At 63.2% G+C, this 56,309-nt stretch carries 59 protein-coding genes (2 of these 59 cut by a window edge); 37 read left to right on the top strand and 22 right to left on the bottom strand.

What is annotated here, in order from left to right; all coding sequences use genetic code 11:
* The 10 genes from FHE74_RS04790 to FHE74_RS04745 all read left to right on the top strand — a co-directional run.
* A protein-coding gene (locus tag FHE74_RS04790; protein WP_139465365.1) for a type VII secretion-associated protein crosses the window boundary here: on the top strand, positions 1-945 show its 3' portion. 18 nt of this gene lie to the left of the window's left edge; 945 of the gene's 963 nt are visible here — the last part of the coding sequence; its start codon lies beyond the left edge, outside the window; its stop codon occupies positions 943-945.
* A gap of 121 nt (positions 946-1,066) precedes the next feature.
* Entirely contained in the window at positions 1,067-1,381 is a 315-nt protein-coding gene (locus FHE74_RS04785; protein ID WP_139465364.1) for a WXG100 family type VII secretion target, read from the top strand.
* 19 nt (positions 1,382-1,400) lie between these two features.
* Entirely contained in the window at positions 1,401-1,688 is a 288-nt protein-coding gene (locus tag FHE74_RS04780; RefSeq protein ID WP_139465363.1) for a WXG100 family type VII secretion target, read from the top strand.
* Between the two features lie 257 nt (positions 1,689-1,945).
* On the top strand, positions 1,946-2,389 hold the full coding sequence (rplM, locus tag FHE74_RS04775) for a 50S ribosomal protein L13 (protein ID WP_139465362.1): 444 nt from the start codon (positions 1,946-1,948) through the stop codon (positions 2,387-2,389).
* The gene (rpsI, locus tag FHE74_RS04770) at positions 2,389-2,928 is read left to right on the top strand and encodes a 30S ribosomal protein S9 (protein ID WP_139465361.1); all 540 of its coding nucleotides are present in this window, start codon (positions 2,389-2,391) and stop codon (positions 2,926-2,928) included. The genes rplM and rpsI overlap by 1 nt, the downstream gene beginning before the upstream one ends.
* A 124-nt stretch (positions 2,929-3,052) precedes the next feature.
* Positions 3,053-5,176: a beta-glucosidase family protein gene (locus FHE74_RS04765; RefSeq protein ID WP_139465360.1), complete on the top strand. Its 2,124-nt coding sequence runs from the start codon at positions 3,053-3,055 to the stop codon at positions 5,174-5,176.
* A gap of 48 nt (positions 5,177-5,224) precedes the next feature.
* Entirely contained in the window at positions 5,225-6,568 is a 1,344-nt protein-coding gene (gene glmM, locus FHE74_RS04760) for a phosphoglucosamine mutase (protein WP_139465359.1), read from the top strand.
* Positions 6,569-6,688: 120 nt separating this feature from the next.
* Positions 6,689-6,994 (top strand): hypothetical protein, encoded by a 306-nt coding sequence (locus FHE74_RS04755; protein WP_139465358.1) that lies wholly within the window; start codon positions 6,689-6,691, stop codon positions 6,992-6,994.
* On the top strand, positions 6,991-8,493 hold the full coding sequence (locus tag FHE74_RS04750; protein WP_139465357.1) for a hypothetical protein: 1,503 nt from the start codon (positions 6,991-6,993) through the stop codon (positions 8,491-8,493). The genes FHE74_RS04755 and FHE74_RS04750 overlap by 4 nt, the downstream gene beginning before the upstream one ends.
* Positions 8,490-8,711: a hypothetical protein gene (locus tag FHE74_RS04745; RefSeq protein ID WP_246049189.1), complete on the top strand. Its 222-nt coding sequence runs from the start codon at positions 8,490-8,492 to the stop codon at positions 8,709-8,711. Before FHE74_RS04750 ends, FHE74_RS04745 begins: the two co-directional genes overlap by 4 nt.
* Here the strand turns inward: FHE74_RS04745 and FHE74_RS04740 are convergent.
* Positions 8,708-9,526, bottom strand: a complete 819-nt coding sequence (locus tag FHE74_RS04740) for a poly(ethylene terephthalate) hydrolase family protein (protein WP_139465355.1) — start codon at positions 9,524-9,526, stop codon at positions 8,708-8,710. The genes FHE74_RS04745 and FHE74_RS04740 overlap by 4 nt on opposite strands.
* A gap of 141 nt (positions 9,527-9,667) precedes the next feature.
* Between FHE74_RS04740 and alr the strand changes: the two genes are divergently transcribed.
* The 8 genes from alr (at position 9,668) to groL (ending at position 16,021) form a co-directional block, all read left to right on the top strand.
* Positions 9,668-10,750, top strand: coding sequence for an alanine racemase (alr, locus tag FHE74_RS04735; RefSeq protein WP_139465354.1), 1,083 nt, complete (start codon positions 9,668-9,670; stop codon positions 10,748-10,750).
* Positions 10,751-11,209, top strand: coding sequence for a tRNA (adenosine(37)-N6)-threonylcarbamoyltransferase complex ATPase subunit type 1 TsaE (tsaE, locus tag FHE74_RS04730; protein ID WP_425456323.1), 459 nt, complete (start codon positions 10,751-10,753; stop codon positions 11,207-11,209). It begins immediately after the preceding gene.
* A 37-nt stretch (positions 11,210-11,246) separates the two neighbouring features.
* Positions 11,247-11,720, top strand: a complete 474-nt coding sequence (locus FHE74_RS04725) for a hypothetical protein (protein WP_139465353.1) — start codon at positions 11,247-11,249, stop codon at positions 11,718-11,720.
* 20 nt (positions 11,721-11,740) lie between these two features.
* Positions 11,741-12,400 carry a tRNA (adenosine(37)-N6)-threonylcarbamoyltransferase complex dimerization subunit type 1 TsaB gene (tsaB, locus tag FHE74_RS04720; protein ID WP_139465352.1) on the top strand — a complete coding sequence of 220 codons (660 nt, stop codon included), beginning with the start codon at positions 11,741-11,743 and terminating at the stop codon, positions 12,398-12,400.
* Entirely contained in the window at positions 12,397-12,867 is a 471-nt protein-coding gene (rimI, locus tag FHE74_RS04715; RefSeq protein ID WP_139465351.1) for a ribosomal protein S18-alanine N-acetyltransferase, read from the top strand. Before tsaB ends, rimI begins: the two co-directional genes overlap by 4 nt.
* The gene (gene tsaD, locus FHE74_RS04710) at positions 12,864-13,910 is read left to right on the top strand and encodes a tRNA (adenosine(37)-N6)-threonylcarbamoyltransferase complex transferase subunit TsaD (RefSeq protein WP_139465350.1); all 1,047 of its coding nucleotides are present in this window, start codon (positions 12,864-12,866) and stop codon (positions 13,908-13,910) included. The genes rimI and tsaD overlap by 4 nt, the downstream gene beginning before the upstream one ends.
* A gap of 162 nt (positions 13,911-14,072) precedes the next feature.
* A complete protein-coding gene (gene groES, locus FHE74_RS04705) occupies positions 14,073-14,372 on the top strand; it encodes a co-chaperone GroES (RefSeq protein WP_139465349.1) in 300 nt (99 codons plus the stop codon).
* Positions 14,373-14,395: 23 nt separating this feature from the next.
* Positions 14,396-16,021 (top strand): chaperonin GroEL, encoded by a 1,626-nt coding sequence (gene groL, locus FHE74_RS04700; RefSeq protein WP_139465348.1) that lies wholly within the window; start codon positions 14,396-14,398, stop codon positions 16,019-16,021.
* Positions 16,022-16,077: 56 nt separating this feature from the next.
* On the opposite strand, the gene FHE74_RS04695 is transcribed toward groL, so the two are convergent.
* The gene (locus tag FHE74_RS04695) at positions 16,078-16,371 is read right to left on the bottom strand and encodes a WhiB family transcriptional regulator (protein WP_139465347.1); all 294 of its coding nucleotides are present in this window, start codon (positions 16,369-16,371) and stop codon (positions 16,078-16,080) included.
* A gap of 249 nt (positions 16,372-16,620) precedes the next feature.
* Here FHE74_RS04695 and FHE74_RS04690 point away from each other — a divergent pair, with 249 nt between their 5' ends.
* Both FHE74_RS04690 and FHE74_RS04685 read left to right on the top strand, forming a co-directional pair.
* Positions 16,621-17,190: a sigma-70 family RNA polymerase sigma factor gene (locus tag FHE74_RS04690; protein WP_139465346.1), complete on the top strand. Its 570-nt coding sequence runs from the start codon at positions 16,621-16,623 to the stop codon at positions 17,188-17,190.
* A 16-nt stretch (positions 17,191-17,206) separates the two neighbouring features.
* Positions 17,207-17,932 (top strand): hypothetical protein, encoded by a 726-nt coding sequence (locus tag FHE74_RS04685; RefSeq protein ID WP_139465345.1) that lies wholly within the window; start codon positions 17,207-17,209, stop codon positions 17,930-17,932.
* On the opposite strand, the gene FHE74_RS04680 is transcribed toward FHE74_RS04685, so the two are convergent.
* Positions 17,929-18,300, bottom strand: coding sequence for a DUF5319 domain-containing protein (locus FHE74_RS04680; protein WP_139465344.1), 372 nt, complete (start codon positions 18,298-18,300; stop codon positions 17,929-17,931). The genes FHE74_RS04685 and FHE74_RS04680 overlap by 4 nt on opposite strands.
* 112 nt (positions 18,301-18,412) lie before the next feature.
* On the opposite strand from FHE74_RS04680, the gene guaB reads away from it, so the two are divergent.
* The 4 genes from guaB (at position 18,413) to guaA (ending at position 24,741) form a co-directional block, all read left to right on the top strand.
* Positions 18,413-19,933 (top strand): IMP dehydrogenase, encoded by a 1,521-nt coding sequence (gene guaB / locus FHE74_RS04675; protein ID WP_139465343.1) that lies wholly within the window; start codon positions 18,413-18,415, stop codon positions 19,931-19,933.
* A gap of 16 nt (positions 19,934-19,949) precedes the next feature.
* A complete protein-coding gene (locus FHE74_RS04670) occupies positions 19,950-21,080 on the top strand; it encodes a GuaB3 family IMP dehydrogenase-related protein (protein WP_139465342.1) in 1,131 nt (376 codons plus the stop codon).
* Positions 21,081-21,178: 98 nt separating this feature from the next.
* Positions 21,179-23,176, top strand: coding sequence for an N-acetylglucosamine-specific PTS transporter subunit IIBC (gene nagE, locus FHE74_RS04665; protein WP_180339683.1), 1,998 nt, complete (start codon positions 21,179-21,181; stop codon positions 23,174-23,176).
* Between the two features lie 11 nt (positions 23,177-23,187).
* Complete coding sequence (gene guaA, locus FHE74_RS04660) at positions 23,188-24,741, top strand: glutamine-hydrolyzing GMP synthase (RefSeq protein WP_139465340.1); 1,554 nt, start codon at positions 23,188-23,190, stop codon at positions 24,739-24,741.
* On the opposite strand, the gene FHE74_RS04655 is transcribed toward guaA, so the two are convergent.
* On the bottom strand, positions 24,742-26,115 hold the full coding sequence (locus tag FHE74_RS04655) for a PspC domain-containing protein (RefSeq protein WP_180339677.1): 1,374 nt from the start codon (positions 26,113-26,115) through the stop codon (positions 24,742-24,744).
* Positions 26,116-26,222: 107 nt separating this feature from the next.
* Between FHE74_RS04655 and FHE74_RS04650 the strand changes: the two genes are divergently transcribed.
* The 4 genes from FHE74_RS04650 to FHE74_RS04635 all read left to right on the top strand — a co-directional run bounded on the left by FHE74_RS04650 (position 26,223) and on the right by FHE74_RS04635 (position 30,289).
* On the top strand, positions 26,223-27,410 hold the full coding sequence (locus FHE74_RS04650) for an ATP-binding protein (protein ID WP_246049188.1): 1,188 nt from the start codon (positions 26,223-26,225) through the stop codon (positions 27,408-27,410).
* Positions 27,407-28,078, top strand: a complete 672-nt coding sequence (locus FHE74_RS04645) for a LuxR C-terminal-related transcriptional regulator (protein WP_139465338.1) — start codon at positions 27,407-27,409, stop codon at positions 28,076-28,078. Before FHE74_RS04650 ends, FHE74_RS04645 begins: the two co-directional genes overlap by 4 nt.
* Positions 28,079-28,148: 70 nt before the next feature.
* On the top strand, positions 28,149-28,775 hold the full coding sequence (locus FHE74_RS04640) for a hypothetical protein (RefSeq protein WP_139465337.1): 627 nt from the start codon (positions 28,149-28,151) through the stop codon (positions 28,773-28,775).
* A complete protein-coding gene (locus tag FHE74_RS04635) occupies positions 28,772-30,289 on the top strand; it encodes a Y-family DNA polymerase (RefSeq protein WP_139465336.1) in 1,518 nt (505 codons plus the stop codon). The genes FHE74_RS04640 and FHE74_RS04635 overlap by 4 nt, the downstream gene beginning before the upstream one ends.
* On the opposite strand, the gene FHE74_RS04630 is transcribed toward FHE74_RS04635, so the two are convergent.
* The 4 genes from FHE74_RS04630 to FHE74_RS04615 all read right to left on the bottom strand — a co-directional run bounded on the left by FHE74_RS04630 (position 30,286) and on the right by FHE74_RS04615 (position 33,456).
* The gene (locus FHE74_RS04630; RefSeq protein WP_139465335.1) at positions 30,286-30,837 is read right to left on the bottom strand and encodes an AMIN-like domain-containing (lipo)protein; all 552 of its coding nucleotides are present in this window, start codon (positions 30,835-30,837) and stop codon (positions 30,286-30,288) included. The two genes, FHE74_RS04635 and FHE74_RS04630, sit on opposite strands and share 4 nt — an antisense overlap.
* An 83-nt stretch (positions 30,838-30,920) precedes the next feature.
* Positions 30,921-31,598, bottom strand: coding sequence for a methionine ABC transporter permease (locus FHE74_RS04625; protein WP_139465334.1), 678 nt, complete (start codon positions 31,596-31,598; stop codon positions 30,921-30,923).
* Complete coding sequence (locus FHE74_RS04620; RefSeq protein WP_139465333.1) at positions 31,595-32,599, bottom strand: methionine ABC transporter ATP-binding protein; 1,005 nt, start codon at positions 32,597-32,599, stop codon at positions 31,595-31,597. Before FHE74_RS04620 ends, FHE74_RS04625 begins: the two co-directional genes overlap by 4 nt.
* The gene (locus FHE74_RS04615) at positions 32,596-33,456 is read right to left on the bottom strand and encodes a MetQ/NlpA family ABC transporter substrate-binding protein (RefSeq protein ID WP_139465332.1); all 861 of its coding nucleotides are present in this window, start codon (positions 33,454-33,456) and stop codon (positions 32,596-32,598) included. Before FHE74_RS04615 ends, FHE74_RS04620 begins: the two co-directional genes overlap by 4 nt.
* A gap of 160 nt (positions 33,457-33,616) precedes the next feature.
* On the opposite strand from FHE74_RS04615, the gene FHE74_RS04610 reads away from it, so the two are divergent.
* The gene (locus FHE74_RS04610; RefSeq protein WP_139465331.1) at positions 33,617-36,727 is read left to right on the top strand and encodes an error-prone DNA polymerase; all 3,111 of its coding nucleotides are present in this window, start codon (positions 33,617-33,619) and stop codon (positions 36,725-36,727) included.
* Here the strand turns inward: FHE74_RS04610 and FHE74_RS04605 are convergent.
* Genes FHE74_RS04605 through FHE74_RS04590 form a run of 4 tightly spaced genes read right to left on the bottom strand, consistent with a single transcriptional unit; the run spans position 36,699 to position 39,938 of the window.
* Positions 36,699-37,511 carry a metal ABC transporter permease gene (locus tag FHE74_RS04605; protein WP_139465330.1) on the bottom strand — a complete coding sequence of 271 codons (813 nt, stop codon included), beginning with the start codon at positions 37,509-37,511 and terminating at the stop codon, positions 36,699-36,701. The genes FHE74_RS04610 and FHE74_RS04605 overlap by 29 nt on opposite strands.
* Positions 37,508-38,353: a metal ABC transporter permease gene (locus FHE74_RS04600; RefSeq protein ID WP_180339676.1), complete on the bottom strand. Its 846-nt coding sequence runs from the start codon at positions 38,351-38,353 to the stop codon at positions 37,508-37,510. The genes FHE74_RS04605 and FHE74_RS04600 overlap by 4 nt, the downstream gene beginning before the upstream one ends.
* Positions 38,350-39,051 (bottom strand): metal ABC transporter ATP-binding protein, encoded by a 702-nt coding sequence (locus FHE74_RS04595; protein WP_139465328.1) that lies wholly within the window; start codon positions 39,049-39,051, stop codon positions 38,350-38,352. Before FHE74_RS04595 ends, FHE74_RS04600 begins: the two co-directional genes overlap by 4 nt.
* A complete protein-coding gene (locus FHE74_RS04590) occupies positions 39,048-39,938 on the bottom strand; it encodes a metal ABC transporter substrate-binding protein (protein WP_246049187.1) in 891 nt (296 codons plus the stop codon). The genes FHE74_RS04595 and FHE74_RS04590 overlap by 4 nt, the downstream gene beginning before the upstream one ends.
* A 96-nt stretch (positions 39,939-40,034) precedes the next feature.
* Here FHE74_RS04590 and FHE74_RS04585 point away from each other — a divergent pair, with 96 nt between their 5' ends.
* On the top strand, positions 40,035-40,685 hold the full coding sequence (locus tag FHE74_RS04585) for a metal-dependent transcriptional regulator (protein ID WP_139465326.1): 651 nt from the start codon (positions 40,035-40,037) through the stop codon (positions 40,683-40,685).
* Here the strand turns inward: FHE74_RS04585 and FHE74_RS04580 are convergent.
* Both FHE74_RS04580 and FHE74_RS04575 read right to left on the bottom strand, forming a co-directional pair.
* Positions 40,682-41,638 carry an NAD(P)-binding domain-containing protein gene (locus FHE74_RS04580; protein WP_139465325.1) on the bottom strand — a complete coding sequence of 319 codons (957 nt, stop codon included), beginning with the start codon at positions 41,636-41,638 and terminating at the stop codon, positions 40,682-40,684. The genes FHE74_RS04585 and FHE74_RS04580 overlap by 4 nt on opposite strands.
* Before the next feature lie 3 nt (positions 41,639-41,641).
* Positions 41,642-42,112: a tRNA (cytidine(34)-2'-O)-methyltransferase gene (locus FHE74_RS04575; protein WP_139465324.1), complete on the bottom strand. Its 471-nt coding sequence runs from the start codon at positions 42,110-42,112 to the stop codon at positions 41,642-41,644.
* Between the two features lie 25 nt (positions 42,113-42,137).
* Between FHE74_RS04575 and FHE74_RS04570 the strand changes: the two genes are divergently transcribed.
* The 6 genes from FHE74_RS04570 (at position 42,138) to FHE74_RS10825 (ending at position 46,341) form a co-directional block, all read left to right on the top strand.
* Positions 42,138-42,980 carry a bifunctional methylenetetrahydrofolate dehydrogenase/methenyltetrahydrofolate cyclohydrolase gene (locus tag FHE74_RS04570; protein WP_139465323.1) on the top strand — a complete coding sequence of 281 codons (843 nt, stop codon included), beginning with the start codon at positions 42,138-42,140 and terminating at the stop codon, positions 42,978-42,980.
* Positions 42,971-43,291, top strand: coding sequence for a DUF3017 domain-containing protein (locus FHE74_RS04565; RefSeq protein WP_139465322.1), 321 nt, complete (start codon positions 42,971-42,973; stop codon positions 43,289-43,291). The genes FHE74_RS04570 and FHE74_RS04565 overlap by 10 nt, the downstream gene beginning before the upstream one ends.
* Before the next feature lie 10 nt (positions 43,292-43,301).
* The gene (arsB, locus tag FHE74_RS04560) at positions 43,302-44,336 is read left to right on the top strand and encodes an ACR3 family arsenite efflux transporter (RefSeq protein ID WP_139465321.1); all 1,035 of its coding nucleotides are present in this window, start codon (positions 43,302-43,304) and stop codon (positions 44,334-44,336) included.
* Entirely contained in the window at positions 44,336-44,719 is a 384-nt protein-coding gene (locus FHE74_RS04555; RefSeq protein ID WP_139465320.1) for an arsenate-mycothiol transferase ArsC, read from the top strand. Before arsB ends, FHE74_RS04555 begins: the two co-directional genes overlap by 1 nt.
* Before the next feature lie 241 nt (positions 44,720-44,960).
* Complete coding sequence (locus FHE74_RS10830) at positions 44,961-45,746, top strand: hypothetical protein (protein WP_342773734.1); 786 nt, start codon at positions 44,961-44,963, stop codon at positions 45,744-45,746.
* A gap of 25 nt (positions 45,747-45,771) precedes the next feature.
* Positions 45,772-46,341: a hypothetical protein gene (locus FHE74_RS10825; RefSeq protein ID WP_342773733.1), complete on the top strand. Its 570-nt coding sequence runs from the start codon at positions 45,772-45,774 to the stop codon at positions 46,339-46,341.
* On the opposite strand, the gene metX is transcribed toward FHE74_RS10825, so the two are convergent.
* Both metX and FHE74_RS04540 read right to left on the bottom strand, forming a co-directional pair.
* Entirely contained in the window at positions 46,342-47,487 is a 1,146-nt protein-coding gene (gene metX / locus FHE74_RS04545) for a homoserine O-acetyltransferase MetX (RefSeq protein WP_139465319.1), read from the bottom strand.
* A gap of 4 nt (positions 47,488-47,491) precedes the next feature.
* Entirely contained in the window at positions 47,492-48,805 is a 1,314-nt protein-coding gene (locus tag FHE74_RS04540; protein ID WP_139465318.1) for an O-acetylhomoserine/O-acetylserine sulfhydrylase, read from the bottom strand.
* Positions 48,806-48,955: 150 nt separating this feature from the next.
* On the opposite strand from FHE74_RS04540, the gene FHE74_RS04535 reads away from it, so the two are divergent.
* Positions 48,956-50,128 carry an HNH endonuclease signature motif containing protein gene (locus FHE74_RS04535; RefSeq protein WP_139465317.1) on the top strand — a complete coding sequence of 391 codons (1,173 nt, stop codon included), beginning with the start codon at positions 48,956-48,958 and terminating at the stop codon, positions 50,126-50,128.
* Between the two features lie 11 nt (positions 50,129-50,139).
* Here the strand turns inward: FHE74_RS04535 and FHE74_RS04530 are convergent, their stop codons facing one another.
* The 6 genes in view from FHE74_RS04530 to FHE74_RS04505 are tightly spaced (at most 49 nt apart) and all read right to left on the bottom strand, a layout consistent with a single transcriptional unit that may run on beyond the window.
* Positions 50,140-52,341, bottom strand: a complete 2,202-nt coding sequence (locus FHE74_RS04530) for an NADP-dependent isocitrate dehydrogenase (RefSeq protein ID WP_139465316.1) — start codon at positions 52,339-52,341, stop codon at positions 50,140-50,142.
* Between the two features lie 49 nt (positions 52,342-52,390).
* Positions 52,391-53,257 carry a siderophore-interacting protein gene (locus FHE74_RS04525; RefSeq protein ID WP_139465315.1) on the bottom strand — a complete coding sequence of 289 codons (867 nt, stop codon included), beginning with the start codon at positions 53,255-53,257 and terminating at the stop codon, positions 52,391-52,393.
* Entirely contained in the window at positions 53,258-54,049 is a 792-nt protein-coding gene (locus FHE74_RS04520) for an ABC transporter ATP-binding protein (RefSeq protein ID WP_139465314.1), read from the bottom strand.
* The gene (locus FHE74_RS04515) at positions 54,046-55,011 is read right to left on the bottom strand and encodes a FecCD family ABC transporter permease (RefSeq protein WP_139465313.1); all 966 of its coding nucleotides are present in this window, start codon (positions 55,009-55,011) and stop codon (positions 54,046-54,048) included. Before FHE74_RS04515 ends, FHE74_RS04520 begins: the two co-directional genes overlap by 4 nt.
* Complete coding sequence (locus FHE74_RS04510; protein WP_139465312.1) at positions 55,008-55,982, bottom strand: FecCD family ABC transporter permease; 975 nt, start codon at positions 55,980-55,982, stop codon at positions 55,008-55,010. Before FHE74_RS04510 ends, FHE74_RS04515 begins: the two co-directional genes overlap by 4 nt.
* Positions 55,979-56,309: the 3' end of an iron-siderophore ABC transporter substrate-binding protein gene (locus FHE74_RS04505; protein ID WP_139465311.1), read on the bottom strand. Its footprint extends 719 nt past the window's final position; the window shows 331 of its 1,050 coding nt (coding positions 720-1,050); its start codon lies off the right edge, out of view — the gene reads right to left on this strand; its stop codon occupies positions 55,979-55,981. The genes FHE74_RS04510 and FHE74_RS04505 overlap by 4 nt, the downstream gene beginning before the upstream one ends.

Genomic DNA, 56,309 nt, shown 5'->3' with positions numbered 1-56,309 from the left:
CCACCGCCCACCACCCACAAGCCCCAGGTGAGCGTGACAGTCTTCGATACCGCCACGGTCTTCGACGGCGTAGACCCCACCGACGTTGTTTACCGCTACGACCTTCCCGGTACCGGTGTGGAGGAAGGCTGGGCTCGCAGCGCTGTAGTAGATCAGATCCGCGCTCTGAGTGCCGAGCACTGGCCCGAGGTTGAGGTGCTTATCGACGCACCTGCATCTACAGCAGATTCGCTCATCGGATTACTCACAGCCAAGGGAATTTCTGCGCGCTTGGCCGAACAAGACGAGCCCAGCTTGCCCGCAGAGGAAGAGTCAGCTGCGCCGCCGTCCGGGGGCAAGCACCGCTGGAGAGGGCGGTCACAAACGCTTCCCCGAGGCGTGATGATTGCCGGGGTAGGTGTGCTCGTCGCGCTGGGATGCGCCGCTGCGGGCTGGGCAGCCCTTTCTGGGCGTGGTGAGACGGTGCAAGAAACGGCGCCGCCCACCAGTTCTTCGACTGTGGCTTCCTCGACCACCCGCGCAGCTGCGCCCACAACCACCACACCAAGTGCAGTGGACGTAGCTGGCCACGGATTCCGGGTCACGCTGCCTCCGGGCTTCACACTGGAACCAGGTGATGGCACGGTCGAGGCGCGGGGGCAAGACCCCAACATGGTCATCCATCTGGCAGTCGATGACGTGTTCGGCCTCGACGGGGATGCCATTGCAAAAGAGGTAGAGCGGCTCGTCGAATCCGATCCACAGCTGGAAAGCTATCGCTTCCAGGAACCGCGAGCCCATTACCTGGAGCGTCCCGGTGATGGCTCCCAGGTGCGTTGGACCACCTGGGTAGAGGGGGACAAGCAATTGAGCGTGGGGTGCCACTTCCGTACTCCACCGACGGTGAGCCAACACGCCACCTGCTCGATGGCGGTGGATTCGGTGAAGCTCGAGCAACCGGGTTAAAAAACTTTTCCTCCCCAGGGAACCGAATCCCTTTTCCGGCAGTCAAAGAACAGTGAGGGCAGCGAGAGCCACACCGCAGCCTTTAAACCACCGCACATCCACGTGAGAGAAGGAAGAGCTCATGACCCAGCTGTTTACTACCGAAGCCGAGGTGATGGTATCCACGGCAGCCAACGTCGATGACACTAACGCCCGCGTTCAGGGCGAGCTGTCGCGCCTGGCCGATGTTGTGGACACCCTCCGCGGATCCTGGGCAGGCACCGCCCAGGCCAGCTTTGACAACCTCATGGAGCGTTACGACGCCGCCGCGCAGCGCCTGCAACAGGCACTGACGTCCATTGCAGAAAACCTGCGCTCCAACGCCGGCAACTTCTCCGACGTCGAGGCCAGCAACGAGACCGCGTTCAATTCCGTAGCCTCCGGGCTCAACCTCTAACCACGAAGGGGAACCAACAATGTCCACCATCAAGTACCAGTTTGGCGAGATTGACAACGCAGCGGCAGATATTCGCTCCACCTCGGCGCGCATCGGAAGCGAGCTGGAAGACCTCAAGCGTCAGCTGCAGCCGATGATCTCCACCTGGGAGGGCGAGTCCTCGACCGCGTACCAGGCTGCACAGGCACAGTGGGATTCCGCGGCACTGGAGCTCAACACCATCTTGTCCACCATCTCTGACACCCTCGCCGAGGGAAACAACACCATGAGCGACATCAACCGTCGTGCTGCTGCCTCCTGGCAGTAGTCAGCACAGCACTCTCCGCGCTTACTACTGGGGGCAGGCGCGAGCGCGGAGGGTCACCGCTCAGCCACACTTTCGGGCGTGGTTGGGCGGTTTTGTTGTACGCCCGCCGTGCAATAGTATTGAGCTCTTGTGTGCGTAGTGGGCTTCATGCCCCGCTCAGCCGATCGGGTCTCCACCGGCCGCCGATGGCTTAGCGACTCACTGCGCAGTGCAGTTGGCCGGCAAAACCTCTAGACAGACTTTTAAAGGAGTCATGCATGTCTACTTACCACCCGAAGAGCGGTGACATTACCCGCAAGTGGTACGTCATCGACGCAACCGACGTGGTGCTGGGCAAGCTTGCTTCCACCGCAGCTGACCTGCTGCGTGGCAAGCACAAGCCGCAGTTCGCACCCAACGTGGACACCGGCGATCACGTCATCGTGATCAACGCTGACAAGATCCACACCTCCTCCAACAAGCGTGAGCGCGAGATGCGTTACCGCCACTCCGGCTACCCGGGTGGTCTGAAGTCCATGACCCTGGGTCAGGCTCTGGACAAGCGCCCGGAGCGCGTCATCGAGGAAGCTATCAAGGGCATGATGCCGCACAACAAGCTTTCCCGCGCCTCCATCAAGAAGCTGCACGTCTTCGCTGGATCCGAGCACCCCTACGCCGGTCAGCAGCCCGAGCCCTACGAGTTCAAGCAGGTGACCCAGTAATGACTGATCAGAACACCACCAACGACGTCGCGTCCGCTGAGGACATCGCTGCCGCACAGGCTGCTTCCGAGGACTTCGGCTACACCATCGGCGATGCTCTGAACACCTCCTCCGAGGCTGAGGGCTCCGTCGAGGAGGCCGCTCCGGTCCACGAGGGTCCGATCCAGACCGTTGGTCGCCGTAAGCGCGCCATCGCCCGCATCGTGCTCAAGCCGGGCTCCGGCGAGATCACCATCAACGGCCGCACCCTGGAGGATTACTTCCCCAACAAGGTGCACCAGCAGGACCTGCTGACCCCGCTGACCATCCTCGAGCGCGAGGGTCAGTTCGACATCAAGGCCAACATCCACGGTGGTGGCCCGACCGGTCAGTCCGGTGCTCTGCGCCTGGCTATCGCCCGTGCGCTGAACCTGTACAACCCGGCTGACCGTGCCGTCCTGAAGAAGGCCGGCCTGCTCACCCGTGACGCTCGTGCCGTCGAGCGCAAGAAGGCTGGTCTGCACAAGGCCCGTCGCGCTCCGCAGTACTCCAAGCGTTAAGGTTTACTGCCCAGGCATTCACGCCGCTGGTATTACTCGCACTTTGTGCGGGTGCCGGCGGCGTTGTGCTTTTGTGGGGTAAAAATCACTCATATGGTCAGACCATTGGGGCTAGGCTAGAGACATGGACAAGCCTTGGATGAACACTGACCTCAGCCCACGCGAGCGGGCAACCCTGCTGGTTGCCGAGATGACCCTGGAACAAAAGGTGGACCAGTTGGGCGGGGCGATGACCACCATCAACCCCTACAACCTGGATCTTTCCGACATCGACGTGGATCAGTTCAATGTCTGGCGCCATGCTGATCCGGTAGAAGAACTCGGTATCCCACGCCTGAACATCACCAACGGCCCGGTGGGCGTGGGCATGGGCGACGGCACGCCCTCCCCGGCAGCAACCGCTCTGCCGGCAACTTTGGGCCTGGCAGCAAGCTTCGATGCGGACCTAGCGTGTCGCTATGGCGAGCTCATGGGAACCGAGACCGCTGCCCTGGGCCAGCACCTGCTCGAGGCACCGGGCATGTGTCTGGCGCGCGTCACCGTGGGAGGGCGCAACTTCGAGTACTTCTCGGAGGACCCGTACCTGTCAGGCGTCATGGGCGTGGAGGTCACCCGCGGCGTGCAGTCCAAGAACGTCATCGCAGAAGCCAAGCACTTCGCCCTCAACGACGAGGAGAAGGAGCGTTTCCGCTACGACGTCAAGGCAGCCGAGAACGTCATGCGCGAGCTCTACCTACTGCCGTTCGAGATGACCGTCAAGGACGGAGAAGTCGGCTGCATCATGGGCTCCTACCAGCGCCTCAACGGCACTTATGGTTGCGAGAACTACTGGCTGCTCACCACGGTTCTGCGCGATCAGTGGGGCTTCGACGGCTATGTGCAGTCCGACTTCTGGGCCACTCGCTCCACCGCTCAGTCGCTCAACGCCGGCCTGGATCATGAGATGCCCGACCACAACTGGATGACGATGGAGAACATCGAGCATGCCTTGGATCAGCGCATCCTGGAGATGGAGACGATCGACCGAGCCCTGATCCGTCGCTACACCCAGATGTTCCGCTTCGGCCAGTTCGATGCGCCCCGCGAGGTCACCGGAATCGATATCGATGCCGGTGCCGCATTCGCCCGTGAAGCTGCGGCCAAGGTCATCGTGTTGCTCAAAAACGAGCGCGACCTGCTTCCGCTGGCCCCAGAGACCGCGGGGGACATCCTCATCGTGGGCATCGATGACTTTGCCAACCACATCTGCAACTGCGGCGGCGGTTCGTCCCAGGTCATCCCGACCCGACCGGTGCCGCCCGCACAGGGGCTTATCGACGTTCTTGCTGAGCGAGGTGCCCACAACAAGGTCGATGTGTTCACGGTGGCAGACGACATGTCCAACCTGGACGAGGTGCGCGCTCGTGCGGCCCAGGCCGGAACGGTGATCGTCATGGCCGGACTGGTCACCACCGAAGGCGCAGACCAGGAGACGATGCACCTGCCCAAGCGCCAGGACGAACTCATCGACGCGCTTGCGGATGCCAACGATCGCACCGTGGTGGTGCTCAAGGACGGCGACCCCGTCCTTATGCCCTGGCTGGAGAAGACGCACACCCTTGTGGAGGCCTTCAACCAGGGGCAAGAGGATGGCCACGCGGTCGCCGACGTCCTGCTGGGTAATCACAACCCGAGCGCCAAGCTGCCCATGAGCTACCCGGCCAGCGAGGATGACACCTGCTACGCGAACAATCCATCGCGTTATCCCGGCGTGGACGAGGGCGCGGGTTACCCGGTCATGCGTTACTCCGAGGGCCTGGAAATGGGCTATCGCTGGCACCAGGCACAGGGAATTCGTCCCCTCTTCGAATTCGGCTTCGGCCTGAGCTACACCACCTTCGACATCGGTGAGTGTGAGCTGCAAACCCAGGACGTGCAGTCGGGTGTTGCCGAGCGGGGAACGGTGACGATCAACACCTCGGTGACCAATACCGGAAGCCGAGCCGGCGCAGAGGTCGTCCAGGTGTATGCGGAGATCCCGGTGGCAGGTCAGCCGCCGCGCCGCCTGGTGGGATTCCAGAAGGTCGATCTGCAGCCAGGTGCGACCGAGCAGGTCACGATCACGCTGGATGTGGCCGGTGCGTCGCATCCGCTGGGTGTGTGGGATGCCAATGAGCAAGACTTCGTTGTCCGGCCCGGTACCTATGTGTTCCATGTGGGAACGTCCAGTGAGAATCTGCCACATTCGGTTGAGTTGGACGTCGAGTAGCGATCCCCACCTCGAAGCGAAACCACGGCAACAGGCATAATCGTCGGTATGACTCGACTCTTTGGTACTGACGGAGTTCGCGGCCTCGCGAACAAGACCCTGACCGCCCCGCTGGCCATGCGCTTGGGGGCAGCCGCTGCGCAGGTGCTCACCAAGGATCGTCGGTCCCATGAGCGCCGCCCGACGGCCATTATCGGGCGTGATCCCCGCGTATCCGGCGAGATGCTCGCTGCAGCCATGGCCGCGGGTATGGCCTCCCGCGGAGTGGACGTGCTGCGCGTCGGCGTCCTGCCGACTCCGGCCGTTGCCTTCCTTACCGATGATTACGGTGCGGACCTGGGCGTTATGATCTCTGCCTCGCATAACCCCATGCCGGATAACGGCATCAAGTTCTTCTCCGCCGGTGGCCGCAAGCTTCCCGATTCGTTGGAGGACGAGATCGAGCGCGCCATGGACGAACTAGAAGCAGAGGGGCCTACCGGAACGGGCATCGGCCGTGTGATCGAGGAGGCCCCCGACGCTCGGGGACGCTACCTCAACCACCTCGCCGAATCCATGACGGTGAACCTCAAGGGCATCAAGGTTGTGGTGGACACGGCCAACGGTGCGGCCAGCCGAGTAGCACCGCTGGCGTACGAAGCGGCCGGGGCCGAGGTAGTCACGATCTTCGACCAGCCCAACGCCTACAACATCAATGACAACTGCGGTTCCACCCACATCGAACAGGTGCAAAAGGCCGTCGTCGAGCACGGCGCCGACTTGGGCCTGGCACACGATGGCGACGCCGACCGGTGCCTGGCCGTCGACGCGGAGGGCAACGTCGTCGATGGCGACCAGATCATGGCGATCCTGGCCGTGGGTATGAAGCAGGAAAATGACCTGCGCTACAACACGCTGGTGGCCACCGTCATGAGCAACCTTGGCCTCACGCTCGCCATGGAGCGCGAGGGCATTGCTATGAAGCAGACCAAGGTCGGGGATCGCTACGTCCTCGAGGAGCTGGGCCGCGGTGGCTTCGCTCTGGGCGGCGAGCAGTCCGGACACGTGGTCATGCCGGAGCACTCCACGACCGGCGACGGCACGTTGACCGGCCTTCACCTGATGAAGCGGATGGCCATGACTGGCCAGTCGCTCAAGGAACTTGCTGAGGTGATGACGGTGCTCCCGCAGGTACTCATCAACGTTCCGGTCTCCGACAAGTCCGCCATCCTGGACAACCCGGACGTCATCAGCGCCAAGGCGCAGGCAGAAGAGGAACTTGGCCAGACCGGTCGCATCCTCCTGCGTCCCTCCGGTACCGAGGAACTCTTCCGCGTCATGGTGGAGGCCGCTGATAAGGAGCAGGCCCGCAAGGTCGCCGGGCGCATCGCCGCGGTGGTCTCCGCAGTGTAGAAAGCCCTAAAAACTTTCCCCTCGAAGGAACCGTCGCGGTGTTTTCCCCGTCAAAGATGGGTGACGGCAGCACGTGAGGTGTTGCTGGAAAACACCACGATTGATCGAGGGGATTTTTCTATGAACACCGGACACGTGGACTACGACCATGACTCGGCACTGTCCGCGCTTGCCAATCTCGATGCTGAAGCCACTGAGCTCGCCCGCGTTCACGCGGCGGCCACCCCGCATGTGCCCGCAGGCAGCGTGGGCAGAGACTTCGGGCGCCAGGCGAGGCGCATGCATGAGGTCCTCCAGCGGGTCCACGCCTTAGGTCAGGTGCGTATCGACGCCCGGCAAGCCCAAGCCCAAGCATCCGCCGAGCAGCTCTCCGCCATCGCTCACGCTAATGAGTTGGTGGCCCAATCGTTTAAGGCGGGGCGATGAAGGCTGCTCAGGCTGCACACCTAGCGCAGGAATTCTCTTCTGCCGTCGCTGGTTTTCAGGTCAGCGCCGCCGGGCGCTATGGCGGCCCCTCGGTGGCGCCGGACCAGCTCGCTCACGCCATCCGCGCAATCGACGGCATAGACACCTCCGCCATCCGCGAGGCCAGCCTCGTGGCGGCACGCGGTGGGGGACACATGCGACCTGGAACTGGGCTGGTCGGGCTGGCCGCAAACCTGGCCATCGGGGTTGCTGGTGGGCTGATCACCGAGGCCTTGACCAAGGAGGACGAAAATTACCAGCGCGAGCGTGAAAGCGCGGACCGCGTAACCACCAAGGTTGATGAGTGCTGCACGGCGGTTGACACGATCGTCGACGACTCCTGCCTGGGTATCCAGGAGCTTTTACTGGCTGCTCTTCCCATGCTTCAGGCGCTCACCATGGTTCTGCGCGCGAATCCGGTGGGGATGCTAGCCGGAACGATCATCTCGGTCGGAGCCTCCCTTATCGAGGACACCCTGCACAGCGCCATGAGCACGTGTCAGGACCGGGATCAGATGATTGCCAAGTGCTTTGATACCTGTGCAGGTATCTGCGAGGAGCACTGTGAACAGCAGGAATCGACGCCACCAGTACCTCCGCCGGCGTGTGCGAAGGCAGAACCCGCGACGCAAACCGCGTGTGCGCAACCAGCGGCTGCCACACCAGCATGTCCGCCCTCACCGTCCTCACCGCCCGCCCCGCCAGAGGTCTCGCCAACACCTTCGCCAGCACCTCCGGCCCCACCGACGCAGCCGGTCACCGTCACACCGCAACCGGTGTGCCCGCCTGCCGTCGAGCCGCCTGCCGTGGAGCCGCCGACACAGCCGGCAGCCGCGCCTCCCGCACCAGGCCCACAATCGAATCCGGTGTGCCCACCCGTCCAGCCACCCGTCCAGCCACCCCTCCAACCCCCGATGCAACCGGCAGCCGCGGTGCCACCCGCCTGTCCGCCAGTTCCGGTCTCGTGCGAGAGTTCCGAGTGCGTGACTGTTGAGCCAGCAAGTTCCCTCGCGGTCTCTGGAAACGTCTGCGTGGAGGCGTCGTGTTCGATCTCTACCGATGCAGCAATCGGCACCCTAGCTGTTGCCGGAGCAGCCGTGCTGCTGGCCGGGGCAGTCTTGGCCGAAGGGTGCCTGCTCGAAGCTGTCGAGGCGATGGAATGCGAACCAGCTCCCGAACCACAAGATTGCCCACCACCCGCACCAGAGCCTGAACCAGAGCCAGAGCCTGAACCAGCACCTGAACCAGTCACCAATCCCGATGGCGTCCTGCCGTCCCCGCCCGAACTAGCCGAGGTAAAGGAGCCAACACCACCACCGGAAAAACTGGCGCACGTGGCACAGCCTGCCCAAGCGGAAGTGCCGCCGGCACCAGAGCCTGCTCCCATGCCGGAGCCTGAACCACCTGCAGAACCAGAACCAGAGCAGTCTCCGCGCGCACGAAAGGTAGGTAAGTGGTGAACGAATTCGAAGAGTTTGCTCGGCAGTTTCGGGAGCGCACCACCGCGCGGCTCCTTGAGTTCGAGCAGAATCTAGCTCAAGCTCAGCGCACGGTGGAAGAGGCAGCGCGCAATCCGCGCAACCAGCGTGCGCATAGCAAAACCCCGACCCCGGCGAATTCCGTTCGGCGGGGATCGGGGCAGGTCCGCAGTGTGCTGCGTCGCGGGGAGTGGGCTTAGTCGGCGCGCTTAGCGAGCTCGTCGCCGAAGAAACTCTCTACCTTGGGAGCGGTTGCATCCTGCTCGGCAAAGTCGGAGTACTTCTTCTCACCCGCCAGGGTGTAGAGGAGGTAACCCGTGACCAGGCCACGGATGCGTTCCTGGCCAGCCATCTGGGGCCAGCCCATTCCCACTGCGAGCTTGAACAGCGTGTCCTCACTAAAGCTCTGCTGGTTAATGCCGCTGACCTCGCGGTAGGCAACCTCGCCTGCCCAGTTGTGCGCCAGCTTGGCGGGGTTTCCGGAACCGAACAGTCCACCGGTTCCAGAGCCAAGAACCAGACCCGGAACGTGCACGTTCTGCGCGGCCGCGTAGGACGAGGGGGAGACCTCGGCGGGAAGGATGGCCGCGACGGCGGAGCAACGCTCGTTGTTGGTGGCTGCAAGCACAGCTGCGCCAGCGCCCATGCCGTGGCCAGCCAGGCCCATGCGCCCCGGGTTGACCGTGGCGTTGCCGTGTCCCAAGCGCACACCGCCCAGGATTTGCAGAGTGGACTCAAGGTCGGCCGCCAGGCCCATGTGGTCGGGGTTGATTCCGGTCTCCGTGTTTGGAGCCGCAACCACGATGCCCCAGCTGGCCAGGTGGCGCAGCGTCGCGTGGTACTTCTTCGGCGACTTCATCCAGTCATGCCCAAACGCCACGGCAGGAAGGCCATTACCTTCTGCCGGGGTGTACACCGTTCCGTCGATACCGGCGTATGCAAGATCGCCGACCAGGACGCGGTGCGGACCACGCTTGGACAATTGAGCCAGGTGCTTCTTCAAGTTCGCAGACACGCCTTACACAGTAATGCATACGACCTGGTTAAGGCTGACAGGATCTCCCCGATGGCGCTGCCCTGGACTACTCTGAGCAAATATGTGTGAAGGTCTCGGGTTTATCACCACGGAAAATGCGCCTCGAGCAGGTGTAGTGCGATGAACCAGCTGCGCACCGTCATTGACCTCGAAGCGATCCAGCACAACATCGAGCAGATTCGGGGAACGCTCAGCCCTGGCGTGCGGTTGATGGCCGTGCTCAAGGCAGACGCCTATAACCACGGCGCTGTGCAGGTCGCACGATCTGTGCGCGGGATCGACGCCATCGGGGTAGCCACGTTGGACGAAGCTATCGAGCTGCGCCTGGCGGGCGTCGACAAGCCCATACTTGCGTGGTTGTGGACTCCGCACGGCCCTGTGGAGGAGGCCCTGGCAGCGGGTATCGAGCTCGCTGTTCCTAGCCTTCAGCACCTGAAGTACCTGGTGGAAGCGCAGATTCCAGCGAAGATCTGCTTCAAGGTGGAAACGGGCATGCATCGCTCTGGGATAGAGGAGCGGCTGTGGGAGCGAGCCTTTGAGCTGGCGCGGCAGGCACAGCACCTCAGCGTGACCGGGGTGATGTCGCATTGCGCATGCGCGGATGAGCCCACACACCCAGCAAACGGGGAGCAAAAGGCGGCCTTCGAGCGGGCGATTTCGGTGGGGCGCGAGATGGGTTTTGCGCTGCCGTGTAATCACCTGGCTAATTCAGCAGCCACGCTGGTAAACCCCGACCTGCACTATGACCAGGTGCGCGTGGGGCTGGCTCTCTACGGGCTCGACCCTTTGCCGGGCGATTGGAACCTGCACCCGGCGATGAGTTGGCAGGCAGACGTTATTTCCGTCAAGCCCGTGGCTCCCGGAGATAGCGTGAGCTATGGCTACACCCACACCTTTGACCGGCATGGGTTTGTTGGCCTGATTCCAGCGGGATACGCCGATGGAGTACCGCGCGCTGCTCAAGGAAAGCTGGAGGTCACCATTGGGGGACGGCGCTATCAGCAGGTCGGACGGGTGTGCATGGATCAGATAGTGGTGGATCTAGGCGATAATCCGCAGGCCGTCGCGCCGGGGGATACCGCGATCATCATGGGAGCCGGTGGCATGGGAGCAGAGGATCTGGCAGATCGCCTGGGTACCATCTCCTACGAAGTCGCCTGCCTGCCCAAGGGGCGCACTGTTCGCGAGTACAGGGAGAGTTAAGTGAAGCCCGAATTTCCCCCTCAGGGGCACGTGATGTGTGCCACCGCCGCCGAGACCCAGGCGTTCGGCGAGCAGCTGGGCGCTGCGCTCGAGGCGGGTGACCTGGTGATCCTCAAGGGCCCGGTCGGGGCAGGAAAGACAACCCTTACGCAAGGCATCGCCCGTGGGATGCGGGTGAGCGGAAGGGTCACCTCGCCGACCTTCGTGATCGCGCGAGAGCATCCCAGCGAGGTGGGAGGACCGTCGCTAATCCACGTGGACGCTTACCGCTTGGGCAGCACCGGGGCCGATCCACTCGACGAGATCGACGCGCTGGACTTGGACACGGACCTGACAGAGGCCGTCGTCGTGGCGGAATGGGGTGAAGGCCTCATGGAGCAGCTGAGCACCAACCACCTGGTGCTCACCCTGGATCGCTCGCAGGACGTGCGGGAGCTTAGCTGGGAGATCGTTAGTTAGGGCCCGCAGCCGCGCGCTGCGGGGTAAAGTGGCAGCGATGACTAAGAGCTTGAAAATCCTGGCCGGCATTATCATTGCCGGATTCCTCGTTGCCATTCTCGGCCTGGTGGCGCTTGCCCAGCGTGCGCCTGTCCAGGCTGCCTTACCCACCGGCGGAATTGAGCGCGCCGTCGCCGCGGCTGACGACGCCCACCTTCACCTGACTGCGGTGTCTCCCATGGACGCTTACGGCGAAGAGTTTGTGGCTGCAGCAGCGGTGTGCCCGCGAGCTACCCCCGAATCGGTCGTCGAGCAGCTGGGCCTGCCCTCCGCTCCGGAAGGCCTGCCCGACAAGGTGGATCAGGACTCCAACTACATCCTGCTCATCCGCGAGGACGGCACCTCGGCTGCGGACCACATCTCGCGTGACCGGGTTGACCTGTGCTCGGGCCCGCAGGTTCCTCCCTTCAACGCAGTCCAGATGCTGCCGTTGGCTAAGACCGAGGACGGTGGCTGGGTTCTCGCTGCCTAGGGCAGTTACTCTTAAGACCCGTGAAGGTCTTAGCAGTAGATACAGCCACCAGTGATCTGGTGGTCGGGGTTGTCGACAGTGCCTCAGGGGAGGTGCTCGGCAGTGCGGTGAGCGCTGCGACGCGTGGGCACAACGAGCAGCTCGTGCCGGCTATCGACGATGCGCTGGACCATGCCGGTCTGCCCATGTCGGACCTGGAGGCGATCGTGGTCGGCTATGGGCCGGGCCCCTTCACCGGGTTGCGGGTTGGCATGTCAACCGCCCAGGCCCTGGCGCAGGCGTTGCAGATTCCCGTCCACGGGGTCTGTACCCTCGACGCGCTCGCCCAGGCGGCAACGGCAGAACACGTCCTTGTGGCCACGGACGCGCGGCGCAAGGAGATTTACCACGCCACCTACCAATCTGGTCAGCGAATAGGCGGCCCGGCGGTCTGTCGTCCGGAAGACCTGGAGCTTTCGCCCGACGTCAGGGAAATCCTCATCCCCTCCGCCTTGGGGGACCGCTTGCCCGCAAACCACGTCGACCAGCGCGAGGTGACCTTGCAGCCGCAGTGGCTGGTCGCGGTCGCTGACCTCACAGCAGATCCGCAACCGCTGCGCCCGGCTTACCTTCGCCGCCCCGACGCCGTGGTGCCCACTCGTTCACCGCGCTCGGCCGCGATTCCCGAGGTTTCGCTGTGAGCTGGCAGGTACGGGAACTTACCCCCGCGGACGCTGAGCGCTGCGCCGAGCTGGAGGCCATCCTCTTTCCGGGAGATAATCCCTGGCCGGCCTCAGCTTTCGTCGCCGAGGTGGGTCTCCCGCACACCCTGTATCTCGGGGTGGAAGAGCAAGGAAAGCTCCTTGGTTATGCCGGGGTAGGGGTGATGGGAAAGCCGCCGCATCTGGAGTGCGAGATCCACACCATTGGGGTCGATCCTGCTTTCCAGCGTCGGGGCATTGCCCGGGAGCTCATGGCGCAGCTCCTGGGGGCTGCGGATGATGCTCAGGCGCCCACGTTCCTGGAGGTTCGCACCGATAACGAGCCAGCCATCGCCCTGTATCAAAGCCTCGGCTTCGAGATCACTGGGGTGCGCAAGAACTACTACCAACCCTCGGGGGCCGATGCTTTCACCATGCTGCGCCCCGCACCGGGAGGCGAAAAATGATCATTCTGGGTATCGAGTCTTCGTGTGACGAGACGGGCGTTGGCATCGTCGAACTTTCCGACGACGGCCACGTTCGCGTCCTCGCGGACCAGGTCGCGTCCTCGATGGGGGAGCACGCTGCCTTTGGCGGCGTGGTGCCGGAGATCGCCTCCCGCGCGCATCTGGAGGCCATGCCGCACGTCATGGACGCTGCGATGCGTGAGGCGGGGATCGCCAAGCCCGATGCTGTCGTCGCCACGGTTGGCCCGGGCCTGGCCGGCGCTCTACTCGTGGGGGCTGCCGCGGCCAAGGGGTACGCCGCCGGCTGGGGAGTTGATTTCTACGGAGTCAACCACCTCGGTGGGCACGTCGCCGTCGCAACGCTCGACGGTGAGGAACTGGACCACTGCGTCGCGTTGTTGGTCTCCGGCGGTCACACCCAGATCCTCGAGGTCACCAGCGTGGGAAAGCCCATGCGGGAGATTGGTTCGACGCTTGACGACGCCGCTGGCGAGGCCTATGACAAAGTTGCCCGCCTCTTGCACCTGGGATACCCGGGTGGGCCCGTGATCGACAAGCTGGCCCAGCGAGGAAATCCCCAGGCCATCGCGTTTCCGCGCGGCCTGATGAAGGGCAACGACCATCACAGTGAGCATCGCCACGATTTCTCCTTCTCAGGACTCAAGACCGCCGTGGCGCGCTACATTGAGACCGCCGAGGCCGAGGGGCGCGTGATCAGTGTGGAGGATGTCTGTGCGTCCTTCCAAGAGGCGGTGGCCGACGTGGTCAGCTTCAAGACGGTCCGGGCCGCCCAAGAAGTCGGCGCGAAGACCGTGCTGCTGGGCGGGGGAGTAGCGGCCAACTCGCGGGTGCGTTCCCTCCTGGAGCAGCGCTGCGCGGATGCAGGTATCCAACTGCGCGTCCCGCCTCTTCGCCTATGCACCGACAACGGCGTGATGATTGCAGCGTTGGGGGCCGCCCTGATTCGCGATGGTGCCCGGCCATCCTCCCTGGCGGCGGCAACTGTTCCGGGCCTGGCAGTATCCATCCCCGTCGTTGAGTGATTGCTGGCACTACCTCAAGGTTGAGCGCTAGCACTCGTATCACTAGAGTGCTAGGCAGGTTGATGGAAAGCACTCAGTTGTTCACCCGCGACGACGGCTGCGTCGTAATCCCACAACCGGGACAACAATCTGTACGCAATTTTTCCGTGGAAAGGAATACCCGTGGCTAACGTCAACATCCGCCCGCTCGAAGACAAGGTCCTCGTTCAGATCGTCGAGGCCGAGACCACCACCGCTTCCGGCCTGGTTATCCCGGACTCCGCTAAGGAGAAGCCGCAGGAGGCCACCGTTATCGCCGTGGGCCCGGGCAAGCTGGATGACAACGGCAACCGCGCTCCGGTGGACGTCAAGGAGGGCGACACCGTCGTGTTCTCCAAGTACGGCGGAACCGAGCTGAAGTACGACGGCCAGGAGTACCTGCTGCTCAGCGCCCGCGACCTGCTCGCAGTCGTCGAGAAGTAATTTTCAGAAAGGCGTGAGTCTTAATGTCTAAGCTCATTGCGTTTGATCAACAGGCCCGCGAGGACATTCAGCGGGGCGTGGACAAGCTGGCTGACACCGTCAAGGTGACCCTCGGCCCGAAGGGACGCAACGTCGTTCTGGCCAAGGCCTTCGGTGGTCCGCTCGTGACCAACGATGGCGTGACCATCGCCCGCGAGATCGAGCTCGAGGATAAGGGTGAGAACCTGGGCGCGCAGCTGGTGAAGTCCGTTGCTATCAAGACCAACGACGCAGCCGGTGACGGCACCACCACGGCAACGCTGCTGGCTCAGGCCCTGATCTTCGAAGGCCTGCGCAACGTTGCTGCCGGAGCCAACCCTGTCGAGCTCAACCGCGGCATTGCCGCTGCGGCCGAGAAGGCAGTCGAGGAGCTCAAGGCCCGCGCTACTGCAGTGTCTTCCACCGATGACATCGCCAACGTGGCAACCGTCTCCTCGCGTGACGAGGAGATCGGCCGCGTGATCGCCGGCGCCATGGACAAGGTGGGCAAGGACGGAGTTCTGTCTGTCGAGGAGTCGCAGACGATCGAGTCCTCCGTCGACGTCACCGAGGGCGTGTCCTTTGATAAGGGCTTCCTGTCTCCTTACTTCGTCACCGACACGGACTCTCAGCAGGCAGTGCTCGAGGATCCGGCAATCCTGCTGGTGCGCAACAAGATCTCCTCCCTGCCGGACTTCCTGCCGATGCTGGAGAAGATCGTGGAGGGCTCCAAGCCCGCCCTGATCATCGCCGAGGACATTGAGGGCGAGCCGCTGCAGACGCTGGTGGTCAACACCATCCGTGGCACTCTCAAGGTGGTAGCCGTCAAGGCCCCGTACTTCGGTGAGCGTCGCAAGGCCTTCCTGGACGACCTGGCGGTGGTTACCCGCGCAACGGTTGTAGACCCGGAGGTCGGAGTGGCCCTCAAGGAGGCCGGCTCTGAGGTGCTCGGTTCAGCTCGCCGCGTGACCGTGACCAAGGATGAGACGGTCATCGTCGACGGTGCTGGTACGGCCGAGGAGATCTCCGCTCGTCGCGAGCAGATCCGTCGCGAGATCGAAAACACCGACTCCACCTGGGACAAGGAAAAGGCCCAGGAGCGCCTGGCCAAGTTGTCCGGTGGCATCGCTGTCATCAAGGTCGGTGCAGCTACCGAGACCGAGATGAGCGAGCGCAAGTTGCGCGTGGAGGATGCCATCAACGCCGCCCGCGCGGCTGCGCAGGAGGGCATCATCGCCGGTGGCGGTTCGGCCCTGGTGCAGATCGCCAAGAACCTGGAGACCTTCGCAGAGGAGTTCTCGGGTGAGGCCCGCACCGGCGTGCTTTCGGTGGCCAAGGCGCTGACCAAGCCCGCGTTCTGGATCGCAGAGAACGCAGGCCTCGACGGCGCAGTTGTGGTCAACAGCGTGGCCGAGCTGCCCAACGGCGAGGGTTTCAACGCCGCTACCGGCGAGTACGGAAACCTCATCGAGCAGGGCATCATCGACCCGGTCAAGGTCACCCACTCGGCAGTTGTCAACGCCGCGTCCGTGGCTCGCATGGTGCTCACCACGGAGGTGTCCGTGGTGGAGAAGCCAGAGGAGGAGAACGCGCAGGCCCAGGGCGTGCACGGTCACCATCACCACCACTAAGTGTGGTTAACCTAAAAGGCCCGCTGCCTAAGGCAGCGGGCCTTTGATATGTGAAGCTAAACGGTGGTGAGGCTGCGGCGCTTGCGCAGAAGGGCAACGCGCTCGGACTCGGACAGGCCACCCCAGATGCCGTAGGGCTCAGCAACACGGAGCGCGTGCTCGCGGCAGTTCTCAATCACCGGGCAGGTGTTGCAAATAGCCTTGGCGCGGTTCTCGCGCTGGCTGCGGGCGCGCCCGCGCTCTCCGTCGGGATGGTAGAACACATCGGAAGCCTCGCCGCGGCACAGACCGTGCAATTGCCAGTCCCAAAAGTCTGCATTCGGTCCGGGAAGCAGGTGGGGCTGGGACATGGGGGAGTACTCCTTGGGGCTCGGTGAGCAAAAATGACGAGATGTAGTGTGAACCTCTTGAGTTAACGACACTTTAAGAGAACGTGACTTTTGCCCACTCGGGTCGCGTACGCAGGAGATTTACCCGTCCTGAGCTGGGTGGATTACAAAGGTTAAACGTTTGTTAAATCTATTCATTGGCTCCCCGCGCCCTGGCAAGGATAGGGTGGACAATTACCTAGTAGATGCGTAAATAGAGGAAAAGTAGACGTGAGTGAGTTCGACGAAGAGCTGGCAGCCTTGGTGCCAGCCGCCCGCCAGGGTGACCGTCGTGCTCTCAAGCGACTCATCTCGCTTATCTATCCCAAAGTGCTGCGGTACGCCCGCGCACGCATCGGCGGCGGAAAATCCCCCACGCCGGAAGACGTTGCGCAGGACGTCTGTCTCGCTGTAAACAACGCGCTTCCTACTTATGCCGACCAGGGAAAGCCATTCATGGCCTTTGTCTATGGGGTGGCCTTTAACAAGGTGGCGGATGCGCATCGCACCCTCGCCCGTGACCGGCTTATTCCCCAGGAGGAGATGCCGGACGAGGTTGACGTGCGGCACAACCCAGAAGAGACGGCGCTCACACTCGACGGGAGTAACAGGGTGCGTGCTCTGCTCGATTGTCTTAATGACAAGGCACGCGACATCCTCATCTTGCGAATTTTCGTGGGACTTTCTGCGGAAGAGACTGCGGAGATCGTCGGGAGCACCCCGGGGGCTGTTCGCGTTGCCCAGCACCGGGCCCTTGCGACGCTGCGCAAGAACATCGACACCACTTCATTGACGGGATAGGAGGAAAACGGTCAACATGGATCGTTCCACGTCGGACAACTCACCCCGTCGCGTCACCGAGTTCCTGGAGCCAGTTTCGCAGGACGACCGCCTGGTCGACGCCCTTTCCCAGGGACACGACCCCTCACAGGGGACAGACGAACTAGCGGCCATGCTGCTTGAGTTGCGTGACGACGTCACCTCGGAAGCCGCTGACATGCAGTGGATCGAGGACCGATTCGGTCCGGACGATGAACTCGCCGCCCGGCGAGCCCGCCCGTTCATGCACGGCCTAGTCGGAGCCGCCGCAGCCAGCCTGGTCTTTGCTGGGACCGCCGCCGCGCTATTGACCACCGGCACCGTGTCGGTGGGGCAGCACCATGCGGTCGTCGAGCTGGCCGGAACGCTTGATCAGATGGATTCGAAGGCCGCCGAGGGTGATCTGGCTGGGGCTCGTGAGCTCATCGTCAAGGCCCGCTCCTTAGTGGGCGACATGAACGAGCGCCAGCCTGCCGATGCTCCCGCCCCCGAAACGGTCAGGGTGACTGTGCCGGCAAAACCGGTTAAGCCTGCCCCAGCTCCAGCTCCAGCCCCAGCTCCTGCACCGGAGACCGTCACCGAAACGGTCACTCACACCCCGGAACCGGAAAAGATCACGGAGACGGTGACTGTTACCCCGCAGACCGGGACGTCGACAAGCGCGACCCCAACCACCGAGCCGACGAGCACGTCGACCGCGCCCACCACAACGGCGGGGAACTAACGCCCGGCTAGTCCGTCGAGGTAGCCCAGGGCGTAGTCCCACGTGACGTAAGCGTGCACGTCGGGCTCCGCGGACGGCTCGTGCACCGGAGGCAGCTCTCCTTTGAGCGAGGCGCGCATGTTGGACTCCATGATGTCCCAGTCGTAGTAGTGCGTGTTTTCGCAGTCCTCGCAGAGGAAGAAGATGCCGCGCATGCCGCGCGGGGCGAGGTAGCGCTTGCACTCCTTAACAATGCGGAGGTCTTCGTTCACCTGAGCACGCTCGTGGGCATCCAGCGCCGGCACCTGTTCCTCGTCCTCCAGGAAGGAGGCCGGGTCATTCGGGTCGTCGGCGAAGGGATCTTGCGGCATCATGTGGTCGAAGTTCACACAGGTCACCCTATTGATCTCTGTGGCCCCGGGCAATTCCCCCCGCGGCCATTGACCCACTACGATGAACCACGTTTAGTGCATCAGTTGACGATTGAGGAGCGCGAATACCTTGAACACCACCCCGGCACAGTCCTACGGAGGAGATGACGCGCACAAGATTGCGCTCACCGGCCTCACCTTCGATGACGTTTTGCTCCTCCCGGCGGAAAGCCACATCGTTCCCAGCGAGGTAGACACGGGTAGCCAGTTCACCCGCAACATCCGCCTGGGCATGCCCATTGCTTCGGCGGCTATGGACACGGTGACTGAGGCGCGCATGGCCGTGGCCATGGCTCGCCAGGGTGGTATCGGCGTGCTGCACCGCAACCTCTCGATCGAGGAGCAGGCCGGTCAGGTGGAGATTGTTAAGCGATCCGAGTCTGGCATGGTCACTGACCCCGTCACCGCTCGCCCGGACATGTCCATGGGTGAGGTCGACGAGCTGTGTGCACGCTTCCGCATCTCTGGTCTGCCGGTGGTGGATGAGGCCGGAACCCTCGTCGGAATCGTCACCAACCGCGACATGCGTTTCGAGGCTAACCTCGATCGCCCAGTCAGCGAGATCATGACCAAGATGCCCCTGGTGGTAGCCCGCGAAGGCGTAGCCAAGGAGGAAGCCCTCGAGCTGCTGAGCACCAACAAGGTAGAGAAGCTGCCCATCGTCGATGCGGACGGCAAGCTCACCGGCCTGATCACCGTCAAGGACTTTGTGAAGACCGAGCAGTACCCGAACGCCTCCAAGGACTCCTCCGGGCGTCTGCTCGTGGCGGCCGGCATCGGCACTGGTGAGGAGTCCTTCCAGCGTGCGGCTGCGCTTGTCGACGCTGGGGTGGACGTCCTGGTTGTGGACTCCGCCCACGCCCACAACAACCGCGTCCTGGAGATGGTCTCCCGGGTGAAGAAGGAATTCGGTCACGTCGACGTCATCGGCGGCAACCTGGCTACCCGTGAGGCCGCGAAGGCCATGGTCGAGGCCGGTGCAGACGGCGTGAAGGTGGGTATCGGCCCGGGCTCCATTTGCACCACCCGCGTGGTGGCCGGCGTGGGTGCTCCGCAGATCACCGCCATCATGGAGGCTGCAGTTCCGGCGCGCGAGGCCGGTATTCCCATCATCGCTGATGGCGGTATGCAGTACTCCGGAGACGTCGCCAAGGCTCTGGCCGCAGGCGCGTCCACCGTGATGCTCGGCAGCATGCTCGCCGGCACGTTGGAGGCACCTGGCGACATCGTCGTAGTCGGCGGCAAGCAGTACAAGCGCTACCGCGGCATGGGTTCCATGGGTGCCATGCAGGGCCGTGGCCTCTCCGGCGAGAAGCGCTCGTACTCCAAGGATCGCTACTTCCAGGCCGATGTGCGCAGCGAGGACAAGCTGGTGCCGGAGGGCATCGAAGGCCGTGTTCCTTACCGCGGAGAGATCGAGGGAATCTGCCACCAGATCGTTGGTGGCCTGCGTGCGGCCATGGGCTACACGGGTTCTGCCAGCATCGAGGAGCTGCAGACCAAGCAGTTCGTGCGCATCACCGGTGCTGGCCTGCGCGAATCGCACCCGCACGATATCCAGCAGACCGTCGAAGCGCCGAACTACCGATAGGGGATCCCGAGTATTCATGCGTAACTACGTTGAGATCGGCATGGGCCGCGAGGCTCGCCGGACCTACCACTTGGACGACATCACCGTCGTGCCGTCGCGACGCACCCGTTCCTCCAAGGACGTGGACACCACCTGGCACATCGACGCCTACAGCTTTGATATTCCAGTGGTTTCTCACCCCACCGACGCCCTGGCTGGTTCCGTGGATTTCGTCGCCGAGATGCACGCACAGGGCGGCCTGGGCGTTATTAATGCGGAGGGCCTGATTGGTCGCCACGAGGACGTGGCGGCTGGTGTCGAGCGTGTGATCGCCGCCGCCCAGCAGGGCGAGCACGAGGCCACGCGCTGCCTGCAGGAGCTGCACGCTGCCCCGATCGATACCGAGCTGCTTGCACAGCGCATCGCGGAAATCCGGGCGACCGGAGCCACCGCGGCGGTACGCGTTTCCCCGCAGCGCGCTCGTGAGCTTGCCCCGGCTTTGATCAAGGCCGGGACTGAGCTGCTGTTTATTCAAGGCTCCATTATCTCCGCGGAGCATGTTGCGGTGGGTGGCGACCCGATCAACCTGAAGGAGTTCATCGGCGAGCTAGACATCCCGGTCATTGCTGGTGGAGTCTCGGACTACACCACCGCCATGCACCTGATGCGCACCGGCGCCGCAGGCGTGATCGTCGGCGGAGGAATCAACACCTCTGCCGCAGCCCTGGGCATCGACGTACCCATGGCCACTGCGATTGCCGATGCTGCCGCTGCCCGGCGCGAGTACCTCGATGAGACTGGCGGCCGCTACGTGCACATCCTGGCCGACGGTGAGATCGAGACGTCGGGTGATGTGACCACCGCTATCGCCTGCGGCGCCGACGCCGTGATTCTGGGCGCCCCACTGGCTCCGGCCAAGGAGGCCACCGCCACCGGTCACTTCTGGCAGGCCTCTGCTGCTCACCCCCGCTTCCCGCGCGGAGTGGTGGAGCGCGATGAGCTGGCGCTGCTGGAAGACGAGCCCGTGTCGCTGGAGACGATCCTCAACGGCCCGTCCTCGGACGCCTTCGGTCTGGAAAACATCGTGGGCGGTTTGCGCCGCGCAATGGCTAAGTGTGGGTACACGGATCTGAAGGCTTTTCAGAAGGTTAATCTTTCTGTGAGCTAGTCAATACTTAGCCCAGAAAGAGCTTTGGCTCACCTGGACGGCGAGTACATTCAACAGTGAATGGACTCGCCGTTTTTCTATGAAAGGGCATGAAGATCATGTCAAACGTCATGACCGCTCTCCAGCGCTTGGGCAAAGCGTTGATGGGCGCGGTAGCAGTTATGCCGGTAGCTGCGCTGCTCAGCGGCTTCGGTTATCTCATTAGCAATATGGCCGGCGAAGATAATTTCTTTGCCCTAATATTGCTGAACTCGGGTGGGGCAGTCCTGGATAATCTGGGACTCATTTTCGCTATCGCTATTGCATTTGGCTTGGCTAAGGATTCCAATGGTGCGGCCGCTCTTTCGGGCTACCTGGGATTTGCCACGCTGACCACGTTGCTCGACCCGGAAAAGGTCGCCGTCTATAAGGGAATCGACGCGGAATCCCTTGAGGGGCAGGCGGCCATCGATTGGGCCGCCCAGGGTTGGGACGCCGTAAACAACAAGAACGTGTTGTTCGGCATCCTCGCCGGCGTCCTCGCTGCCTGGGTGTACAACCGCTTCAGCAACACAAAGCTTCCGGACGCGCTGGCGTTCTTCTCAGGCCGCCGATTGGTGCCCATCCTTACCGCCCTGTTTGCCATCGTGCTCGCCGCCATCATGTTCGTGCTCTGGCCGTTGGTCTACAGCGGGCTGTTCAGCTTTGGTACCTGGATTCAGGGCTTGGGCGCGATCGGTGCCGGCATCTATGGCTTTGCCAACCGACTGCTCATTCCCACTGGTCTACACCACGCCCTGAACTCGATCTTCTGGTTCGATGTCATTGGCATCAACGACATCGGCAAGTTCCTCTCCGGTGCCGAGACCATCGAAGCAGCCCGCACCGCCACCGACGCGGCCAGCTGCCCGGGTGCCTGGAACGGCACCACCTGTGAGGTTGTCGGCGTGGTGGGACAATACCAGGCTGGTTTCTTCCCGATCATGATGTTCGGCCTGCCTGGCGCAGCCCTGGCCATCGTGCTGCGTGCAAAGCCCGGACAGCGCAAGGTCATCGGATCGCTCATGGGCGCCGGTGCTCTGGCCAGCTTCCTTACGGGTGTGACCGAACCGCTGGAGTTCTCCTTCATGTTCGTCGCCCCGCTGCTGTACGTGGTACACGCCCTGCTGACGGGTATCTCCTTGGCGGTGGCCTCTGCCTTCCACTGGACGGCAGGCTTCGGCTTCTCCGCCGGCCTGATGGACATGCTGCTTTCTTCCTCTAACCCGCTGGCACACCAGTGGTGGATGCTGCTGCTTTTGGGCCTGGCATTCTTCCTGCTCTACTTCGGCATCTTCTACTTCCTTATCGGTGCCCTGAACCTGAAGACCCCGGGCCGCGGAGAGGAAGAAACCCCCGCAACAGCGGAAACCGCGCAGAGTGGTGACAAGTACGACGCTATGGCCTCGCGCATCATCACTGGACTGGGTGGAGCCCGCAACATCGATACGCTGGACCACTGCACGACCCGACTGCGGGTTACCACTCACGATCCCGCGCGGGTCGACGAACCTGCCCTGCGCGCCTCGGGCGCAGCCGGCGTGATCCGCCCCTCCAAGACGGCCGTGCAGGTTGTTGTGGGCCCGCAGGTCCAGTTCGTATACGACGCCGTCGCCAAGCGCATGCACGAACCAACCGCCGGAACCTCACTCCACGCCCCGGTGCGAGGGGAGGTAGTGGACCTGTCCACTGTCAGCGATGAGGCGTTCGCGTCCGGTGCTCTGGGACAAGGCTTCGCGGTCGTGCCGCAGGCAGGTTCGCTGCTGACGATCACCGCTCCGGCCGACGGCACCATCACCCAGCTGATGAAGTCCTCGCATGCGTTTGTGGTGCGTACCGACGACGGCCTGGATGTGCTGACCCACATCGGATTCGACACCGTGACCCTCAAGGGGGAGGGCTTCACCCCGCTGAAGTCGAAGGGAGACACGGTCCGCGCCGGGGAGCCGGTGATCGAGGTGGATGCCGCGGCATTGCGCGAGCGTGGGTTTGATTTGACGACGGCCGTCGTCATGCCAGAAAAGTCGCAGACTACTGCTGTGGAACTCACCCCTAACGGTGCCCGGGTACTGCGCTAGAATCAGTCCGCGTGACGCAGCAAACTCCTCGCCCCGTTCTCGTCGTCGACTTCGGCGCGCAGTATGCGCAGCTCATCGCTCGGCGGGTGCGTGAGGCCAACATGTACTCGGAAGTCATCCCGCACACCGCCACCGCGGACGAGATTGCGGCCAAGAACCCGGCAGCCCTGGTGCTGTCGGGTGGGCCCTCCTCGGTATATGCCGAGGGCGCTCCGCGCCTGGATCCGGCTGTGTTCGACCTGGGCCTGCCTGTCTTTGGCATCTGCTATGGCTTCCAGGTGATGGCCAGCTCCCTGGGCGGCACGGTCGCAGAGACCGGTGCGCGTGAGTACGGCCGCACCGACATGGCGGTGGCAGGCGGATCGCTGCACCGCGAGATCCCGTCCACCCATGAAGTCTGGATGAGCCACGGAGACTCCGTGACCCAGGCACCGGAGGGCTTCGAGGTCACGGCCTCCACCCCGGGCGCCCCCGTGGCAGCTTTCGAGTGCGCCGAGAAGAAGATGGCCGGTGTGCAGTACCACCCGGAGGTGGGGCACTCGCCGCATGGCCAGCAGGTGCTGGAGCGCTTCCTTACCGAGATCGCCGGCCTGGAGCCGACCTGGACCGCGGAAAACATCGCGGAGAAGCTGATCAATGACGTGCGCGAGCAGGTCGGCGATGGCTACGCCATTTGTGGTCTGTCCGGCGGCGTGGACTCCGCCGTGGCCGCAGCACTTGTGCAGCGAGCCATCGGTGACCGTCTCACCTGCGTTTTTGTCGACCATGGCCTCCTGCGTAAGTACGAGCGTGAGCAGGTGGAAAAGGACTTTGTGGCAGCCACCGGTGCCAAGCTGGTCACGGTTGATGAGTCCGAGGCCTTCCTGGCCAAGCTCGCCGGGGTGACCGAGCCGGAGGCGAAGCGCAAGGCGATCGGCGCGGAGTTCATTCGCTCCTTCGAACGCGCCGTGGACAAGGCTCTCGACGGCCAAGACACCGCCTTCCTGGTGCAGGGAACCCTGTACCCGGATGTGGTGGAGTCCGGCGGAGGAACCGGAACTGCCAACATTAAGAGCCACCACAACGTGGGCGGTCTGCCCGACGACGTCGAGTTTGAGCTCGTTGAGCCCCTGCGCCTGCTGTTCAAGGACGAGGTGCGTGCCGTTGGCCGTGAGCTGGGTCTGCCGGAGGAGATCGTCGGCCGCCAGCCGTTCCCTGGCCCGGGTCTGGGCATTCGCATCATCGGTGAGGTCACCGCAGAGCGCCTGGAGATCCTGCGCGACGCTGACTTCATCGCGCGCGACGAGCTGACCAAGGCTGGCTTGGACGAGCAGATCTGGCAGTGCCCGGTCGTCCTCTTGGCCGATGTCCGCTCCGTAGGTGTGCAAGGCGATGGCCGCACCTACGGCCACCCGATCGTGCTGCGCCCGGTCTCCTCGGAGGATGCCATGACGGCAGACTGGTCGCGTGTGCCCTACGACGTGTTGGAGAAGATCTCCACCCGCATCACTAACGAGGTGCGTGACGTTAACCGCGTGGTCCTCGACGTGACCAGCAAGCCGCCGGCCACCATCGAGTGGGAGTAACTAGCTGTTCATCACGGTGAGGGGGCCGATGCCCTTTCCCACCGAAATGTGCAGCGTCTTGCCGGGCTTGTCCTGGTTGTACGTACCGGAGACGCAATTGCTGGGGCCGAGGTTTCGGCCGCACGTCAGCTCGTAGGGGGTATCGGGAGCTAGGACCGTGAGCGCTCCGGCACCGTGGCCGATGATCAGATCCTGGTCGTGCTCCAAGTCCTTGACGCGGCGCAGGTCGATGGTCTGCAACCCAATCTGGCCGTGGTAGCCCTCCGGAACGTCGTTACGATCCTTGGGTTGCTTGAAGGCGTCGGCATTTCCAGCCGGAGCCAGATCGGGGTGGAGTGCTGTTGCTATCCCTTCGCCGGGGCCGTCGACAAGCGTCACGTCCAAGACGGGGCCCGTGGCGTTGGGGTTGAGGCGGCCGTCTTTACAGGTCGCATGCCCTTCGCCTTCGCAGTGCAGGAGCACGGGCACGCTGGTGGGCAGGATGACGGTGGCGTCGGTGTCATTGGCCACCACGCGGGTGTGATTGTCTTCCGTCAGCGGCCCGAGCTCCGCCAAGTTGACGGTTGCGGAGGTCTCCTCCCAGTCGTAGTCGTAGAGCAACTCGCCTTCAGAACGCACCATCCAGTTCTGGCTTGGCGTGCCGTTGGGGGAGCTGCGGAAAACGATGCTGCCCACGCCCACAAAGGCGATGGCAGAGATAATCGCTCCCACGATGATGGTTATGGCCGTGATGGCTCCGACGATCCATGGCCACACAGCCACTCGGCGGTGTTCAGGCTGCGGCGGCCGGATGTTCCAATCATGGGCAGAGGTGCCCAACGGTTCCCAGGTTGTGCCAGGAGTGGGGTTAGCAGAGGCAAATAGGCCCAGGTTTACCTGCTGAGGAGCGTGTTTTTTCGTCCCCGGGATCAAACCAGCGGGTGGATACGGCAGGCGCCGTTGCAACCCCCACCACGCCAGACCAGTAATCACGAGAGCCAAAAACGAGGCAAAATCCCACTCGGTGGTGACGGCGGTAATGATCGCAAAAATAAGGAGGCAATACCCGATTGGGCGTTCGCGTCGTTCTTCCGCGATTAACGAGGTCGAGGAGGCAAAGAGGGTCTGCCCAGGTGCTCTGTTCAAGCCATAACGGGGCAGGAACATCCAGGCCAGGGCATACATCAACAGTCCTCCTCCTACGCTTAATAGGAGGGTGACGACGACAAGATATAGACGGATGATCACTGGGTCGATCTGGTAGCGCACCGCGATGCCTTCGCAGACACCTGCGATGTATGCCTTGCCCCCCTGCCGTCTGGGGATACGCGGTGGACGTGTCTGCCACATCTCCTGCACAGTGGAGGCAGCGTTGAATCCCGTTGGTGAACTCATAGCATTTATCTTGCGCGATACTGCGCCGCTCAACATCGGGTAGTACCCCGATTTTTAGGAACCGCACCCCAGTGGGTGCCTTCCTTGATGTGGAACGAGGCTGCTTTATGACAGCATCTGCAGACATGCTCTCTGCTTATGCTTCCGACCCCACGCGCGCGTACCCCACGTATACGCGGGCGCGGAAGCCGCGCACCGTTGCTGGTGTTGCGGCGGGCTTGGCACAACACTTGCGTGTCGACGTCTCGATTATTCGCGCAGTGTTCATCGGATCCTCACTTCTTGGGGTCGGCATCATCTTCTACCTACTGCTGTGGGTTTTCGTGCGCCGCGTCGAGGTGCTCGACGACGTTCCCGACCGATTTGGCCTGCCCCGGTTGGCCAACCTGCTGTTGCTGGTGGGCGCACTCTTTGGCCTGAGCTTCGTGGGGACGGTGAGCGTTAGCCTGCCCGGCGGGGTCGTTCTTCCCCTGGTCGCGGTGGGAGTAGGCGCCCTTTTTGCCTGGCAGGCCTACGACCGCGGGTTGAGTAGCGCCACCGGCACGCTTTCGTTGCTGGTGGGCGCCGGACTGGTCATCGGTGGTCTGAGCGTGGCGTTGGTGTGGTGGGACAACGGCGGAATGTCCGGTGCGGTGATCTCCGTGTTGCTCACCCTGGCGGGAGTAGTGGTGCTCGCGGGCCCGGCCGTGCTCAAGCTGTGGGAGTCGGCCGCGCAATCGCGCGCGGAGAAGGTGGCCGCTGATGAGCGCGCAGAAATCGCGGCACGCCTTCACGACTCGGTGCTCCAGACGCTGGCGCTCATTCAAAAGCGATCCCACGATAGCGATGAGGTGGCGCGCCTAGCCCGTGCTCAGGAACGCGAGCTGCGGGGATGGCTTTTCGACGCCGAAGACAAGACGGGAGAGCAAACCGTTCTCTCTGCCGTCCAAGTCGCCTGCGGCGAGGTGGAGGACATGTTTGGAATCCGCATCGCGCCTATCACCGTGGGCACGGATCGTCCCCTGGATGAGAGCTCCCAGGCCATAGTGCTTTCCGCCCGCGAAGCGATGGTCAATGCGGCCAAACATGCCGGGGTTGATTCCGTCGACGTCTATGCGGAATTACTCGGAAATACCCTAGAGATCTACGTGCGCGACCGCGGCGCTGGCTTTGACGTGGGTGCCATTCCGGAGGATCGCCATGGCATCCGTGATTCCATCCGCGCCCGGGTGAACAAGGCCGGGGGTGATGCGCGCATCAAATCGTCGGTGGGCAGCGGCACCGAAGTGCGCCTGACGCTATCGTATGACGCATGACAAACGCGGTACGAGTCTTTCTGGTAGACGATCACAGCGTGTTTCGCGCCGGGGTGCGCGCTGAGCTCAGTGGTCGAGTCGACGTCGTGGGTGACGCCGGGACCGTAGAGGATGCCATCGAGGGCATTAAGCGCACCCAGCCCGATGTGGTGCTGCTGGATGTGCACATGCCCGATGGCGGTGGGGTGGCCGTGCTGCGGGGCGCGCCGGGCCCGTCGTATCTGGCACTGAGCGTGTCGGATGCCGCCGAGGATGTGATCTCTCTGATCCGTGCCGGAGCGCGCGGCTACGTGACCAAGAGCATCGAGGGGGGCGAGCTAGCCGAGGCCGTGGCGCGGGTACACGCCGGTGATGCGTACTTCTCCCCGCGTCTTGCCGGCTTCGTCCTGGATGCCTTCGCCGGCGCCGCAGTGGTCGAGGACCCGGCAGGTGAGCCGCAGCGTATGGATACGATTGACCACGCAGCCGTCGATACGCTCACCCGGCGCGAGCTCGAGGTGCTGCGCCTTCTGGCGCGGGGATACACCTACAAGGAAATCGGCTCGGAGCTGTTCATCTCGGTGAAGACTGTGGAGACGCATGCCTCGAACATTCTGCGCAAGACGCAGCAGTCCAACCGCCATCAGCTGACGCGCTGGGCCTACGATCACGGATTTGACCAGCGATAGAACACGCTATCGAAAATGGGTTTGACGCACCCTTAAAATTAAGCGCATACTTGTTCCCATGGTGGGCGCTATGGGAACACAGATTCGAGATACGGGGGATCGTGATCACCGTATCGCCCAGCTGCGCGCCCGCATGGCCGCAGTCGCGGGAGTCCCGTCCCGAGAAGACGGCCTGAACGTCGGGCTTTCGCTACCTGTCCCGCGCCGGGCTGTCACGACCATGGGGGACTGCCCGGCCCTAGTCGTGGAATGCATCTCGCAGGTGACCCAGTCCGGCGGATACGTTGGCGTCGTCGGATGGCCCGATCTCTGCGTCGCTGCGATCGAGCGTATGGAGCAGTTGGTGCTGGTCCCCGATCCGGGGTCTGATCCGCTGGGGGTGACCTCAGTCCTCGTGGAGGGCCTAGACCTGGTGGTGTGCCATAGCCGCGTTCCGCTCACCCTCAGCCCGGTGCGGGCTCGCCCGCTGCTGGGACGTCTGCGTAAGGGCAAGGCCGCCTTGGTGTTGGTGGGGCTCGACGTGGCCTCCCCGGCGTTGAGAATCGACGCGCACATCAGCGAAATCCGGGGCATCGAGCGGGGGCGCGGGCGCATTGATGCCCTCGACATCGACGTCCGGATGCGCACCCGCGACGGCCGCCCAGCACGTGAGACGCTGACGATTGGCCGCGCTCGAGAGCACCTGCGAGCAGTATGAAGGTCGCAGCTCTGTGGTTTCCTGACTGGCCCTGCCAGGCAGTATCCGTGGAATCGAAGATCGTCGGACCGGTTGCGGTAAATAAAAACCACCGGGTGCGCACGTGTTCGTCGAGCGCCCGGGCGCGCGGGGTGCGTCGTGGGATGAAGGCGCGGCAGGCACAAGCCGTATGCCCGGAACTGACGATCGTGGATGACGATCCCGACCGAGACGGACGAGTCTTTGCCCCGATCGTCGATGGGTTAGACGACGTTGCCTCCTCCGTAGAGGTCCTGCGTCCCGGGCTCGTCGTGGTCGATCTCGGAGCGGCCGAGCGCTTCCATGGGGCCCGGGCCACGGAGATGCTTATCGACGCCGCAGCGCGGCAGGGGGTCGATGCCTTTGCCGGGGTGGCCGGGGAGATCGCGACTGCGGTCTTGGCTGCCCGGAGTCAGGCAGTGGTCGAAAATTCACCCGCCTTCCTGCACGGGCAGCCGCTGCATCTGCTAGTGGCGGAAGAGGCGCTGGGATGCGATGTGGGCGTGGTGAATTCGCTGCGCGATGTAGGAATCACCACGCTGGGCGACTTAGCCGCCCTGCCGGCTGCCGCGGTGAGTGCACGTTTTGGGGCGGCCGGAATGCGCTGCCGTGACATCGCCCGGGCTGCGCCGGATCGTCGAGTAGCACCTGCCATCGATGCCCCGGACCTGACCGTCTCGCTGTGCCCAGAGGACCCCCTCACGCGCGTTGATGAGGCCGCCTTTATCGCGCGTTCCCTGGCCGCACAACTGCATGAGCGGTTAAGTGCCCAGGCAGCGTCGTGCCGACGCCTGCGCGTACGTGTTGAGCTTGTCGGAGGCGAGGAGCTGGAGCGGGTGTGGCGCACGCGTGAGGCCCTCACGGAGTCTGCCACCGCCGACCGGGTGCGTTGGCAGCTCGACGGCTGGCTCAGCACCGGGGGACAGGCCGCGGTGCGCCTGCTCGAGCTGACTCCGCTGGAGGTGGGGGAACCAGAGCAGCCGCGCCTGTTCGGAAACTCAACCGGAGGCGAAGACGCCCACCGGGTCATCGCGCGGGTGCAGTCAACGCTGGGCATCGAGGCAGTTGTTCAACCTCGGCGCGTGGGTGGCTACGGAGTATCCGAGCGCGTGGAATACGTGCCCTATGGGGAACGACGCGATCCGCTACCTCCGGCCCCGTGGCCAGGCCAGATCCCTCACCCCCTGCCGGCGCGTTTGGGAGGTGGCCCGCACCATCCGGCCTCGCGCATCAGGCTTATCGACGCCTCCGCCGCCGACATTTACGTCACCGCCGAAGCGCTGCTGAGCTCGGTGCCGTATGCCCTGGGGTGGGGAAAGAACCGCTATCTGGTCGTCGCCTGGGCGGGCCCGTGGCCTTATGAGGGCAAGTGGTGGAAAAAGGACGAGCGCGTCGCGCGCCTCCAGGTCGTTGGGCAGGATGCACAAGGCAACCCCCGCGCCTGGCTATTGGCCTGGGTGAAGCGGTCCTGGAGGGTGGAAGCGACGTATGCCTAGGGGGTCTGGCGGAAGTCGATGACCAGACGCAGGGGTTCCTGCAGGACCTCTACCGAGTACGGCATGGACGTCGTGAGTCCAATGACAAACTGCGAGCGCCCCTCAAACGTTCCTGCGCTGACTACCTCCACGACGTTGCCAATGCCCTCGGTGTGGTCGAGTTGCGCGGGAGCAACTCCTGCTTGGTGGGCGGACACGGTGCCATCGATGTTGACGTTGAGTGCAGTCGACCCCTGGACGTCGATGGTCCTGCCGGATCCCAGCTGGGAGGGGTTATCCGTATAGTCGACGAACCAGCCCGGAGATCCAGTTCCAGAAAGGTCAAACACCACGCGGTCGAAACCGGCGTGGGAGCCCACACGCACCCCGGTGACCACGAGGGAAGACGAAGGGGAAGGTCGCAGGGTTTTGGCTTGCATGCTGGCGTCGCCAAGCGGGCGCGTACCCGCCGGGGCCGCCTTATCGAGCCCCGCGCCGGAAGGAGAATCGCCAACACCGCACGCAGTCAAAAGCAAGACTGCGGAAAGGGCGACGAAAACGGAGCGCATAGCTAGACCGTAGCGACGCCTCGAAAAAGCGCAAAACCCAAACCCGGACTGGGTTTGGGTTGTGGACGCATTGTTACCAAAAGCTAGCGGCGCATGATCTTGCGCGAGAGCCAGTTGCCCAGCAGCTGGGCGACCTGCACCATGATGACGATGACAGTCACAGCGGCGTACATCGCCTGCGTATCAAAGGCTCGGTAGCCGTAGACCATGGCGAAGTCACCCAGGCCGCCACCGCCGACGATGCCGGCCATTGCAGACATGTCCATGACGGCAATGAAGATGAAGGTGTAACCCAGCACCAGCGGGCCCAGCGCTTCGGGCAGGATCACGCTGGAGATGATCTGCCAGGGAGTAGCCCCCATGGCGCGCGCGGCCTCGATCTTGCCGGGCTCGATGGAGACCAGATTCTGCTCCACGATGCGAGCGACCGCAAACGTGGCCGCGATCGCCATCACAAAGGTGGCCGCTCCTCGTCCGATAGACGTACCCACAACTGCCACCGTGATGGGGAAGAACATCGCCACCAGGATGATGAAGGGGATGGGGCGGAAGAAGTTCACCAGAACGTTGAGGATCCAGTAGATCGGGCGGTTCTGGAGGATGCCGCCATCGCGGGTGGTGTACAGCAGCACGCCCAGCACGAGTCCGGCGATGCCGCCGGCGAGCATGGTTACCGACACCATGAACAGGGTGTCGACGATGGCCTCGACAAACGTGGACCCCAGGCGGTCCCAGTTTGCCGCGAGAATCGTTTCCGTCATCGCGCAAGCTCCGTAATCTCGGTCGTGGTGGACAGGGTGCGAGCAAACTCGTTGATCGCGGCGTCATCGCCATTCAAACGCACAGTGATGCGTCCGAAGGACTGCTGCTGCAGCGTGGTCACGCCGCCGTGGACGATTCCCACCTCGACTCCGGCCTCGCGGAGCGCAGTGATGGCATCGAAAAAACCGGAGTGTTCCGTCAGCTCGATGGTGAACAACCGACCCGGGTGGGCCAGCAGGTCCTCGGCCTCGACCTCGTCGGGAGTGTTGCGCAGAGAGGTAGCCACGAAGCGCTGGGCCACAGGGGTCTGCGGGCGGGAAAAGACCTCTGCCACATTGCCGTACTCGACGACGCGGCCGTTTTCCATCACCGCCACCTTGTCCGCGATCGAGCGCACGACATCCATCTCGTGAGTAATCACCACGATGGTGATGCCCATCTCCTGGTTGACCTTGCGCAGGAGAGCAAGCACTTCCCGCGTGGTCTCGGGGTCCAGGGCGCTCGTAGCTTCGTCCGCGAGCAAGAGGCGAGGGCTGGTGGCCAGCGCACGCGCGATACCGACGCGCTGTTTCTGTCCGCCCGAAAGCTGCTCCGGGTAGTTCGAGCCGCGCTCGCTCAGTCCTACGAAGTCCAGCAGCTCGGCCACGCGGGCCTTGCGGTTCTTCACCCCGGCCAGTGCCAGCGGGTACTCGATGTTTCCAGCGGCAGTGCGGGAGGAGAACAGGTTGAACTGCTGGAAGATCATGCCGATGTCTCGGCGCAGGCTGCGCAGCTGCTTTTCGCGCATGCCGACGATGTCGGTGCCGTCGAGAAGCAACTGCCCACTGGTGGCAGTGTCGAGGCCGTTGATCAGGCGAACCAGGGTGGACTTGCCAGCGCCGGAGTAGCCGATGACGCCGAGGATCTCTCCCGGTTCAACCGTGAGGGTGACGTCATCGACGGCGCGGACGGAGCCGAAATCCTTGGAGACGCCGCGAAATTCGATGCGGGTGCCGGTCACTTGGTCTCGTTCTTCAGTCGATCCAGGACGGCTGCCAGCTGCTCCGGGGTGCGATCCACCGGCACGGCGGTGCCGCCGGAGGACTCAACGACGGCCTCGGTCACAGCCGGGTCCTTCCAGAGCTCGGCGAGCTCCTTGATCTTCGGGTCCTCAGCCTTCTCCGGGGTGGTGACCCACACGTTGATGTACGGCTCGGCCAGCTCGGAGTTCGGGTCATCCTGGAAGATGGCGGACTTGGCGTCGATGCCGGCGCGCTCCAGGAAGGAGTTGTTGATGATGGCCGGCAGACCCTCGTTGTAGGAGATGGTGGTCTGCGCAGCATCCACCGGGACAACCTCGACCTTGGAGGCCTCGGTGTCGATGTCGGCCGGGGTCGGGTTGAGCAGGCCCTCCTTCTTCAGGGTGAGCAGGCCGGCCTGGACCAGGACATTGATGCCGCGGCCCTGGTTGGTGGCGTCGTTCGGGATGGCCACGCGCTGGCCCTCGATGCCGTCGAGAGAGCTGTGGTCCTTCCAGAACAGAGCGAGCGGGTAGATCTCACCGGAGGAGATGGCCTTGAGCTCCGTGCCGGCGCCCTGGTTGTAGTTGTCCAGGAACTGCAGATGCTGGAACTTGTTGACGTCGATCTCGCCCTGGGAGAGAGCATCGTTCGGGGTGTTGTAGTCGGAGAAGTTGACCACGTCGACCTTGATGCCCTTGTCCTTGGCCAGGTCCTCGAAGACTTCCCATTCCTTCAGGCTGGCATCGGTGGTGCCCACCTTGATGGTGTCGCCCCCACCGTTGCCGCCACAGGCGACGAGTCCGGTGGCGGAGATGGCGACGGCTGCTGCGCCGGCGATGATGCGGTTGAGTTTCACGATGTTTTACCGATCCTTTTGGGAGTGCGTGGGCGTGCGCCGCCCCTGGACACAGGCCTAGTTAGGGCCTTGACGGCTTGAAAACTAGCACCGTCTGTACCGCTTAGTCTATTCGGGGGTAACCTTGTAAGCGAATACATGTTCGATTATGGTGTGGCTCATGAGTGTTACCGGGGGACGGGCGCTGAGTTGGTCACGCCTGGAAAAACTACTGTCGGGGAGGCCTTCCGCAACTCCCGTGGCGGTCTTTGCGGAAACAAAAGCCCCTTCGGCCCCGCAGCCGCAGCGACCTTGGGCGGAGTTGCACGCCACGTCCTCGTATAGCTTTCTCGACGGGGCAAACTCCCCGGAAGAGATGGTTAACCGCGCTTACGAGCTGGGAATAACCGCTTTGGCGCTGATAGATCGGGACGGTTTCTATGGGGCCGTGCAAATGGCCGAAGCTGCAAAGAAAGTAGGTCTAGACACGGTCTTCGGGGTAACCCTCAGCCTGGAGAATCGAGATCTCACCCTCTTGGCACGGAACCCGAACGGATATCAAAGGCTCTCGCACCTTGTCACGCAGGCGGCTATGGATGCGGGGGAGAAGGGAAAAGTCGCATACCCCGAGATCGAACTTATAGCCGAACGGATAAAAGGCACGTGCATTGTCCTGGCTGACCACCACTGGGTGGATGACATGCCGCGTCTCATCGCAGCCTTCGGGGCAGACAACGTGGTCTTGGAGTACGCCTTTTTGCTCCTGCCAGAAGACGCCGATCATCATCGACAGCTGGACCGTTTCAACAACCTCCGCGCCATAGCCACGGCCCGCCCGGCGGCGGCCACGCGTCAGGACGCTCGCTTGGCAGCCGCAAAGCGCTCCCTGGCGCGCACGCAGAGCCTCGAGGCCGCGCACGGTCACCTGCCACCCATGGGAGCGGGGTGGTTGCGCTCGGCGCAGCAGATGGAGGTCATCAGCGGAGGACGCATCGAGCTTATCGACGCCACGCTCCACCTCGCCGCAGAGTGCGCCTTCACGCTTGATCTCCTGGCCCCGGAACTGCCGGACTTCCCCGTTCCGGAAGGACACACGGAAATGTCGTGGCTGAGACAGACCACCTGGGAACGCGCTAAACAGCGCTACGCCACTCGCCCCGAGGACATCAGGCAGCGCGCGTGGCAGCAGATGGAGTATGAGCTGGGAGTCATCGAAAAGCTGAACTTTCCCGGTTACTTCCTCATCGTCAGCGACCTGGTGGATTTCTGCCGAGACAACACCATCCTGTGCCAGGGACGGGGCTCCGCCGCCAACTCCGCGGTCTGTTTCGCCTTAGGCGTCACGAACGTGGAGCCGATCTCTGCCGGTCTGCTCTTCGAACGCTTCCTCTCACCCGAGCGCGACGGTCCGCCCGACATCGATGTGGACATCGAGTCCACGCGCCGGGAAGAGGTGATCCAATACGTCTTTTCCACCTATGGAAGAAATCGAGCAGCGCAGGTAGCCAACGTGATTACGTATCGCCGCAAGGGCGCTATCCGCGATGCCACGCGTGCTCTGGGATACCCGCCAGGCAGCGAGGATGCCTGGTCGAAGGGCTTAAGCGACCCTCCAGAAGACGTGGCCGCTTTGGCCGCGCAATTCGAAGGCCAACCTAGACACCTGGGGATCCATTCGGGAGGCATGGTCATCTGCGACCGCCCCATCGCGGACGTGGTGCCCACCGAGTGGGCCCGGATGGACAACCGCTCGGTGATCCAGTGGGACAAGGACGACGCGGCAGCTGCGGGGCTAGTCAAATTCGACCTGCTGGGGCTGGGAATGCTGGAGGCCTTGCACCACATGATCGACCTGGTCGCGCAGGAAGGCATAACCGTCAACCTGTGGGAGCTCGACCTGGCCGACCCGGCCGTATACGACATGCTGTGCCGGGCCGACGCGGTGGGCGTGTTCCAGGTGGAGTCGCGTGCCCAGCTGGCTACGTTGCCTCGTCTGAAACCGCGGGTGTTCTTTGACCTGGTTGTGGAAGTGGCACTGGTGCGCCCTGGGCCCATTCAAGGCGGTTCCGTGCATCCCTACCTGCGCCGAAGGAATGGGCAAGAACCGGTAACCTATGACCACCCAGTCTTGGAAAAGGCCTTAGCCAAGACCCTGGGAATTCCGCTGTTTCAGGAACAGCTCATGCAGATCGCCGTGGACGCGGCAGGCTTTACGGGCGCAGAAGCGGACAGCCTACGTCGGGCCATGGGCTCGAAGCGCTCGACCGAGAAGATGGAGCAGCTGCGCACCCGGTTCTTTGCTGGGGTACAGGCCTCCCACGGGATCGACGAGGTCACTGCCTTAACGCTGTGGAACAAGATCGTGGCGTTTGCCGCCTATGGCTTCCCAGAGTCGCACTCGCAGTCTTTTGCCTCGCTCGTGTACTTCTCCGCGTGGTTCAAGTGCTACTACCCGGCGCATTTCTGCGTTGGGCTCCTGCGCGCGCAGCCCATGGGGTTCTACTCGCCTCAGTCCTTGCTGCAGGATGCGCGTCGCCACGGCATCACAGTCCTTCCCGTCAGCGTGAACGATTCGGGCGTCGAATCCAGCGTTGAAGAGGGAAACATCCGAGTAGGCCTCAACCTGGTTTCCGGGGTAGGGGAGGCCGCCCTGCACCGAGTTGCCCAGCATCAGCCCTACGAGTCGGTCTCAGACTTGGCGCGCCGGGCAGACCTGGGAGTCGCGCAGGTCCAGGCGCTCGCTCGTGCGGGAGCCTTGGAATGCTTGGGCCTGGATCGTCGCCAAGCTCAGTGGGAGGCCGGAGTCGCCGCCACGGAGCGAGACGGAATGCTGCCTGGGATGTCGGCGATCAATGCCCCGGCCCTGCCCGGAATGAATGCCTTCGAGATCATGGTGGCGGACGTGGCCACCACTGGCATTACCCACGATTGCCAGCCGATGGAGATGGTGCGAAAGAATTTGCGCCAACAAGGAGTCATCACAGCCGAGCAGCTGCGGGAGGTCGAGGACGGCACACGGGTGCGAGTGGCCGGCGTGGTCACGCACCGCCAGCGCCCCCAGACCGCCTCTGGGCTGACCTTTTTAGGCCTTGAGGACGAGACGGGTTTGATCAACGCCTCAGTCTCGGTGGGACTGTGGAACCGGCAGCGCGTGCTCGCCCGCACGGCCCGCGCGCTGATTCTGCGGGGAACAGTCCACAACGCCACAGACGCAGTCACCCTTACTGCCGACCGGCTGGAACCGATCGACCTGGGGCACTATCTCAGCCGCGCCTCACGCGACTTCCAATGAGGGAAGCCAAAAACACCACTCCATAAACCACGGTCATGGTGGCTGAGGTGGCGGTGCCCAGCTGCAGCGCGAACCAAAAACCGAAAGCCGCGCCGAAAACAGCCACTAACCCAGTAACAATCAGCATGGTGCTCAACCGAGAGCACCATAGGCGAGCTGACGCTGCGGGAATAATGCTCAACGCGAGGGTCAACAAAGACCCAGCAGCGTGGAAGGCGAAAGTCGTGGTCACAGCGATGTCAAAGAACAGAACCCAGGGGATCCACTGGGGAACTCCCACCAAGCGAGCAAACTCCGGATCCACCGTGTCGATAGCCAGACACCGCGCCAGCGCGCACACCAGCACGATGTTGCACACTGCCACCACGGCCATCACATAGCTGTAGCGAGGTGAGGAGAACACCGCCAGGTTCACATCTCCCACCAGGGCGACATGGGGATCCAGGTGCACCGACGTGAGATTCCCCGAGATGATCAGCACACCGATGGCAAACAGTGCCGGAAACGTCAGCCCCAGAGCCGCACCGGTCGATAGTTTTCCGGTCCGATCCAGCCAGTGCGTTAGCCACACCACCAGCAGGCCGCTGGCTCCCGCTCCGATCGCAAGAGCGGGCGAGCTGAGATCGCGAGTGAGCAAGTACCCCACAGCGATGCCGGGGAGCACGGCGTGCCCGAGGGCGTCGACAAGCATTGATTGATTGCGCAGCATCATGAAGCTGCCGGGGACCGCACACGCGACTCCCGTGGCCACAGCAAGCAGCAGCGCAGAAGCAAGGAAACTCATCGTTTAACCACCACGCTCACAAGCGCGAGCAGGGAAAGAATCACCACGATGACGGGCCCGGTGGGGAGCTGCCATACGCCGATGGACACGTATACTCCTAGCCCGCTCACCGCAGCGCCCAGAGCTCCCGCGAGCATCACCATGGAGCGCACCGAGCGCGCGAACTGCCGGGCAATTGCGGCCGGAGCCACCACGAGCGAGACCATGAGCACTAGGCCCACCGTCTTCACGCCGATTACCGTGGCCACCACGATCGACCCCAGAAGGCAGACAGAAAGTGCTCGTACCGGAAGGCCTGCCAGCCTGGCTCCTTGGGGGTCGAAGCTCAGCAGAGTGAACTCCTTCAGCAGCAGCGAAAGCACAACAAGCACAAGGCACCCCACCACGCACAAGGTGGCCACATCCAGCACGGTCAGCGTGGCTGCATTGCCGAGCAGCAACCCGGAAAGCCCTGCCGAATGGGCAACCCCGCGCGAGGCGATCGCATCCAGACCCATCATTCCGGCTCCGAAAAACAGCGACAGGCTCACCGCCATGGACACGTCCGGACTCAGGGGAGAAATCGACACAATCGCACGTGTCAGCCCCACCGCGAGCACACCACTCAGGCTCGCGCCGAGAAGGATCACAGGAAGCGAACGACCATCTAGGCCCAGCAGACCAGCCACGATAAACGCGCCCAGCGCGCCGGGCAGGCTCGCGTGTGCCACCACGTCGGCGATCAGTGACTCGCGACGCACATAGGTGAACACTCCCAGCGCACCGGCAACCGCACCCACCACGACTGAGCCGATGAGCGTCATGGAATAGGTGTGGTTGGAAAGTAGGTCGAGCGGATTCACGGGGCCGTCTCCAACCCAAACGCCCGCCGCAGCACGTCCGTGCCCAGCGCCGTGCTCGGGGGGCCTTGCGCGACCACACGTCCGGAGGACAGGACTACGACGTCGTCGCATAGCTTCGCCACGGCGGAAAGGTCGTGGTGCACGATGATGATGGTCGCGCCTGCACGGTTCAACTCGCGCAGGACATCAGTAATCAGGGCCTCGCTGTGGGTGTCCACGCCGGCAAAGGGCTCGTCGAGAAGCACCACCTCGGGCTCTTGCGCCAAGGTCCGTGCCAGCAGCACGCGCTGGAGCTGGCCGCCGGAGAGCTCGCTGATGTGGCGCGAACGAAGGTCTGCCGTTTGAGTGCGTTCGAGCGCGCGTTGGGCCCGTTCGCGGTGAGCCGGTTTCAGTCGGCGGAACAGTCCAGCATCGCGGTAGGTGCCCATGAGGGCGACCTCGCCGACCGTGATGGGAAAGCTCAGATCAAGCGCGCTGCGTTGGGGAAGATATCCTAGGCGCGCGTCGGAGAAGTGGGCATGCCCGAGGGCCGGCACCAGCCCCAGACTGGCTTTGAGCAGGGTGGACTTACCGGAGCCGTTGGGGCCGACGAGCCCGGTGATGGAACCAGCGGCGATCTGGAGCTTGTCGACGTCCAGCGCAGTCACCTCGCGATAGACCACCCGAAGCCCATCCAGGGTTAGTGCCGCCTGGCTCATGCGCTTAGGCCCTCGGCGATGGCGTCGATGTTGTGATTGAACGCGCCGAGATACGTATCGGTGGGGGCTTCAGCTCCCAGGGTGTCGGCAAAGAGTTCAGCATCCGAGACCTTGACCTCACCGCCGCGCTGCTTGACAGCCTCCGTCAGGGCCGTAATGGCCTGGGGGTTGGATTGGGAATCCAAGAACACGGTGTGCACCTTGTGCTCCACGATGTAGTCGGCCAGCTCCGAGAGCTGAGAAGCAGACAGGGTCGCCTCGGTGGACACAAAATCGGTAGCGCGGACCTCGAAGTCAAACGTTTTGCCAAAGTAGTTGAAGGCGTCGTGCCCGGTGACCAGCACCCGGTTGTCCACGGACGCCAGCTTCTCGTGCGCCTGCTGCTCGGCCTCGGAAATCTTGTTGGTGTAGTCGGTGGCGCGCGAGTGGTAATCCTCAGCGTGCTCGGGGTCGGTTTCAGCCAGCTTGTCGGCCACCTCGTCGACGACCAGCGTCCAGGCCTTGGGGTTGTTCCAGATATGCGGATCGTGGAGGTCATCCTCCCAGGGGAGCAGCATCTGCTCGGGGAGCTGGTCGCCCACGGCGAGCTGCTTGCTGCCAAGCGAACTCAGCTGGTCGGTCATCTGTGCTTCCAGGTGCAGGCCGTTCCAGAGCACCACGTCCGCGTCGTGGATGGCCTGGATGTCCTGGGTACTGGGCTGGTAGGTGTGCGGATCCTGGCCGGGGCCGACCATGGTGATCACATGTGCGTCCGGGGCGAGGTTGTGAACCGCGTCTGCCAGGTAGCCAGTGGTGGCAAAGACGGTGAGCTCGTCCGAAGTGGAAGCATCAGGCGAGCAGGCGGCGAGTCCAGCCGCGCAGAGAACGAGGGGAAGTGCCTTGCGCACGACTTTCCTTTCGATAAACATTGCTTTTCAGTGAAATGAACTTTCATTAACCTAGTGGCGAGACGCACAAAAAGCAATGCCAGTACGCTGTGAACCATGCACGTCGATGAGCTCTCCACCCGGACGCAGGATTACCTCAAAGCGCTGTGGGACCTGCAGGAGAAGGGCCTGGAGCCCGCGCCGATGAGCGAGTTGGCCAGCCGAGTCGGCCACAAGCCCTCGGCGGCTACCGAGGCGGTAAAAAAATTGGCCGCGCAGGGGTGGGTCGAGCACGTGCCCTATGCCGGGGTCAGCCTGACGTGCCAGGGGCATGAGGTCGCGGTCAGCATGGTCCGGCGCCATCGCCTCATCGAAACGTTGCTGGTGAACACCCTCGGTTTCAGCTGGGATGAGGTCCACGCGGAGGCCGAACGCCTTGAGCACGCCGTGAGCGACACCTTCATCTCGCGTGTCGACGCCCTTTTAGGCCACCCCGTCCGAGACCCGCATGGTGACCCCATCCCGCAGCCCGATGGCAGCGCGGAGGGCCTGTCCACCGTCGTGCTAGCAAACGTCCAAGGACCCGCTACGGTCGAGCAGGTCGACGACGCGGATCCAGAACTGTTGAGGTTCTTCTCCTCTGCAGGAATCCTGCCGGAAGCACGAGTTGAGCTCATCTCCTCTGCGGCAGGACTATGCACCCTGCGGGTAGAGGGTAAAGACGTCGTCGTTGCGGAGTCGGTTCTCTCCCGGATCCGCGTGCGCTAATCGAGCAGCGTGCGGATGTCTTCCACCGTGCGCTTGGCATATTGCCCCACGCCGATGATCGTGGCTGAGCCCGGCCCAGTCTCGTCTCCGTAGCCGACGAAGTGCATACCTGGGCACTCCGACACCGCCCGAAACGCACCAATCGCCGGGCGAAAACCAGTGCACCAGATCAGATGGTCCGCCTCGACCTCGTCGAGAGACGTAAACATCGGAGTAGCAACCAGAGCCCCAGAGTCGCGTGCCTTCTTCACCGCCGGCAGCACCACGATGTCTCCCAGGGAGCTCGCATCACCGGGGTCCGGCTCGCCTTTGCGAAGGGCTGCCACGCGGGAAAACGCGAGGTCGAACAGCGCGCTTCCGTCCACATCATCGGGCATCCAGCGTGGCTCGCCTCGGGTGTACCACGTCACCTGCGCGTGTTCGGTCAGCTCGGCGGCAATCTGCGCGCCGGAGTTTCCGCTGCCTACGACCGCCACGCGAGAACCCCGAAACGGCTCCGGACCGGGATACACCCCGGAGTGCCACTGCCTCCCCCGAAATTGTCCCGGGTAGTAGGGGATAAACGGAGCCGTCATCCGTCCGGTTGCTGCAACCACGGTGCGTGATTGCCACGTTCGGTCTGCAGAGCGCACGGAAAAAATTCCGTCGGAAAATTCGACGGAATCGACGTGTTCTGGCCTTTCGATGGGCAACTCGTACCTGGCCTCGTACTTGCGGAAGTACTCCACCACGTGTGCGGCGGGCGGATAGCCGGGATAGCTCGGCATCGGCGTGCCGGGAAGGTTAGAAAAACTTGCTGAAGAAAACAGCGTCATCGAGGGCCACATGTGGCGCCAGGCGGCTCCCGGCCCCTGCTGGTCGTCGAGGATGACAAACTCCAGGCCAGCCCGGCGTAGGTAATACCCAGTGGCCAAGCCTGCCTGCCCGCCACCGACCACCACAGTGTCGAACACCGTTTACACAGCTCCCTCGAACCCGAGCTGGCGCCAGGCCTCGAATACGCCGACCGCCGCGGAATTGGACAGGTTCATCGACCGGCGTGCTGGCTGCATGGGAATACGCACGCGATCGGTAACTCGTGGGTGAAAGGCGTGCTCGTCCGGCAAACCGGTGGGTTCGGTGCCAAACAGAAGTGCATCACCCTCCTGGAACCTCACGTCGGTGTGCCACCGGGTGGCCTGCGTGGTGAAGGCAAAAATGCGCGCGTCGCCAAGCGAAAGCAGAAGCGAATCAAAGTTCGGGTGGATGCTGACTTCGGCTAGGTCGTGGTAATCCAGCCCAGCCCGCTTCAGGTGCTTGTCCTCGAAGTTGAACCCGAGCGGCTCAACGAGGTGGAGGTGTGCGCCGGTGATCGCTGACATGCGAATGGCATTGCCAGTGTTCTGCGGAATCACAGGATTATCAAAGATGACGTGGAGCCGTGCCATGCTGACCCAGTCTAGGATGGGACAGGTGACTGCACAGACATTGGACGGAAAGCTATACCGCGACGAGATTTTTGCAGACCTGCGCGAGCGCGTGCAGGCGCTGCCGAAGCCCCCAGGATTGGCCACGGTGCTGGTGGGAGACGACCCGGCCTCTCACTCCTACGTCAAGATGAAGCACCGCGACTGTGAGCAGCTGGGCATCCGCTCGATCCGCAAAGATCTACCGGCGGACGTGACCCAGGAGGAGCTAGAAGCAGTCATCGACGAGCTCAATGCGGATGATGATTGCACCGGTTACATCGTGCAGCTTCCCCTGCCGAAACACCTGGACGAAAACGCCATCCTCGAGCGCATCGACCCAGACAAGGACGCCGACGGCCTGCACCCGGTAAATCTGGGCAAGCTGGTGCTCAACGAGGAAGCTCCGCTTCCGTGCACCCCGAACGGAGCAATCCACCTGCTCAAGCGGTTCGGCGTTGAGCTCGACGGCGCCGAGGTCGTCGTTATCGGCCGCGGAGTCACCGTTGGTCGTCCCATCGGTCTGATGCTCACCCGCCGCAGCGAAAACGCCACGGTAACTCTGTGCCACACCGGAACCAAGGACCTGGCCAGCCATACGAAGAAGGCAGACGTCATCGTCGCCGCCGCCGGCAAGGCCCACATGCTCACGGCTGACATGGTCAAACCGGGCGCGGCGATCCTTGACGTGGGAGTCTCCCGCGTGGATGGAAAGCTGGCCGGAGACGTCGCCGACGACGTCTGGGACGTGGCCGGATACGTCTCTCCGAACCCCGGGGGAGTAGGCCCCCTGACCCGTGCCTTCTTGGTGCGCAACGTGGTGGAGCGTGCCGAGCGCGCATGCAGCTAAGCCTGGACAACCCCCACGACCTGCACAACCCGCCCTCGCGCATTCCAGCGAGGGTGCAGTGGGTCGGTGTGGCGCTGTTCGTATTGGCAGTGGTGATAGCGAGTTTCTTTTCGCTCACTGAGCACTGGCGCCGTGCAACCTTCACCCTCGGCGCCGCCATGCTCTGGCTGGCTGCCCTGCGCCTGACCTGCGATTCCCGCGTCGTCGGTGTGCTGGCAGTGCGTTCGGTGCGTTTCGACGCCGCATTCAACCTCTGCCTCGGAGCGGCCTTGGTATTCCTGGCCAGCTCGGTGGACGCGCTGGGCAGTTAAGCTCAGCGGAGTGTCTTTCCTTGATAGATTTCTTCCGCTCTGGATAGCCCTAGCCATGGCACTGGGACTGGCGCTCAGCGTATTCGCGCCGGGGATTGCCTCGGCCTTACACGCAGCCAGTATCGGCAGTGTTTCCCTTCCCATTGCCCTGGGGTTGCTGATCATGATGTACCCGCCATTGGCCAAGGTGCGTTATAGCCAGGCCACCAAGCTTGCGTCTGACACCCGGCTCATGGTGGTGTCGCTGGTGTTGAATTGGGTAGTCGGTCCAGCCTTCATGTTTGCCTTGGCGTGGATTTTTCTCCCCGACCAGCCGGAGCTTCGCACCGGACTGATCATCGTCGGGCTTGCTCGTTGTATTGCCATGGTCCTGGTGTGGTCGGAATTGTCCTGCGCGGATCGCGACGCAACGGCCATCTTGGTGGCCATCAACTCTGTCTTCCAGGTGCTGATGTTTGGCCTGCTGGGCTGGTTCTACCTGCAGATCTTGCCTGCTTGGCTAGGCCTGGACACCACGTCGGCTGACTTCTCTCTCTGGGCGATCATCACCTCGGTGCTGGTCTTTCTGGGAATCCCGCTTCTTGCCGGAGCCGTCTCCCGGATCCTGGGGGAGCGAATCAAGGGGCGAAAGTGGTACGAGCAGCGATTTTTGCCTGCCATCTCACCGCTTGCGCTCATAGGTTTGCTGTACACGATTGTGGTGCTGTTTCTGTTGCAAGGGCCCACGGTGATGGAAAGCCCGTGGGCGGTTGCCCGGGTAGCGGTGCCGCTGCTGTGTTACTTCGTCGGCATGTTTGCGCTTGCCTTGGCAGTGTCTAAAGCGGCAGGGCTGGATTATGCACGATCCTCCTCGGTGTCTTTCACCGCCGCGGGCAACAACTTCGAGCTAGCCATTGCGGTCAGCATCGGTACGTTCGGGGCGACGTCGGGGCAGGCGCTGGCGGGAACCATCGGGCCCATGGTGGAGGTTCCTGTCCTGGTCGGGTTGGTGTACGTCATGCTGTGGCTGCGGCCGCGGCTCTTTCCACGTGAGGGTGTGCAGTAATGAAGATTCTGTTTGTGTGCGTGGGCAATGCCGGAAAGTCACAGATGGCGGCTGCCCTGGCCCAGCACTATGCCGGTGATCGCTTAGAAATTCATTCCGCCGGCACCCGGCCAAAGTCGGCCGTGAATCAGCAGTCGGTGGCCGCACTGCAGGAATGGGGGATCGACTTCAGCAACGAGGTGCCCAAGGGTATCGACCCACAGCTACTGGTCAGCGCGGATCGCGTCATTGTGCTGGGAAGCGAAGCAGACGTCGATACGCGTGATTATGAGCGCTGGACGACGGATGAACCTTCCGCCCGCGGGATCGAAGGAATGGAGCGCATGCGCCTGATTCGGGAAGACATTGATGCCCGAGTGCGTCAGTTGGTGGAAAAACTTTAGTACCCGGATTCTGGCATAAATCTGAACGCATGTTTCGCTTCCTCTCAGGGGAGGGCAAGAATCGAAAAAGAGTGGCGACGATAGTTCCTTGGACGCCGCGAGGTTTAAAAATAACTGTGAAAAAGTTTGGGAAAGCTTAATTCTCCGCTAGATGGTGACATCTAGACCCCTTGAAAGCCCTGGATACAGCGCTTAGCGTTTTCACAGTCAGCACATTCACCCTTCGCCCCCAAGGAGCATCATGCGACTCGCTAAGAACCTCGCTAGCGCCGTAGCCGCTGGCATCGTTGCTGCCTCGGCACTGGCCGGCCCGGCCTCCGCAGCCACCATTGAGAACTCCTACCCGCAGACCCCGAAGCTGAACCCGACCCTGCCGATCGTGCACACCAGCCACGGCAGCGACAACCTCAAGGCCAACATCCTCAACCCGAACCCGGTGTGTAACTCCGCTGAGGACTACCGCACGGTCGTGTACAAGGTGGATGACAACTTCACCCCGGCTGGTTCCATCTCCACCAACAACCAGTCCCAGAGCCCGATCCCGCTGACCCAGAAGCTCTCCAAGACCCAGAGCATCAGCATCTCCATCAAGGGTGACCGCACCGAGGAGACCTCCGTCAACGCTGGCGGCGACGTTTCCGGCAAGAACGGTAAGGGCTCCACCGGTATCGCTCACTCCATCTCTTCGATGATCGGCGTTGAGGCTTCCTACTCCCTGACCTGGGAGCTCGGCCAGGAGATCGGCCCGTACGACGTCCCGGCCGGCCACACCGGTGAGGCAACCTACGGCTTCCGCACCATCACCATGACCGGTACCCAGCAGTACTGCAAGCCCAACGGCACCTGGTCCAACCCGACCCCGTGGACTGCTTTCGTTCCGATCAAGAACGAGGTCCGCGTGAAGACCTACGACAACCCTGCTGACAGCCGAGTCAACAACTTCCCGAACGACAACGCCGTTGTAGACACCTCGGTCGCCGCACCTGAGGTCAAGGACGGCAAGTCCGAGCCCAGCGTCCAGGCCTAACAGAGTTTAAGAAAGGAAAAAGACCATGAAGAAGTTCTCCATCGGCCTCGCGCTGGCATCCGCGCTCACGGCCGGACTCGTGTCCCCCGCCCAGGCAGAAGAAGCCCCTGCCCACGACCTGCAGCCGACCATCTCCGTCAGCGGCGCCAAGGCTCCAGGCTTCTCCGGCCTCGTTGCCGTGAAGGCAAAGAACGTCGGCACCGAGCGCTACTACGCTGACTTCCCGGCCATCACCTTCCGCATCGAGGTCAAGACCGACAAGGGCCCGGAGCACGTCGACCGCCTGATCACCCCGGGCTGGTTCAACGGCGCATACACCCGCGACCTGGGCTTCAACAAGGAAACCTCCACTCGCACCTTCGAGACCACCCTGTCTAACCCGGTGAACGTGGGCGAGGAGCAGCTCATCGCCAACCTTCACTTCGGTGACGGCGACACCCGCGAGGGACGCCTGTACAACTACATCACCGTGACCCAGGTTGGTCGCCTCGAAGACGACAAGACCGAGGCCAACGACCAGAACGTCGACTCGCGCACCGAGGGTGTGACCGTCAATGACTTTGGCAATCCGGTTCGTACCAAGGGCATCTTCTAACTAGATCGTCCATTCACCTTCAGGATCGTGGCCGAACCCATCCGTGGGTTCGGCCCCGTCGTTTATCTTGTTGATGAACATGCGCAGGATGCGATCCATCTGACGGGTTTCCGTCAAGAACGCGTCGTGTCCCACGGGAGACACGAGCTTGTGCAGGCCCAAAAGGTTTCCCAGGTTACGGGAGAGATGCTCCTGCTGGTGGAAAGGATAAAGAATGTCCGTGTCCACTCCCACGAGCATGGTAGGGACGCGCGACGAATACAGCGCCTTGTTCAGGCCACCGCGATCGCGACCCACATCATGTCGGTTCAGCGCCTCGGTAAGAATCACAAAACTGCCGGCATCGAAGCGCTCGACGAGCTTGAGGGCCTGGTAATCCAGGTACGACTCCACGGCGAAGCGTTGATCGGGGCGTCGAAAAGCGCCCAAGGGATTTTCGCCCTGCTGCGCGATGGTGCCAAAGCGCTCGTCCATCTCCATCTCGCCGCGATAGGTCAGATGCGCGAGCTTGCGAGCCGCGACCATGCCGGTGATCGGACCGTCGCAGACCCCGTAGTAATCGCCCTCATGCCAATCGGGATCTCGCGTAATGGCAGAGATCTGCGCGGACTGGATGCCGATCTGCCAGGCAGAAGCCCGGGCAGAGACGGCGATGACGCAGACCGCGTCGGTGATCGTCGGAAAAAGTAACGACCACTCAAGCGCGCGCGCTCCGCCCATCGATCCGCCGATGATGGCGTGAACGTGGTAGATCCCCAGGCGCTCCAGGAATGCCTTCTCCGCATGAACCAGGTCACGGATAGACAGAGCTGGAAAGCGGGAGCCCCAACGGTTACCGTCCGGATGCTCGCTGGAGGGGCCAGTGGACCCGTGGCATCCACCCAGGGCGTTGGTGACGATGACGCAGAACCGCTCTGTGTCCAAAGCCTTACCCGGCCCGACCAACCCATCCCACCAGGAATCGACGCAGGTGTCCCCGGTCAGGGCGTGCTCGACCAGGATGACGTTGTTGGAGTAGGCGTTGCCTTGGAACTCACCGAAACGCCGGTACGCGATGGTGGCTCCAGGGATCTCGGCACCGGCTTCGGTGGAAAAATTGCCGATGCCTACCTGGGTGAGCGAATTCGCGGGGGCTAAGGCGACCATAGATTTAGATGGCGGCGAAACCGCGCTCGAGATCGGCGATAATGTCGTCGATGTTCTCAATGCCCACGGACAAGCGAACCGTGGCCTGCGTAATGCCAGCTCGCTTGAGGCCCTCCTCGTCCGACTGGGAGTGCGTGGTGGAGGCAGGGTGCACCACCAGGGAGCGCACGTCGCCGATGTTGGCCAGGTTAGAGTGCAGCTTGAGCGCGTCAATGAAGCGCCAAGCGGTCTCGCGGTCGCCCTTGATATCGAAGGCAAGAACGCTTCCGGTGTGTTTGAGCCCCAGCTTGTCCTTCACGGCCTTCCACGGGGAGCTCTCCAGCCCCGCGTAGCTGACGCGCTCGACCTTGTCGTGGGATTCCAGGAAGCGGGCGACCTTGTCTGCGTTCTCGTTGTGCTTTTCCACACGCAGGCTCAAGGTGTCCAGGCCCTGCAGCGCGATCCAGGCGTTGAAGGGGGAGATCGCCGCACCCGTGTCACGCAGCCATCCGGCACGTGCCTTGAGTGCGAAGGCAGGCGCTCCCAGGTCGGCGTACTTCAGGCCGTGGTAGGCCGGGTCGGGCGTGACAAAGTAGGGGAATACCGGCTCCCCGTCGCGCTCGACGGTCCAGTCGAACTTTCCGCCGTCCACCAGAACTCCGCCAATGCCGGAGCCGTTGCCGGTGTAGAACTTGGTCAGGGAGTTGACCACGATGTCAGCGCCGAGCTCCAGCGGTCGCACTATCGCGGCGGTGGCGATGGTGTTGTCGACGATCAGCGGGACCTGGTTGTTGTGTGCGACCTCAGCAACGGCCGGGATGTCCAGAACGTCCGCCTGCGGGTTTCCAAAAGTCTCGCCGTAAAACGCCTTGGTGTTCGGCTGGACGGCGGCCTGCCAGGAGGCGGGATCGTCGGGATTTTCGACGAACGTGGAATCAACGCCCAGACGCTTGAGTGCAATGAGGAATAGCGTCTCGGTGCCACCATAAAGGCGAGGGGAGACCACGATGTGGTCGCCGGCCGAGGCCAGCGTAGCGATCGCCGCCGTCTCTGCCGCCATGCCCGAAGCAAACGCGAGGGCAGCAACTCCGCCTTCCAAGGACGCGATCCGATTCTCCAAAGCCTCCTGCGTGGGGTTGGTGAGGCGGGAGTAAATCGGGCCCGGATCGGAAAGATTGAACCGGTTGGCTGCGTGCTCGGCGCTGTCGAACACGTAGGAGGTGGTCATGTAAATCGGCTGGTTGCGCGCGCCGGTGTCCGAATCAACGGTTTGACCAGCGTGGATGGAACGGGTCTCAAAGGCCCACTCGGGAGCAATGCTGTTGTCGTATTTCGGCATGCTCGCAATGTTAGACCAAGCTGTCTATATGGGGAGATATTTATTCACGCTGTAGGTTGATCGAGTGAAATCGCAGCTCAGGGGCCATGTCCAGGCCGTTTTCTATGATCAGCATCGAACACGTGATCGTATGAATTTTAAGGACTCCCCATGACCCCACAAGCCTTCATCTCCGAACACCGCTCCCGCTATCCGCACGCCTACTTCGTCGTACAAAGCGACGATGCCGTGGCGCAAAACGTCGCCACACTCAGGCGCAGTGAGTTCGAACTGTGGCAAAAACTCGTGCCCGAAATGGACGCCGACTTCGATGCGGTGCTCTTATCGACGTCCCGTTTAACCGGGTTACCGCCCAACGCGATAGAGGCCATTCTGGTTGCCCATCTCCGACTCAGAGAGATGCCCTGCCTCGACTACGTTCAGCGGGAATCGTTCCTGCTCGATTCCGCCCGCCTCAAGGCGATCGACCAGGCATTGGCGCGGGTCAGCGACCCGGAGGTGATTGTAGAAATCGATCGCAGAATCGCCCGCTACCTAGTACCGACTCGCCCGCATCAGTTATTGCCTAGCGCAGCGCAGCTTCGTCGCAAAGTGAAAGACCTCGTGCGCTTGCTGTGCCCCGAAGACAAAGACGAGGAATCCCGCGAGCCTCAGGTGTACTTCAACCACGGGGACGATGGGCGATCAAGCATGGAACTTCTCGCGGACACGCCGGACGTAGCGGAGGCTGAAGCCATCATCAGCGCTCATGCAAAGCGCCAAGGGATAAACCAGGGTGCAGCCCTGCTGAGCCTGTTGAAGAAGCACTCATCAGCAAAGGTGGTGCTTAATCTGTACCGGGCAAGCGATATTCCGAACGCACCCGGGTTCATGCACGGGGTGGGATGGATGAGCTCGGAGCAGGCAAACGAATTGGCTCGCCGAGCTTCAACTATTCGCCACATCGACACAGCGGAACACCAGATCTCTCGGGCCTACGTGGTCCCGGAGCGCCTGCGGGCGTTCGTGGCCGGACGTGACGGAGTGTGCCGCTTCCCGGGCTGCAGTTGTCGTGCCGATAAGGCGCAGATGGATCACACCGTCGATTTTTCCGACGGTGGCAAGACCACCCCGAACAATCTCGCGGCCCTGTGTCCGCACCACCACAACATGAAGACGGATGCGCGGGTGTTTCCGATTCACGTTGGGGAGGGAACCCTGCTGTGGTTGTTGGAGGACGGCACCTGGGACGTCACCCAGCCCGAGGGCCCGCTCGCAAGGAAGAACCGTCATTGGGTGCGAACGCTCGCACAAAAAATGACCGCCCGGAAAGGGCGGCCATAAATGTGGCGGGACTACTTCTTCAGCGAGTCCACAACCTCGTTGAACTCAGCGACCGGACGCATGACCTGCGAGGTCTTGTCATCGCTCGGCCAGTAGTATCCGCCCAGGTCAACAGCCTTGCCCTGCTCATCCAGCAGTGCCTGGTTGATGGCATCCGCCTGGGAGGAAAGCTTCTCAGCGACCGGAGCAAACGCGTCTGCCAGCTCCTTGTCCTCGGACTGCTGTGCGAGTTCGCTCGCCCAGTAGGTGGCCAGGAAGAAGTGGGAGCCGCGGTTGTCGATCTCGCCCACCTTGCGGGACGGGGACTTGCCCTCGTCGAGAAGCTTTTCGGTGGCGGCATCGAGTGCGTCCGCGAGCACGCCGGCCTTGGCGTTGCCGTGGGCATTCTTCTCGTGACGGAAGGACTCAGCCAGGGCAAGGAACTCACCGAGGGAGTCCCAGCGAAGGTGGTTCTCCTCGACGAGCTGCTGCACGTGCTTCGGAGCGGATCCACCGGCACCGGTCTCGAACAGGCCACCACCAGCCATGAGCGGAACCACGGAGAGCATCTTTGCGGAGGTACCCAGCTCGAGGATGGGGAAGAGGTCCGTGTTGTAGTCACGCAGGACGTTGCCGGTGACGGAGATGGTGTCCTCACCGCGACGGATGCGCTCGATGGACACCTTGGTGGCCTCCACCGGGGACAGGATGGAAATGTCCAGGCCCTCGGTGTCGTGCTCCGCCAGGTAGTTGTTGACCAGGGTGGTCAGGTTGGCGTCGTGCTCGCGCTCCGGGTCCAGCCAGAAGATGGTTTTCATGCCGGAGAGACGGGCGCGGTTAACGGCCAGCTTGACCCAGTCGCGGATCGGGGCGTCCTTGGTCTGGCATGCGCGCCAGATGTCGCCGGCCTGGACCTCGTGCTCCATGAGGACCTCGCCGGCCGAGTTGCGCACCTGGACGGTGCCGGCAGCAGGGACCTTGAAGGTCTTGTCGTGGGAGCCGTACTCTTCCGCCTTCTGCGCCATGAGGCCGACGTTGGGGACGGTGCCCATCGTGGTCGGGTCGAAGGCGCCGTTGGCCTTGCAGTCCTCAATGACCGCCTGGTACACGCCGGCGTAGGAGGAATCCGGGATAACCGCCAGGGTGTCCTGGGTCTGGTTGTCCTTGTTCCACATCTGGCCGGAAGTACGGATCATCGCCGGCATGGAGGCATCGATGATCACGTCGGAAGGAACGTGCAGGTTGGTGATGCCCTTGTCGGAGTTCACCATGGCCAGGTCCGGGCCCTCCTCGAGGCCCTTCTCAAAGGCGGCCTTGATTTCTGCTCCCTGCGGGTGGTTCTCCAGCTCCTTGAAGATGGAACCGAGGCCGTTCTCACCGTTCAGGCCAGCAGCGGAAAGCTCGTCGCCGAAGTTGCGGTAGACCTCGTCGAAGTAAGCGCGGACGACGTGGCCGAAGATGATCGGGTCGGAGACCTTCATCATGGTGGCCTTGAGGTGCGCGGAGAAGAGAACGCCGTCGTTCTTGGCGCGCTGGACCTGCTCGGCAAGGAATGCGTCAAGGGCGCTTGCAGACATGTAGGTGCCGTCGATGACCTCACCCTTGAGCACCTTGAGGCCGTCCTTGAGCACCTCCTCGGAGCCGTCCGCCTTGACCAGGGCGATGGTCAGGGTGTCCTCGTCGGGCATGACCACGGACTTCTCATTGTGGCGGAAGTCGCCCTCGGTCATGGTGGCGACCTCGGTCTTGGAGTCTGCGGTCCACTCGCCCATGGAGTGCGGGTGCTTCTTGGCAAAGTTCTTCACAGCCTGCGGGGCGCGGCGATCGGAGTTGCCCTCGCGCAGCACCGGGTTCACGGCGGAGCCCTTCACTGCGTCGTACTTGGCGCGCTCCTCGTCCGTGGCGTCCTCGTAGTTGGGCAGGTCATAACCTGCGGCCTGCAGCTCGGCGATAGCGGCCTTGAGCTGCGGAAGGGAAGCCGAGATGTTGGGGAGCTTGATGATGTTGGCTTCCGGAGTCTTGGCCAGCTCACCCAGCTCGCTGAGGTGATCGTCGATACGCTGCTCGGCGGTGAGGCGCTCCGGGAACTGAGAAACAATGCGCGCTGCCAAGGAGATGTCGCGGGTTTCCACGTCGATTCCGGCAGTCGCGGCGAAAGCCTCGACGATGGGCTTAAAGGAGTAGGTCGCCAGCAGCGGCGCCTCATCCGTGCGGGTCCAAATGATCTTAGCCATGAGTCTCCCTCTAGATAGTCTCAGTAATTTCTCTAGCGAGCGTACCTGTTTAGGAACGCATCGCCACGCCTTCGCGCCAATAACCCATGAAAGCGATGCGGGATTTCTCTACCCCCGCCTCGCGTACCAGGTATCGGCGTAAAGCTACGACGACCTTTGATTCTCCCGCGATCCAGAAATAATCCCCTCCCTCGGGGGCATCGGTCGGTACGGACCACGGTTCGGGACCGAAGCTTTCTGGGTCGTCTATGTCGCTTATCGACGCCCGATCAACCACCTCGTCCAGCGCAGCCTGGAGATCTCTGCCACGCGGGCCGCTTCGGGGCAGCCACGTGACAGTGGAACCCTCCGGCACGCGAATATCTAACTGATCGCTAGCTTCCGGCACTTCGATGAACGCGCGGGCGTGCACGCCACTAGGAAGGTCTTCCAGACAGCGGGCGATGGCTGGAGCCGCGGTTTCATCGCCAAGCAGGATCGCTCGGCTGCCCGCGGGTGGGTGAAACTCGATGCCGGATTCGGAGGCGTCGTCCCGCGTGGGCGCGATCATGGTGAGCTCGTCGCCTGGGGAGGCCTGCGTTGCCCAACTACTGGCGGGGCCAGCGGCTTCCGGGTGGCGCACGACGTCGATGTCGACCTGCACGGAATCAGGGTTTCGGCGCACCTCGCGCAACGAATAGGTGCGCATGGTTCCCCGGCGGGCCGGGTCGGTCTGAAGCCACGTGCGGTACCAATCCTCCCCGGGGACTAGGGGGTCCGCCGGAGGGATGATGAGTTTTACCCGCAGGTCACGCACGCTAACGCTGGGAGCTGGGCCAAAATCTGCCGAATTGTTCACGGCCAGCGTGAGTCGCTGGAAGCTTGGAGAGAGCACGCGGTTGGCCGTGACCGTGCAGCGGAAGGGCTGGAAAGACACTTACTTCCCCTTTCGAGCGATGGGAACAACGAGCGGGCGACCGTTGGTCGGGTCGGGGATGACCTGCGCCTCTAGGTCGAAAACCCTTCGCAGGGTGTCCGGCGTGAGCACTTCGGCGGGGGTTCCGGTGGAGATGACTTCCCCAGAGCGCATGGCCAGCAAGTAATCAGAGAAGCGAGCCGCCAGGTTCATGTCGTGCAGAACCATAACGACGGTGACGCCGCGTTCCCGATTGAGGCGCTGCATCAACTCCAGGATGTCGAGCTGCGTGGTCACATCCAGGAAAGTGGTGGGCTCGTCGAGCAGGATGATGTCGGTCTGCTGAGCCAACGCCATGGCGATCCAGACGCGCTGGCGCTGACCTCCGGAGAGCTCGTCGACGTGGCGTTCGGCGAGACCGGCGACGTCGGTGGCCTCCATGGCGTCGCGCACAGCGGCATGGTCCTGCTCGCTGAAGCGACCGAATAGCCCCTGGTAGGGGGCGCGACCGCGACCTACCAGGTCCTTAACCGTGATGCCCGCCGGGGCGATGGGCGTTTGCGGCATGAGGCCGAGGATTCGTGCCAGCTGCGCGCTCGGGTAATCGCGGACATCCCGGGCGTCGAGAAGCGCCGCTCCCGAGCGCGGGCGCAGAATGCGCGCAACCGTGTGCAACAGCGTTGATTTGCCGCAGCCGTTGGGGCCGATGATGGAGGTCACCGCGCCGTCAACGAGTGAGGTCGACAGGTTGTTGATCACCGTGGTGTCGTCGTACCCGACGGTCAGGTCGGTGGTGGTGAGCTGATGGGTCATACGAGCTCTCCTCGATGGCGCACGAGTAGGTACAAGAGATAGGGCGCGCCAATGGCGCCGGTCACCACCCCGACCGGGAGTCGGGAGGGGAGGGCGTACTGGCCGATGAGGTCGGCAAGCAGCATAAGGGATGCCCCCACAAATGCCGCCGCGAGGATGCGGGGGCGCCCAGGGCCACAGATACCCGCAGCGATGGGGCCGGCCAGGAAGGCGACAAACGCCACCGGGCCGCAGGCGGCCGTGGCGGTGGCCACCAGGGCAACCGCAGCAAGCAGGGAAAGCACGCGAACCAGGTTGACCGGGGAACCGAGGGAGATTGCGGTTGTTTCCCCGAACCGCAACAAATCCAGGTGATGCGTGCACGCGATGAGCACTGGGAGGCAGACGAGCACGGCAATGGCTACCGGAAGGCTGTCGCCCAGGTTTGCCGAGCCCAACGAGCCGTTGAGCCACCGGGTTGCTGCAGGCAAGTCATGGGCCGCCGCGATGCTGAGCACGTAGGTAACCGCGGCACGCGAGATCGCGGCGACTCCGATGCCGATGAGGATCAGGCGCACCGGGGAGAAGCCACCCTTGGCGGCTAGCGCAAACATGCCAGCGCACACGGCCAGGGATCCGAAGAAAGACAGCACCGAGGTCTGCCATGGGGTCAGGCCCAGGAGGACGATGCCCATAACTCCCGCCACGGACGCGGCGGAGGAGACCCCGATGATGTCGGGGGAGGCTAGCTTGTTGCGCAATAAGGTTTGCAGCGTGCAGCCGGCAGCCCCCAAGGCGATGCCGACGAGGGCGCCCAGGAGAACTCGCGGCAGGCGCAGCTCGAGCACGGTAAAGCTCGCGCCGGGTACGGTCTGACCAGCCAGCGTGGCAGCGACCTCCGTGGGGGTGTAGAAAACTTCTCCTACGCAAAGCCCGAGCAGGGCCAGAAAGAGTGCGGCTATTCCGATCAAGGTTGTTTTCATAGCCCGCGCACCTTCTTCGACCGCACGATCCAGATGAAAGTGGGAGCGCCAATCAGCGGGGTGATCACGCCCACGGCGATCTCGGACGGCTGGGCGATGAGCCTTCCGACGACGTCGGCGGCTATGAGCAGGCAGGCACCCCCAAGCGCGGAAAGCGGGATGAGCCAGCGGTGATCCGGCCCGGAGACCAGCCGGATTACGTGGGGAACCACGAGACCGACGAAGGCGATCGGGCCGGCGAGGGCCGTCGATACGCCACACAGGACGACTGCGGCGAGCGTGGAGATCAGCCGCACGCGCGCGGCCGAGTCACCGAGAGCGGTGGCCGCGGCATCGCCCAGGGCCAGGGAGTTCAGACCACGTGCGCTCGCCCAGGCCACCGCGCCGGCGAAAAGCAGGACGGGAGCGGCAATGGCGAGAACATTCCATTGCGCCCCGCCGACGGAGCCGACGAGCCAGAAGCGGAAAGCGTCGAGTGTTTGCGAGCGGGGGAGAGCGATGGCGCTAACCACGGAGCCGAGGGCAGCAGAGGTGGCCGCGCCGGCCAGCGCGAGCTGAAGGCCACCGGCACCGCGGCCCAGAGCGTAAACGAACCCCGCGGCCATACCGGCTCCGAAGCAGGCGGCTGACATGAGCGCCCACGGCTGGGTCAGCGGGGTAAAGGCGAGAACGGATACCACCGCGAGGGCGGCTCCGGAGAGCACGCCAAAGATGCCAGGATCAGCCAGCGGATTGCGAGTGACCGCCTGCATGCAGGCGCCGGCGATCGCCAACGACGCGCCGACGAGCGCCGCCAGGACGGTGCGCGGAACGCGCACATAGGCCGCGGCCTGTGAGGCAGTCTCTGTAGATCCGCCGAGGGCTGCCAGGATGTCGCTGAGCGAGATGTCGCGAACTCCCAAGGCCACCGAGGCGATCGTGCAGGCCAGCAGTGTGACTACTAATCCACCGGCTAATCCTGCGCGCGTCACTTGTTCAGTGCCTCGCTCAGGATGGAGAAGTACTTGTCCACGCCCCACGGGGTGCCCAGGGTCGAGGGGCTGGCGGAGGCTGCGACCGGGCCCTCACCCAGGAACGCCACGTGGCCGTCGCGGATGGCAGGGATCTTGCTCAGCAAGGGGTCTGCCTGCATGCCCTCGAGGGTCTTCTGGTTTTCGGCCGGGTCGTTGGAGCCGTAGCTGACGATCAGGTCGACGTCTGCAAAGTCCTCCGGGCGTTCAGTGGAGCGCTCGACCCAGAAGGTATCCGCATCCTTGGAGGCCTCCTCGACCACCTTGGGAACGCCGATTCCGGCGTCC

It is taken from the genome of Corynebacterium tapiri, from assembly GCF_006334925.1.
GTDB classification, from domain to species: domain Bacteria; phylum Actinomycetota; class Actinomycetes; order Mycobacteriales; family Mycobacteriaceae; genus Corynebacterium; species Corynebacterium tapiri.
Note: the sequence above shows the minus strand (reverse complement) of the source record. Positions and strands in the feature narration are given on the sequence as shown.

Coding starts and splice junctions, on each gene's coding strand:
- FHE74_RS04625 (WP_139465334.1), bottom strand. CDS start 31,598: ATGACGGAAACGATTCTCGCGGCAAACTGGGACCGCCTGGGGTCCACG.
- FHE74_RS04585 (WP_139465326.1), top strand. CDS start 40,035: ATGCACGTCGATGAGCTCTCCACCCGGACGCAGGATTACCTCAAAGCG.
- glmM (WP_139465359.1), top strand. CDS start 5,225: ATGACTCGACTCTTTGGTACTGACGGAGTTCGCGGCCTCGCGAACAAG.
- FHE74_RS04685 (WP_139465345.1), top strand. CDS start 17,207: ATGGATCGTTCCACGTCGGACAACTCACCCCGTCGCGTCACCGAGTTC.
- FHE74_RS04540 (WP_139465318.1), bottom strand. CDS start 48,805: ATGCCGAAATACGACAACAGCATTGCTCCCGAGTGGGCCTTTGAGACC.
- FHE74_RS04695 (WP_139465347.1), bottom strand. CDS start 16,371: ATGTCCCAGCCCCACCTGCTTCCCGGACCGAATGCAGACTTTTGGGAC.
- FHE74_RS04670 (WP_139465342.1), top strand. CDS start 19,950: ATGCGTAACTACGTTGAGATCGGCATGGGCCGCGAGGCTCGCCGGACC.
- rplM (WP_139465362.1), top strand. CDS start 1,946: ATGTCTACTTACCACCCGAAGAGCGGTGACATTACCCGCAAGTGGTAC.
- FHE74_RS04605 (WP_139465330.1), bottom strand. CDS start 37,511: ATGAGTTTCCTTGCTTCTGCGCTGCTGCTTGCTGTGGCCACGGGAGTC.
- alr (WP_139465354.1), top strand. CDS start 9,668: ATGAACCAGCTGCGCACCGTCATTGACCTCGAAGCGATCCAGCACAAC.
- FHE74_RS04630 (WP_139465335.1), bottom strand. CDS start 30,837: ATGCGCTCCGTTTTCGTCGCCCTTTCCGCAGTCTTGCTTTTGACTGCG.
- FHE74_RS04750 (WP_139465357.1), top strand. CDS start 6,991: ATGAAGGCTGCTCAGGCTGCACACCTAGCGCAGGAATTCTCTTCTGCC.
- FHE74_RS04725 (WP_139465353.1), top strand. CDS start 11,247: ATGACTAAGAGCTTGAAAATCCTGGCCGGCATTATCATTGCCGGATTC.
- metX (WP_139465319.1), bottom strand. CDS start 47,487: ATGGTCGCCTTAGCCCCCGCGAATTCGCTCACCCAGGTAGGCATCGGC.
- FHE74_RS04755 (WP_139465358.1), top strand. CDS start 6,689: ATGAACACCGGACACGTGGACTACGACCATGACTCGGCACTGTCCGCG.
- FHE74_RS04520 (WP_139465314.1), bottom strand. CDS start 54,049: ATGACCCATCAGCTCACCACCACCGACCTGACCGTCGGGTACGACGAC.
- FHE74_RS04515 (WP_139465313.1), bottom strand. CDS start 55,011: ATGAAAACAACCTTGATCGGAATAGCCGCACTCTTTCTGGCCCTGCTC.
- FHE74_RS04595 (WP_139465328.1), bottom strand. CDS start 39,051: ATGAGCCAGGCGGCACTAACCCTGGATGGGCTTCGGGTGGTCTATCGC.
- FHE74_RS04565 (WP_139465322.1), top strand. CDS start 42,971: ATGCAGCTAAGCCTGGACAACCCCCACGACCTGCACAACCCGCCCTCG.
- FHE74_RS04635 (WP_139465336.1), top strand. CDS start 28,772: ATGAAGGTCGCAGCTCTGTGGTTTCCTGACTGGCCCTGCCAGGCAGTA.
- tsaD (WP_139465350.1), top strand. CDS start 12,864: ATGATCATTCTGGGTATCGAGTCTTCGTGTGACGAGACGGGCGTTGGC.
- FHE74_RS04645 (WP_139465338.1), top strand. CDS start 27,407: ATGACAAACGCGGTACGAGTCTTTCTGGTAGACGATCACAGCGTGTTT.
- FHE74_RS04610 (WP_139465331.1), top strand. CDS start 33,617: ATGAGTGTTACCGGGGGACGGGCGCTGAGTTGGTCACGCCTGGAAAAA.
- FHE74_RS04555 (WP_139465320.1), top strand. CDS start 44,336: ATGAAGATTCTGTTTGTGTGCGTGGGCAATGCCGGAAAGTCACAGATG.
- nagE (WP_180339683.1), top strand. CDS start 21,179: ATGTCAAACGTCATGACCGCTCTCCAGCGCTTGGGCAAAGCGTTGATG.
- FHE74_RS04535 (WP_139465317.1), top strand. CDS start 48,956: ATGACCCCACAAGCCTTCATCTCCGAACACCGCTCCCGCTATCCGCAC.
- FHE74_RS10825 (WP_342773733.1), top strand. CDS start 45,772: ATGAAGAAGTTCTCCATCGGCCTCGCGCTGGCATCCGCGCTCACGGCC.
- FHE74_RS04650 (WP_246049188.1), top strand. CDS start 26,223: ATGACAGCATCTGCAGACATGCTCTCTGCTTATGCTTCCGACCCCACG.
- FHE74_RS10830 (WP_342773734.1), top strand. CDS start 44,961: ATGCGACTCGCTAAGAACCTCGCTAGCGCCGTAGCCGCTGGCATCGTT.
- rpsI (WP_139465361.1), top strand. CDS start 2,389: ATGACTGATCAGAACACCACCAACGACGTCGCGTCCGCTGAGGACATC.
- FHE74_RS04655 (WP_180339677.1), bottom strand. CDS start 26,115: ATGAGTTCACCAACGGGATTCAACGCTGCCTCCACTGTGCAGGAGATG.
- FHE74_RS04530 (WP_139465316.1), bottom strand. CDS start 52,341: ATGGCTAAGATCATTTGGACCCGCACGGATGAGGCGCCGCTGCTGGCG.
- FHE74_RS04765 (WP_139465360.1), top strand. CDS start 3,053: ATGGACAAGCCTTGGATGAACACTGACCTCAGCCCACGCGAGCGGGCA.
- groL (WP_139465348.1), top strand. CDS start 14,396: ATGTCTAAGCTCATTGCGTTTGATCAACAGGCCCGCGAGGACATTCAG.
- FHE74_RS04780 (WP_139465363.1), top strand. CDS start 1,401: ATGTCCACCATCAAGTACCAGTTTGGCGAGATTGACAACGCAGCGGCA.
- FHE74_RS04640 (WP_139465337.1), top strand. CDS start 28,149: ATGGGAACACAGATTCGAGATACGGGGGATCGTGATCACCGTATCGCC.
- FHE74_RS04785 (WP_139465364.1), top strand. CDS start 1,067: ATGACCCAGCTGTTTACTACCGAAGCCGAGGTGATGGTATCCACGGCA.
- FHE74_RS04575 (WP_139465324.1), bottom strand. CDS start 42,112: ATGGCACGGCTCCACGTCATCTTTGATAATCCTGTGATTCCGCAGAAC.